Raw genomic sequence first — 57,671 nt, 5'->3', positions numbered from 1 at the left:
AATCTGCACTTGCCCAAGTTGCATTTGCAGAGTCATATCCGGTATATCCCGCGCTTTGAACTGGGTCACAAGGCAATGTGGGATCGGTTCCATTGTTCACCTCACCGTCGTCATTTATACCATCACCGTCAGTATCTCCCGCAGCAAGATAAGGGTCGGTTCCATTGTCATCTTCGTCTCCGTTGGTCACTCCATCTCCATCACAGTCAGCATTGGCCCAAATAAGATTTGCCGAATCGTACCCTATATATCCCACAGTTTGAACCGGGTCACAAGGCAATGTTGGATTGGTTCCGTTATTTACCTCATTGTCATCGTTTATGCCATCGCCATCAGTATCTCCAGATGCAAAATAAGGGTCGGTTCCATTGCCATCTTCATCTCCGTTGGTTACTCCATCTCCATCGCAGTCAGCATTTGCCCAAATAGGGTTTGCAACAACATAGTTAGTGTAACCCGCAGATTGGACAGGAAGGCAAGGGTCCAACACCTCAGCTGGAGTGGCTTCAAGATTATCGTTGATACCGTCACCGTCCGTATCATCATAAACACTGATTAAAGCGGTATCGGAATAGCCTCCATCATCTGTTGTAACGGTAATTGTAGCGAATCCAGCAGAACTAGTGCTCACCATACCATTATTAACAGTTGCTACAGATACATTATCGCTTGACCATGTCAACGACTGATTGGTTGCGTTATTTGGAGTTATGGTTGCACTCAAAGTAACACCTTCACCCGTGGTTAAGGTTACGTTATTAAGAGATAAACTAACTCCTGTTACCGCAATATTTGATGTCAAAGGGTCTGGAACAGCTCCACCATTAACGAAGTATGCCGCCCTTGTTCTCATAAACTCAGACAGTAAATCCTCTCCTAAAACAGAGGGGTGAACACCATCAAAATCTACAGCACCAATATCAAAATATGAGAGGTAATTGGTTCTAGTGAAATTATACAAGTCGACTATCGGGTTTCCATCAATATTGATTTGCGAAGGTGTATTGGCAAGTATTTTGGGAATTAATATATCTTGGTTATAAGGTAGACTCCCCAATGATTCATTATTGAATATATCTTCAGAAATATCATAAGTCCGAAATGTAATAGGCATGATTATGACATCATCTTTTCGAGTCTGTCCTATAGCAGCTATCAAAGCATCATAATCATCACTTATTCCTTGTAGTTCTGTTGGAGTAGCCGTGCTAAATGGTCTTGTATCACTTACATTGTTTCCCCCAATATGGACCATAAACAATGTGTTCGAGGTATGCGTGGTCATGGCTGTTTGAAGAACGGAGATAATACCATTTATGTCGAATCCTCCAAATCCATATCCATAAACATCCACGTCAACACCATTAGCCTTCCATTCTATTGTCCTAGTGGGGTTTGGTGTATTTATGTCCCTTCCGTACACCTGCTCCATTATCGAAGCACCAACAACCACTACCTTGTCATATTGGGCAAAAAGGGAGGATGAAAAAATAAATAAAAGTAGTGGTACTATTTTACCAAATACTTGCTTCTTCATATAGCGTTAAAGTGTTATCTAAGGCTAACCTGCTCATTATAAAGGTTATATTACATTAACCATCATTTCAGTTTAATGATTACAAACTGGGACCTTCTATTCTTTGCATGCTTTGTTTCAGGGCAATTCACACCATCAGTACATTCATTGGTAAGTTTAGTTTCACCAAATCCATTATCCGAAATTCTATCGTCGGCAATTCCTTTGGATAGTATATACTCCACCGTCCGCTTCGCTCTTCGCTCCGATAACCATTGATTATATCTATCACTTCCCCGTGAGTCAGTATGCCCTTCTATATTTATGACCAAGCTTGGATTATCATTCATAATCTGTACCAACTGATCTAAAATATCCTTGTCATTTTTGGTCAGATAGGAGGAGTTTAAACTGAAGAGTACATTACCTAAATTTTCAATCTTACTTATTAGTTTTGCTCTTCTAGCATCCTCTGCTTCTTTCTTAGCTCTTTCAGCAGCGGCTAAATCCGCGGCTTCCTTTTCCCTTTGTAGTCGTTCTGCCAATAACCGAGCCTCTTCCTCGGCTTTTTTCTGTGCCGCTATGGAATCCTGGATTCGCTGTTGCTCTTGTGCCATTTCTTCCAAAATGGCCTTCTTCTCCTCTCCTTTTCTGGAAAGTCCTTTTTTTACATCAAAACGATATGCCAAGCCTACCGCATGTTGAATATGATTAGAGGAATTGTCAGTGTTCATTGTCCATTTTCCTGTTGAACTGAAATCCAAGCCCCAGTGATCGCTGAACCATGTTCTAAAACCAAAAAATGCGTTGTAGGTTCCCCTACCCTGGTTATTTGCATCGGTGTACCCAGCACCTATGCCAACATAGGGATCAAAAAAACCAGTTTCACCCAAAATAGCGTTTAAATCATAGTTTACCCGAAAGTCCAGGCCAAAATAATCCACATCCTCTGGGTTCACCACATTATCAATAATCTTCCCTTCTTTGTACTTGTTATAGGTTGCGACTGCCTCCAATCCAAGACCATTTTCAAAAAAACGTCCTATACTGATTCGAGAAGGAAACGGAACTGAGTTCCAACTATCCTCAATGTCGAATAAGTTTCCAAACTCGTCTCCAGAGTCGTCAACAACGTTGGTCCCTACGGTGACCATCCACGAGCTTTTTACAATACTGTCTTTTGCAGTGAGTTGCGGTTCCTGACCTTGAATAGCAGAATAAAACATAAAGGCCAAACCTGTGAGAAAATAACTATAGGTCTTCATCGGAGGAATTTGAGGTTTTAAAAGACAAATCTAGCGCAACTTTACAAAATTACCCTGTTTGCACTTTTAAGTGCCTTTATTTTCGATGATAAGATAAACTACTTAAATAATCGACAAACTACCAATTCGTCTTTTCAAGCTCGATCTCTTTGGGGCTCCTTGGTGCTTTGTAAATATAAAATGGATAGGAAGTTACGTTTTGGCTTTCTGAATTTGCCTTTGTTTTAGTTCCACGGCCAACCAAATAAGAAATATGGTTTTCATCCTCTGAAGATTTTCTTATGATGGGTATCATGTTCCCTTCCTGTTCCCCCATACACACCACGATTACCATTTCTTTTGAAAAATCGATTTGAGGAACAGGCAATCCAGGTTTTCTGGTTCTATTGATTCGGGAATAAAACTTGTTTAACGACTTGGCATCCCTGATTGTTGAAGCTTCATACTCCATAATACCACTGTACCCATCTTCGGCCACCAAAATTAAATTGGAATCCGACTGGAATTCAGTATTCACCTCTTTTTGGGCTTTACATGAGGCCATACAGGCCATGACAAGTAAAATGACATTTCTCATCAATCAATAGGTGTTCTTGAAACGGTATTTATATGCCTTTTCATATACTTCTTCATAGAGTGGTAAGATATTCAAAATATCAAACTTGGAAGCCACTTTAAAGGCATTTTCCTTAAATCTTGAAAGAGTTTCATCATTCTTTAGGATCTGCAGTGCTTTTGACGCCATTTCATCTACGTCGCCAACATTGGCCAAATATCCGGAAATACCTTCTTTATTTAGTTCTGGAATACCCCCAATATTACTGGAAACAACTGCTACCCTGTTGATCATGGCCTCAAGTGCCGCCAAGCCAAAACTTTCCGATTCGGATGGCAATAGGAACAAATCTGAAAAACAAAGAATCCTATCAATTTCAGTGCTGTTGCCTAAAAACACCACCTTATCCTTAATGCCCAAATCATCACATTGCTGTTCTGCATATTCTTTCTCAGGTCCCTCGCCAACCATCATTAGTTTGGCTGGAATTTCCTTTTGGATCCGATAAAAAATATTGATAACATCCGGTATACGCTTTACTTTTCTGAAGTTACTGATGTGCGTCACGATCCGTTCATCTTCGTTCGCCATTAGCGAACGCTGGCAATCTGTATAATCGGTGCTATACTTTGTCCTATCAATGAAATTGGGGATTACTTCTATCTCCTTCTCAATATCGAACAATTTCAAGGTGCTTTGCTTCAAATCCTCGGAAACCGAAGTAACCACATCAGATTTGTTGATGCTAAACGTCACCGCAGGTTTGTAAAATGGGTGTTTTCCAACCAAAGTGATATCCGTACCATGAAGGGTAGTAATCATTGGTATAAAAATACCTTCTTCCTGTAGCATCTTTTTCGCCATATACCCCGCATAGGCGTGTGGAATGGCATAATGCACATGAAGCAGTTCTATGCCATAAAACTTAACCGTATCCACAAGTTTACTCGATAAGGCCAACTCATAGGGTTGGTAATGGAATAAAGGATATTCGGGTACGTGAACCTCATGAAAATGGATATTATTTCCTAAAAGTTCTAAACGTACCGGTTGTTTGTAGGTAATAAAATGCACCTCATGCCCACGTTCTGCCAGGGCTATTCCGAGTTCAGTGGCCACGACGCCACTTCCACCAAAAGTTGGGTAACAGACTATAGCTATCTTCATAAAAACAAATCTAAAGCAATATTTGCTTTTTAATTTATAATGGAATCATAAATCGCCTGCTGGATTCGTGTTCGCAATCCAGATTTTACAAGCTGAGTATTGCTGGCCGAAGGGTAGGTACGATTGGATAAAAAGACATACACTAATTCCTCATCGGGGTCAGCCCAAGTATAGGTACCTGTAAAGCCGCTATGTCCAAAGCTTTTTCGGGAAACACATCCGCATGTAGGACCTTTTTCCTTAATCTGGGGTTTGTCAAAGCCCACCCCCCTGCGCACATCTTTATGACAGAAGTAACAAGTATTGAATTTTTTAATCGTCCGTTCATTAAGAAATCTCACCCCGCCATAGACTCCGCCTTGCAAATACATCTGCATAATTTTGGCTACATCGTTGGCATTGCTGAACAAGCCCGCATGCCCCCCTACTCCACCCTGCATGGCCGCACCCATATCGTGCACGTAACCTTGAACCGTTTGATAGCGATAATAATTGTCTTCTTCGGTAGGAACAATTTCCTCCTTTTCAAATTTTTCCAAAGGATTAAAACTGGTATGCTTTAATCCCATGGGGACATATAAAAAGTCATTGATCAATGTATCCAAAGAGGCTCCATAGGTGTCTTCAATATACTTCTTGAAGACATAATAGGCCACATCACTGTAACGATAACGGTTGGATTTTAGCTCTTGTCGCCCTATCCTATTGTAAATGGAATCCTTGTAAGCGTCCGTCAGATAAAGATTGTCCGCCACCTTGTACGAAAATCCAGCTGTTGGTTTGTTCCTATAGAACTCAGGAGAGGGCTTTCTATTCTTGGTCAAAGTTCTAATGTAAAAGGCAATCCATGCCGGGAGACGTCCATAATGCGATAAGGCCTTTAATACTGTTACGTCCTTTAGTTCAGATTCCTCATACTCCGGAACCAGCTCCTTAAATGTATTGTTCAATGCTATCTTTCCCTCCTCCTCCATTTTCATGATCAAAGGCAGGGTGGAAAGAATCTTGGTCAAAGAGGCCAAGTCATATATATGTTCCTGGCTTACTTGCTGTTCTGTTGTATATGTGGGCTTTCCAAAGCTTTTATTGTATACTACCTTCCCTTTTTTGGCTATTAAAACTTGAGCTCCAGGATACATGAGGGAATCCAAACCTACCTGCACCAAACTGTCCACGGCTGCCAATTTGCTGGAGTTAAGCCCCACACGTTCCGGAAAACTATAGCCCAATCTTTGCAAGGGTTTTAGTTTAAGCCCTGTATGAACCGGAAAGGTATCCGAAGCGGAAACGGGCAACTTCCCATTTGCCCCAATGGCCCCAAAAATCGCCTCTGCAACTTTTTCTTGAGCTATTCCACTATTCTGATATCCCACCACCAAGGCATCAATTGTATCAAAATTGGCAACATCCAGTAGGGCGTAAGGCTTGGCAAAAAGTGCTAAAATGGTGTTACTGGTCCTTAGCCTTGATATTTCCTGCAGCCAAAAAAGTTCATTTTCCGAAAACTTGTATGATTTCCAAGGGCTCTTGTTGCTTTTATGGAACCCGATGATAACCAAATTGTATTTGGCAAGTTCCTTACGATAACTAGCAATATCCTTTGCCTTTACATATGCCACATCCGCATACTGGTTTAGGGTGTTTAGGAATGTGCTACCTGGATCATCCCCAAATCCAACATAGGCAATGCGCTTATTTTCAAGTTTTTTGATGGGCAAGATGGAGAAGTTATTTTTTGCGACCGTAATCGCACCTTCCATGGCTTCTTCATATACCACGTCATTTTCAACCCCATTTAAATCTTTATAGAGGTTCTCCAGTTCAATGGGTTTATATGTATTCAGTCCAACCTTGTATTTGGCCATCAGTATTTTTTTTACCGATGCGGACAAGCGTTCTTCGGTGATTCGTCCGGCATTATATGCCTCAACAAATTTGGCCTTGGCCTCCAGCACATTTTCTGGCATTAACAGCACATCATTTCCCGCCAAAAATGCCTGAAGTTCAACTTCACCTTCTGGTGCAAACTCAGAAACCGCCTTCATATTCAGGGCATCGGTAAAAACCAAACCTTGGAACCCTAACTCCTCTCTTAGCACGCCAGAGATAATCTGTTCTGAAAGTGTGGAAGGAAGACCTTCACGAAGTTCCAAGCTAGGTACTCCAAGATGCGCCACCATTACCGAGTTCAATCCGCTTTCAATAAGCTTTTTATAAGGATATAATTCTATAGAGTCCAAGCGCTGTTTAGAGGATTCAATTACGGGTAAAGCGTGATGCGAATCGGTGGCCGTATCCCCGTGACCCGGAAAGTGTTTTCCGCAGGTAAGAATTCCAGCCTTTTCCAAACCCTTCATGAACGCTATACCCTTTTGCGCAACGTTGATCGGATCTTCCCCAAATGAACGATTTCCTATAATCGGATTTTTGGGATTATTGTTGACGTCAATATCTGGGGCAAAATTGATGTGCACGCCCAATCGCTTGGCATGTTTGCCAATTTGGAAACCCACTTTTTCCACTGTGGCGCTATCCTGAATGGCTCCCAATGTCATATTCCATGGAAAGGCGTAGGTAGAATCCAGTCGCATGGCCAATCCCCATTCGGCATCCATACCAATTAGTAGTGGTACTTTGGAAACCGCTTGATATTGGTTGGTGAGTTTAGCCTGTCTATCTGGCCCACCTCTGGAGAAGATAACCCCACCAATTTGATGCTGGGCAATTAGGGTTTTTATCCTATCGGTGCTAGACTTTGCCTGATTGGACGCCACGCTTACCATGAACAATTGGCCAATACGTTCATCCAATGACATGGCATCATATTGAATATTCACCCATGCCTGTTGGGCTATAGTATCATTGGTTATCAATGGGTTTTGCTGACCTCGGAGGACAACACAGCACAATAAGAATAGGGGGAAGTAAAAGTTTATCCGCATAAGAAACTATCTAGGACATCAACTTATTGCTGATAAAAATATTGCATTTCATCGAAGAATGCACTGAAATTGGGATTATTTACGGAAATCTTCTACAAAAAACGTGAATGCCAGCTTTCCCCTGCCGGAATTTCCCAATGCTCAAGGTATTCCAATTTATTGGCCACCAAGTTATTAAATACAGTGGTATTTTTGGAGATAGCTTTGTCCTTGGCCATTTTCTTAAAGTCCTTCAGGGATTTATAGGCCACAAATTCACCTTGCTTAAAGGAAACGTTCATTCGATCTAGAAGTTCAACGCCATATTTTTGCTCCAAAGTTTGGATAAAATGTACCGATGCATCGATAGAGCATCCCGATGCGCTGGCATTGGACTGGTCCAAACCTATTATGATGAATCGTTTGTATTTAATCTCAAAACCTGCATGTAAGGCACTGCCGTGTGCTGTCCATTCGGTTAAGAAACCTGATAAGGCTTGTTCTACCTCTACAAGCTCTTCAGCCGAAAAACTTCGGTTGGATTGATATATCCAGATTCTAGCGGTATCTGGAAGAGATTGAAAATCAACTAGCATTTTAAATAGAATTTGCGATAAGTTCAGCTACATCCAAAACGGTAACACTATCCTCTTTTTCATGGGCTTTGATGCCGTCCGTCATCATGGTATTACAATAGGGACACCCGGTAGCAATAATATTGGGGTTGGTCTCCAAAGCATCTTGCGTCCGCAACACATTAATATCCATATCGCCTTTCTCCGGTTCCTTGAACATTTGGGCGCCACCTGCACCGCAGCAAAGCGCAGATTTTTTGTGGCGTTTCATTTCCACAATAGTTGCGTTGGTGTTTTTAAGCACCTCTCGTGGTGCATCATAAACCGAATTGGCCCTTCCCAAATAACAGGGGTCGTGAAAGGTGATTCGTTTTTCTTTATAAACCTGACCTTCCAAGGACAGACGTCCATTATCGATTAACTCTTTGATGTATTGTGTATGATGGATAACCTCATAGTTTCCCCCAAGACCGGGGTATTCGTTTTTGAGGGTATTGAAGGAATGCGGGTCGCATGTAACAATACGCTTTACTTCATAACCATTCAAAACTTCAATGTTCATCATGGCCTGCATCTGGAATAGGAACTCATTCCCGGCTCGTTTGGCGACATCTCCAGTGCAGCTCTCTTCAGGTCCCAATAATCCAAATTCAACATTGGCCTTGTTCAATATTTTAACAAAGGCCCTTGAAATCTTCTTCGCCCTATCATCATAACTGCCTGCGGACCCCACCCAAAACAATATTTCTGGCTGTGTGCCCTGAGCTATGTGCTCTTCCATTGTTTTTACCCTAAGTTCTTCACTCATTGCCGAAATTTTATTCGTTTACCCAATTCAGGCGGTCCATTTGATTGTATGGCCACGGAGCCCCGTTGTTTTCAATATTGGACATCATGTTGTTCAATTCGGTCGGTGCAGCAGATTGTTCCATAACCAAAAACCTTCTCATTTCCACAATAATGGATAGTGGGTCAATGCTAACTGGGCAGGCTTGGACACATGCGTTGCAGGTGGTACAGGCCCACAATTCCTCCCTACTGATGTAATCATCCAATAGCTGCTTGCCATCTGGTACAAACTCGCCTTTGTTGGCATCCATGTTTTTTCCCACTTCTTCAAGACGATCACGTGTATCCATCATAATCTTGCGTGGTGATAGTTTTTTCCCGGTTTGATTGGCCGGGCATTCCGAAGTACATCGACCGCATTCCGTACAGGTATAGGCATTCATCAGTTGCACCCAGTTTAAGTCCATGACGTCGGATGCCCCAAATTTTTCTGGCTCCGGCGCATCTTCTGGAGGTGCTGCATAAGGGTCCGCAGATGGGTCCATCATCAACTTCACCTCATCAGTAACGGCTTTTAAATTATTAAATTCCCCCTGTGGTTTCAGTTTGCCATAAAAGGTGTTGGGAAATGCCAACAAAATATGAAGATGTTTGGAATAATAGAGGTAATTTAGAAATGCCAAAATGCCCAAAATATGCATCCACCAAGCGCTTCGCTCCAATATGATCAAACTCGAAATTGAGGCTTCTTGGAACAATACAGCTATAAACTGGCTTACAGGAAAAGCCCCCGCCTTCGTATAATGAGGGGCATCCAGCTGTTGTAATTGAAAATCCGCAGCATTCATGGTCAAAAACAGTAACATCAGCACCATCTCAATGTAGAGAATCATATTGCCATCCATTTTGGGCCAACCCTCCATTTCGGGTTTGATGAACCGTTTCAATCGAATAATATTTCTTCGAATCCAGAAGATGACAACGGCAATGATAACCAGTAAGGCCAAAACTTCAAAAGAACCGATTAAAACATTGTAAATAGTACCTAAAGGAGCAAAGATGCGATGAGTGCCTAAAAGTCCATCAATAATGATTTCGAGTACCTCAATGTTGATGATGATGAAACCAACATAGACAATAATGTGCATTAGACCTGCAATAGGCCGCACCACCATCTTGCTCTGACCCAACGCTATTCGAGCCATGTTTCTCCATCTTTGGGAAGTATTTCCGGAAACATCAACATCTTTACCAAGCTTAATGTTTCGGGAAAGCTTTTTTACATTTCGAGTGAAAAAGGTAATTCCAAAAATGAGCGCTAGCGCAAATAGGATATTGGGTATATATTCCATAAGTTAATTTTGCTTTTCAGCTGCAGGGTCGTTTTCAGGAAGCTCGTAATCTTTTTGTTTTTTTCCAAAAACGGAAACGTTGACATAACGTTTTGGATTCAATCTAAAATCTTGTAACAACAAGTCCAACTCGCGGGAAGCGGCAGATAGATTGTCGTATAATTTATCATCATGGGCCAGCTTGCCAAGCGACCCCTCCCCTTTTTCAATTTTACCCAAAACCGTGTTCAAACGTTCTACCGCTGTCTTAAAATTGGTAACTGTTTCGGCTAACCCGGCATTGGCCAGGGAATCTGAAAGTTTGGAAAAATTAGTGGTTATTTTGTCCACATTTTTAAGGGAATTATCCAATTGTTCCTTGTTGCTTTCCAAAAGTACGTTCAGCTTGTCGGCGCTCACTTTGAATGAACCTATCAAATCGTTCAAGCCAGCAATACTTTGCCTCAGTTCCAGTCGTGTGCGGTCATCCAACACCTTGTTCACATTCATAAGCAAGGTGTCTGCATGGGAGACTGCTCCCTCTACCTTCATTTGAAGTGGTGTTAATTTTTGTTGGACCAATTCCGTGATTCCAGGTTTTGTATCTGTAGTAAGGGTATCACCAGACTGGGCATTGGCCGCTCCATCGAAAACAGGGTTTATCTGGATACCTTTTCCACCAATAATACCTGTATCATAAAGTTCTGCCCTACTGTTTTTGGAGAACTCAAAGTCGCTATTAATGGAAAACGTGACCAAAAGTTTCCCCGAGCCATCTTTAAAACGGATACTGTTTACATTTCCAACGGCAAGTCCGTTTATGGTAACCTGGGTACCTGGCTGCAGCCCACCCACATGGTCGTAAACCGCATAAAGCGTTTTAGTATCTTCAAAAAACGAGGATGATTTAAGGTAATTGAGTCCAAAAACAACGGCTAGAATTCCTGTAAGTACAATAATTCCAGTTTTGATTTCCCTTGATAGCTTCAAAAGGTTCGGTTTACGGTTCAAACAAAATTAGGAATAATTTTGACAAGGTCGCTACCCTAAATAGTTCCTATTTGAGTGCTTCCTTTAAGGACACTCTCGTGCCATTTTTGTAAGCCACAATATATGAAGTGGTATAGCCCTTGGCATCTGCTCTTGACTTTAGGGTCTTGGCATCGTCATAAGAGGTGGCATTGCCATACATATACCGGTAGAGATTTTTGTAAGGCTCTTTGGAAAGCACATCCAGCCCCTTAAAGTTTGCACCTTTTAGGGCTATGTTCTTAGCACTGGCCATCAATTGAACCTTAAATATAAATTCACTTTTAGGTACTGTAGTTTTCGTTTCCTTGACAGGTGCGGTCTTCGCCACTTCGGTTTTCTTGGGGGTACTTGTACCCTGTTTTGGGGCATCTTCTTTTTTGGTTGTCATATGGACAGCTCCAGATGAATCTTCGATTACTACAGGCACATCATCCGGTTGCAACCCTGTGGAAACACTCTTCTTATACGCCATTATTGCATCAGCAATAGCCTTGCCCATTTCTGTCTGGCCCTTGGCGGAATTTAGATAACCGCCCTCACTCTTATTGGTCAAAAAGCCAGCCTCTATTAAAACACTGGGCATAAACGTTTGGTGAAGTACAATAAAACCGGCTTGTTTCACCTTTCTATCCTTTCTGCTAAGTTTTTTGGTGAAGTTATCCTGAAGTTTTTTACCCAGTTGAATGCTTTGTTCCAAAAACTCTTCCTGCATGATTGTAAGTCCAATTACGGATTCTGGAGAATTGATATCGTACTCTGCATAGCGTTGCTCATAGTTATCCTCCAAATATATTACAGAGTTCTCCTTCTTGGCTACCTCAAAATTTTGACGATTGGCATGCAGTCCCAAAACAAATGTCCCAGCACCATAAGCATCTGAGCTGTGCGAGTCACAATGAACGGATACGAATAAATCTGCATTGGCCTGATTGGCAATCTCCCCTCTAACGTACAAATCCACAAAACTATCGTCCTTTCTGGTATACAGCACTTTTACGTCGGCATGTTTTTCAAGTTCCTTACCTGCTTTTAGCACAATGGCAAGGGCAATATTCTTTTCCAAATATCCATTCCCAAGGTTTCCGGGATCGTGCCCTCCGTGTCCGGCATCCAAAACCACAACAAATTTGTCTTTTGGAGGCAGTTCGGTACCATTTTTGGTGGAAGACGTCAATATAGGTATGAGGAGTAGAAAAGCTAAAAAAGATAACCGACTTTTAATCATAAGAACTGAGTAATTATGGTATTCCGTTAAGGTTAAAAATATTGTAATCCCCAATCAACAGAACAAAAAATATATGTAAGTTTGAGCCCAAAAACTGCGCCAAACTAGCACAAAAATAGGATTTATCGCGTTGCAATCAAACAAACATCTTTTAGTTTTCCTATTTGTTCTTCTTGGTAACACCCTAATTCTAAGAGCTCAGGAGGATCTAATCATGCCTCTGCCCATAAAGGCGTTACAAGATAGTATAACTGCTCCCTTGTTACCTCCCAATATCCTAAATGATTCCATTTCCGTGGATTCGGTAGAGACAGATTCCCTTTCGGGAAAAAAGCCCCTGTTATTGGATCAAATAAAATACAAGGCCAAGGATTACGTGAAGTTAAGCCAGAAAGATAATAAAATTTACTTATACGATGAGGCCGAGATTTACTATCAGGATACTGAACTTAAGGCCGGCGTCATCGTCATGGACTATATAAAAAACGAGGTTTACGCTGGCAGGCTCAAGGATTCCACCGGGACCTATTCACAATTGCCTTATTTTAAGCAGGGCACCAACGAGGTACGGCCAGATTCCATCCGGTTTAACTTTGATACCCAAAAGGCACTCATCTGGAATTCACGGACCGAGCAACAGGCCGGTCTTGGGCAAATTGGTAGTGACGCCATGAAGGTTTATGCCGAGGTCACAAAGAAGGAAAACGATTCTGTATATTTCCTTAGTGAAGGAAAATTAACAACTTCCAAGGATACAGTTGACCCTGACTATTATATCCGTATCCGGAAGGCCAAGTTTGTGCCCAAGAAGAAAATCATTGCTGGCCTAAGCAATATTTATATTGTTGATGTACCCACTCCCATTGCGCTCCCCTTTGCATACTTTCCGCTAAGCAGTGGGCGCACGGCCGGACTTATTTTCCCGACCTTCGGGAATGATCCACAACGCGGCTACTTCTTGCAAAATGGTGGATACTACCTACCAATTAGTGAATATGTCGACCTACAGCTTACAGGGGATTTTTATACGAACGGAAGCTATGGTTTTAGAGGGAATTCCATTTATGCGAAACGCTATAAATTTCGAGGAAACATCAACTTTAGCTATGAAAATATTATTCAAAGCCAGAAGGGATTTGATGACTTTAGTAGAACCAGCAACTATAACATCCGTATACAACATACCCAGGACCCCAAAGCTAGTCCCTACTCGCGTTTTTCCGCTTCGGTCAACCTGGGTAGTAGCCAGTTCTTTACCAATTCCCTAAACCAAGTAAACCGTTCCCAAACACAAACTAATACCTTCGCCTCGTCTATCAGCTACTCCAAGACATTTCCGGCCTATCCATCCGTAAATACGAGTTTGACCCTGACACATTCCCAAAACTCCCGTACACAGGCCATCAATATGTCCTTGCCAACCTTTCAGGCCAGTATGGAACGTATATTTCCGTTCGCCAAAAGGGATGGGATAAAAAAGGGAATCGTACAAAACGTGAACTTTCAGTATGATGTGAATGCCCAAAACAGCATTACCACTACAGAAGAGGATTTCTTTACCTCGGAAATGTTTGAAAACGCAAGGGTTGGAGCGCGACATCGAATTCCCATCGGAACCAACTTTAAAGTTGCTAAATATTTAAGTGTCAGTCTTAATGGTAGTTATGAAGATGTCTGGACCTTGGAAACAATTCGTCGCAGATTTGATACGGATGAGCAAGCCGTTGTCACAGATACGATACCTGGCTTTGACCGATTTAATCGGTACAATATGGGTGCTTCCATTGGAACTACGGTGTACGGTACCTTCAACTTTGGTGAAGACAAAAAAATCCAAGCAATCCGCCATGTAATGCGACCATCCATCGGATATAGCTATGCGCCATCGTTCGAACAGTTTTATGACACCTATTTGGACGGAGATAACGAAGAGGTCCAGTATACCCCTTTCGAAACCAGTATTTATGGAAGACCCTCATTGAGTAAGGGGAATTCCTTAAGTTTTTCCCTACAAAATTCCCTTGAGGCCAAAGTGCGAGATAAGGATTCAACCGCCACGGAACCCAGAAAAGTTAGTATACTGAGTAATCTCACCTTTTCGGCCAATTATAACTTTGAAGCAGATTCCCTAAAGCTAAGTCCCATAAATATGACGGGGGCTACGGAAATCATCAAGAACGTGCCCATTAACTTTTCCGCCACCTTTGACCCTTATGCCATTGACAACAATGGGAGAAGAATCAATACGTTCAACATTAACAATGGAGGTGGTTTGTTCCGATTAACTTCGGCGCGATTGAACACGGGATTCTCCCTCAAAAGTGATATGTTCAAAAAGGGCGGCGGTAAATCCGATCAAGATGACCAAGATCAGGATCCGGGTTACGGCAATAACCCCTTTGAGCTCCAAGGCGCACGGGATGGGCAACCCTTTTTCCAGGAGGACGATTCGGATACGGATGATGTAGACAATCCCCTATACAAAAATGAAATGCCCTGGGATGCACGAATAACCTATGTTGCTACCTATAACAACAGTAATCGGCAAAGTGAGATCACCAACCATTCACTGATGTTTTCCGGCAACATAAAACTGTCCCCAAAATGGGAAGTGGGATTCAATTCTGGTTATGATATAAAAAATAAGGGCTTTGCCGATACACGGTTTGCTTTTAAGCGCGACCTTAATAGTTTCCGTCTTAGTTTTGACTGGACCCCCTTTGGCCGGTTTGAACGATGGTATTTCTTTATAGGGATAAAAGCCTCGATTCTTAAAGACCTTAAATGGGAAAATAGGAGTCAACCTTTCGTAAGCAGACGATAATTTCAAATAAATTACTTCCTTTACGGATACATTGAATCTAATTTTAACTCCATGAAAAAGATTATCAACACCGCAAACGCTCCGGCACCAATTGGACCCTACAACCAAGCAGTACTCATAAAGGACACACTTTACATTTCGGGTCAAATTCCGATGGACCCAAGCTCGGGCGAGTTGGTTCAGAGCGGCATTAAGGACGAGACCAGGCAATCTATGGAAAACCTCAAGGCCATTCTTACCGAAGCGGGAATGGGTTTTGAGCAAGTGGTGAAGAGTTCAATATTTATAAAAGATATGAACCAGTTTTCCCAAATAAATGAAGTGTACGCTACCTATTTTGATGCTGATACGGCACCAGCCAGGGAAACCGTTGAAGTGGCAAACCTTCCTAAGTTTGTAAATGTGGAAATATCGATGATAGCGGTTAAATAGTCTCCCTATGGAATTCCATCAGACCTTCAATAGGTCGCTGACGGATAACGCCTAAAATAAGGTCGTTTCGTTCCAAAACTGTGGTCAGCTCGTCTCTTAAGAAATGAGCAATACTTCCCACAAAACTGATTGGAACCTTGGTAGCCAACTCAAATTGCATGATGTAATTGTTCACAAACTGCTGTAGCCCCTTGTCAATGACGCCCCTACAGTAAGGGTGTTCCTTATTTTCAATGATAAAGCGGGCAAAGGTGGCCAAGTAGGTATTTGGGTTGGGTTGTTTGTACAGATGTTCCTTTATGACATCTGCATCCAGGTTGTATTCCTTGGCAAACTTAATGCCCAAATCCTGGGGCATTTTATGGAAGTAATAATCCCGCAGCAGTTTTCTTCCAAAGAAGTTCCCACTGCCATCATCCATTAAAATGTATCCTAAGGACGTAACTTTTTGGAACAACTGATGTCCATCGTAATAACTACAATTGGAACCTGTTCCTAGAATACAAACGATGCCCTGATGACCAATTTTGGTGGTGGAGTATATGGCGGCATAGGTATCTTCGCGAACCTCTGCCTTGGCATTGGGAAAGAAATCCTTGAAAATTTCTTTTAGGAATTTCTTCATTCTATCGGTACCACAGCCCGCACCATAGAAGTACAAATGACTTACGTCTTCCCTATTCTTGGAAAGCTCAAAATTGTTGGCCAAACGATCCTCAATTACCTCACGCGTAAGCACTTCAGGGCTTAACCCTAACGTTTGTGTCATGAAAAGTTGCTCGCCTTTATCGTCCAAAGCAATCCAGTCCGATTTGGTCGCCCCACTGTCAACAATCAATATCATAAGTCAAGTTTTGTTGGAAAACCGGGAAGAAGGGAACCTTCTCCCCGGATTTTTGTATTAAGATACTAAATTATAGACTTGCAACGTGCTCGGCAAGGTCTACTAATTTGTTGGAATATCCTGTTTCGTTATCGTACCAAGAAACCACCTTAAAGAAGGTAGGGTTCAACTCCATCCCGGCTCCAGCATCGAAAATACTTGTACGAACATCACCTACAAAATCTTGGGAAACCACGGCTTCATCGGTGTATCCCAATATACCGGCCAATTCCCCTTCAGAAGCTTCTTTGAAGGCTTTTTTGATTTCATCGTAGGAAGTCTCTTTTTCCAATTTAACGGTAAGGTCAACCACGGAAACATCCGCCGTTGGAACCCTAAAGGCCATTCCTGTAAGTTTTCCCAATAGCTCAGGAATTACCTTAGTCACAGCTTTGGCAGCTCCCGTTGAAGCTGGAATGATATTAAGCAGGGCACTTCTACCACCTCTATAATCTTTTCTGGACGGTCCGTCCACTGTCATTTGTGTGGCCGTCGTGGCATGTACAGTAGTCATCAAACCTTCTGCAATTCCAAATTTATCGTTCAGAACCTTGGCCATCGGAGCCAAGCAGTTGGTTGTACAGGATGCATTGGACACAATGGTGTCAGAAGCCTTAACATCCTGATGGTTGACGCCCATAACAAACATAGGGGCATCTTTGGACGGAGCGGAAATCACAACTTTCTTGGCTCCTCCGTCAATATGATATTGTGCAGTTTCCAGAGAAGTGAAGATACCCGTACATTCTGCGACGATATCAGCACCAACTTCATCCCATTTTAGACTTTTAGGATCGCGCTCAGCCGTAATTCTAATGGTTTTTCCATTAACCACTAAGTGTCCATCCTTCACTTCAACGGTGCCATCGAATCTTCCATGCACAGAATCGTATTCCAACAAGTAGGCAAGGTGTTCCACATCCAAAAGGTCGTTGATGGCAACAACATCAACATTATCTCTTTTTACGGTAGCCCTAAACACCAATCTTCCAATTCTACCGAATCCGTTAATTCCTATTTTTAAATTTGACATTTTTACTTTATTTGGTTTAAATTATGTAGTCATTATATCGGAAACCTTGATCAATTCCTCATCAATTTCCGTATGTGCCTTGATAGCCTCGCTTATTGGAGTTAATATCAAGTTGTTATCGCGAATCCCAACCATGTAGTTGGATTTACCTTCAAGCAAACTTTCCACGGCCTTTACCCCCATTCTACTCGCCAGTACTCGGTCAAAACAGGTTGGGTTCCCCCCTCTTTGCATATGACCCAAAACCGATACCCTAACATCATAGATAGGTAAATGCTCTTCCACATATTCTTTAAGTTCGAAGACATTCTTACCAATTTTATCGCCTTCGGCCACGATAACGATACTGGACGATTTTCCGGATTTTTTACTCCTCTTAAGGGAATCCAGCAAACGCTCCAGCCCCAAGTTCTGTTCTGGAATCAGGATTTCTTCTGCACCGGCACCCACACCAGCATTTAAAGCGATATGGCCCACATCCCTTCCCATAACCTCAACAAAGAACAAACGGTTATGTGAACTTGCGGTATCCCTGATCTTATCAATAGCCTCCACTACAGTGTTGATGGCAGTATCAAATCCTATGGTATAGGTAGACCCAAGGATATCGTTATCAATAGTACCTGGAATACCGATGACCGGAAAATTATACTCTTCATTAAAGGCCACTGCACCCGCAAAGCTTCCGTTTCCACCAATAACAACAAAGGCTTGAATACCCTCTTTAACCAGCTGTTCATGCGCTTTTTTACGACCTTCCTTGGTCCTAAATTCATCGCATCTAGCTGATTTTAAGATAGTTCCCCCTTTGTTGATGATATTGTTTACGCTACGTGCATCAAGGGATTTAAAATCCCCTTCGATCATACCTTGGTAACCTCTATAGATACCAACACATTCAATGTTCAAATACGCACAAGTACGGACAACAGATCGGATTCCAGCATTCATTCCTGGTGAATCCCCTCCTGAGGTAAACACCGCTATTTTCTTAATTTCTGAAGCCATTCAAAAGTTTAAAAAGCCAAAACTAGGAAACTTTATTTAATAAATGAATGACATGATACCGAATTTGATTTCAGGTAGTTCCGCAAACGTTTTCGTGATTTTTTTATTGAAAAATTGCGAATTATACCACTATCTGAATGATTTTTTGGTAATCCTGTTTTTCGGAGCAAATCGAATCAGGCTGTCCTTGCCCATTATTTCCGTAGACTGTTCTTTGGGTTCTTCAGAAGGTGCAACCACATCTTCCTTCTTCTTGAAAATCTTTTGCATAAGTTCCCTGAAACTATTGAAGTCCACCTGATAAGAAAGACCAACCCCCTGAATATAGCCTTGGCGCTCTGCCAAAAATCGCTGCACCTGATTTTCCCGATTGAAAATCTTGGCACTTAAGGTACCCTCCTCATTCAATAGTACTTGAACCTCAACATCACCGGCGACTACAGACTCAGAAACACCTCCCACGGGAACCCCCACCCGACCATTGACCAAAATACGCTCGGAAATTTGTGTGGAGACGGTGACACCTATTCTATTTTCGGTCCTAATATCCTCGCTATTGAGCAATCCCTGTTCGTATGAAACTCCCAGATTGAACTTATCATTGTCGCTACCCAGTATTTGGTTTAAAAGCCCGGAGGCCGTTTGAATCAGGTTACCTGTTACTGCCTGTTGGTTGATACCCGACTGTTCATCTACAAAAGTACCCTGGGCCAATAAAAAGAAGGCATTGCGCTCTTTCACGGCAGGATCTTGCAATCGGTACTCAAGTTCGGACTGAAATACAGAATTTGCTCCAGGAAAATCGATGTCAAACGCAATATTTGGACTTTCCAGCTCTCCATCCAACCTCACCACAACTTCTGTTGGTATCCGAGCTACATTGTTCTGATTATCCAATAAAGGTGCAGGGTTGGCATTTAATTTATAGACCGCTTCCAGATTGAGTTGGGCCGCAAGCGGGTCCCGCTCCCAGAGAATAGTTCCACCAGGTCGCACTTGGAATTTCTTGTCAATAACACCGCCATACTTGAAATTGTATTCTCCGGTAACCGCCACAAATTCCCCGTACATATTAAACTTCCCGTTGGTATTGATCTCTATAAGAAGAATCCCTTCCCCAGTTCCTTTTAGGGAACTTCCCGTACTCTGATCCACAACAATTTCCACCTCAGCTTCTGGGGTTACTGCCAAGTCAAAGGCCATCTCCAGCCCTTGATAGTCCTGTAATACGCGTTCTTCCGTAAAGGATTCCGCTCCGCTTTTTTCAATAAAATTGATAAAGGAATAGTCCCCAACCGTGGTCACATCGCTTAAAGGTATTTTTAAAGAGGTTCCCCTGGCCGTTGTTGCATCCACCGCAATGGTAAGCGCATCTGTAGAGCCGTAAATACTTCCTGTTCCATTAATGAAGCCCGTTCCGTAGTAGAGCGCTTCCTCATCAAAGTCTGTATTTAAAATCATAAATCGATCCCCATTGGTATCCACATCCAAATCCAGGGACCAATCCCCAAAAGCCGTATGGTTGATCGTACCATCCAAAGTCGCTTTTGTACCCTCCACAACATCCGAGAGGCCCACTTCCTCAAAATAAAAGGTCTGGTCAAAGAGTCGAACCCTGGAATAGGGCGCAAAATCATAGTCCACATTAAGGTATGGAATTCCAAGGCCCGCTTCGTTCAAACTTAGCACACCGTTGATGGAAGGATTATTAATATCTCCTACCAACCTAGTGTTTCCATTGACTTTTCCCCGAATATTGGAAATAACCCCGTCTCCTAACGGACTGAAGGGCTCTAGGTCAAAATCGGTAAAGTTGGCAAAGAGGTTCAGCTCCTGTTTGTTGTTCCGGTTAAGCACTTTCCCATTGACACTCATTTTTTCCCTTCCATTGTCAATCAACCATGAACTCACGCCAAATTGCGTAAGGTCATTATTTCCGAAAATGCCTATCTCCAGGTCACCCATCCGTAAATCGTTCACGCTGAAATCGGTAATATTCAAACTGGAAGTTGGAAGGTAATTGCCATCTTTTTGGAGAATGTTCAAGAATCCGTCTACCGAACCATCAAGCTTTAGACTGTCTATGGCTGGAGTTATCTTATCCAGTGAAACTATTTTAAACTGAAGATCTAAATCCTTGTAGGTGGAATCAGCCAATTCTCCCCGTAATCTTATCTGCTCCCTATTGTTATTGTCCATGACCACATCCTCTATTCGAATGCTATCCAAGGTTTTATTCAGAATGACCTTGTTCTTATTATCCCCATCCTTGTTTAAGACCCAAGTGTTTCCCTTAAAATTAATATCAGATTTCTTCAATCCAATAACCGATTTGTTGTTCTCGTTAAAGGTGTGATAAAAATTAAGCTTATAGCTGTCGTCGTATCCCCTACCGCCTTTAAATTCCGTCCTAAAGAAGAGTGTGTCCTTCAACGTGGTGTTGATAAGATTAAAGTCCTTGACATCATAATAAATGGTGGACATATCCGCGACCGACACATAGGTATTAAAGAGCGGGTTTTTATTATCTATTTTTAATTCTATCTCATCAAAATCGTTCCCATAGGCCTTAATACTGGGGGATTTAAATGTGAGCTTAAAATCTCCTTCATCGGAAATGATGCTTCCCCTGATAAAGGTATTAGGGTCAAAAGCCACGTCGGGGAAAAACACGTCCACAATCTTGTTATATATCTTAAAATTGAAGTTGAGCCGCTGCCCTTCGGAAATCTCAAAAGGTTTGTAATTGGTATAAATGCTACCGATGGAGTTCTGGACCAGCTTACCAATTTCATTCACCTTGAATTTTCCACGAACATAGCCCGTAATAATATCTGGCGAATTAATTTCCACGGTTCTGACCGTATCCTGGTCAAAGGAAGAGGAAACGGCAAAATCATCAAAATAGTAGGTCTCGTTTTTATTCTGGTACACCGTATTGGAAAAACGCACCTGACCTATAATGTTGTCCAAGGTGCTGCCCTCAACATCCATGTTTAGGTCGCCTTTGAAAATAGAAACGCTATCATTGATAAAATTCATCCGCTTCAGGTCCGCATGGGCTACAGAAGCAATAAAATTGAACTTGTTTTCTCCATCCCCAAAATCGGCCAACCCTTTGAAACTGAATTTTACATTTTCGTCGTTGCTCACGAGAGAACCATCAAATAGTTGTTCCTTCAGAATCCCGGAAACCCTTAGATTGTTGTACTCATACCCGTTATATTCCAATTTATAGACCTCGCCTATGACCTCGGTATTCAGGTATTCGGCAATAAAGCCCTTGCCCTCTACATTTACATCCAGACTGGTCAATCCAAATTCCTCTTGGTCCGTAAAGTTGCCCAGGTCAAAATCGATAAGCGAAATAAATCCGATATAAGAGGCGTCGTCTATGGCCTGGATATTTGTCATCTGTAAATCCGAGTAACTGCTTCCAATGGCCGTATCCAAGTTCATTTGAACGTCCAAGGAAGTTTCAGTGACCTCCGCGTCTCCTCGAATAGTGAACTGCCCCAGTTTCTGGAATGATGATGGAATGTTCTTCCCCAAAATATTGGGCAATATGGAGCGTAACTGATAATAGCTGGAGGTTACCCTTTTCATATCGGCCCGCATTACGAATGGAGCTTCCTGACTGAACATATTGTTGAACTCAAAGTCCCCACGAATTCCAGTATTTCCGGCCTGAGCAAATAGGTCCTCCACTTGTAATCCATTGAGTACCCCGCTAAAGTTACCAGAAAACGAAACGGTCTTATTGGCCCCAAACTCGTCATAAAAGGTATTTACATCGTTCAGCGCAACGGTGGATTCCACAAATTGGGCATCCACATTCACCTTGTCCAAAAACTCGGCAAAGTCCTCCCGATTGTAGTTGAACACCAAATTTCCCTGTAAATGGGATTCTTTGGTGCGAATGTCCAAGGTGTCAAACCGCATCTGCTCCTTGGTATAGGTAAACTTGGTGGACAGGTTTTCCAACTGGATCCCGCGCTTGCTCAAAAAGGATAACTCCTCTATATCCAGTGTAACATCCGGACCCAAGATTTGGAAATCCTTGGCAAGCACTTCCAGGTTTACAAAGTCCAAGGTGGTGGGCCGCTCTAGATTTTCATCGACCAATTTAAAACGGCTACCTTCTATCTGTACCTCATCAGAAGCCAGAAAGAAAGGAGGGGTTCCCGGAGCACGGGGTTGCCCGTCATCCAATTTGGCCACAAAAACATCCAAGTTGGTCTCTGTTTCACCCTTATAGGTCTTTAGATTGAAAAATAGACCATTGACATCAATATCCCCAAACTCCATTTTTCCATTGGCCATATTCCGAAGGTTCAGAATAGAAGTGGAAAGTTTTTCGATATAGGCCAGGGTATCTTTTTTATAGTCCTCTACATAAATTCCCTTGAGACCCGTGTTTAGGTTGAATAAGGAAAGGCTCAAACGGTCTATGTTGATATTGGTGCCAAACTCTTCATTCAGGGATTTGGTGGCATAACGGGCCATTCGGGTCTGGACCGCTGGGATGGACAGAATCAAGGAGCCCAAGACCATAAGGAGCAGAATTGCCAAGAGCACACGGAGCAGTATTTTCCTTAATTTTTTGATAGGGCTATATGTTTTACCTTTGCTCGACCAATTTTTGTTCCAAAATCCGTGGCTACAGAAAAAAAATACATTCTTGCAATAGAATCTTCCTGTGACGATACCTCAGCAGCGGTATTGTGCAACACCAAAGTGCTGAGCAACGTAGTTGCAACCCAAGAAATCCATAGGCAATACGGAGGTGTTGTCCCAGAGTTGGCATCCAGGGCACATCAACAAAATATTGTTCCAGTGGTTCACCAGGCCTTGGCCAAAGCAAATATCGATAAAAAACAACTATCCGCCATAGCCTTTACCCGAGGTCCAGGTCTTATGGGGTCTTTATTAGTGGGCACTTCCTTTGCCAAATCGCTGGCATTGGGATTAGATATTCCGTTAATTGAGGTCAATCATATGGAAGCCCATATTTTGGCCCACTTCATTGAGGATGAAGATACCGGCCAACCAGAATTTCCGTTTTTGGCCATGACCATCAGCGGCGGACATACCCAAATTGTGAAGGTCAACAGCTATTTTGACATGGAGGTTCTGGGAGAAACGCTTGACGATGCGGTGGGCGAAGCTTTTGACAAGAGCGCCAAAATTATGGGTTTACCCTATCCAGGTGGGCCCTTGGTGGACAAATATGCACGGGAAGGAAATCCAGCTGCCTATCCCTTTCCCAAACCTAAGGTGGAAGGACTCAACTTTAGTTTTAGCGGATTAAAGACAAGTATTTTGTATTTTCTTCAACGGGAAGCCCGTAAAAATCCAGATTTTGTCGAGGAAAACATTAGGGACATCTGTGCCTCCGTGCAACATACCATCTTGGAAATCTTGATGGGCAAACTTGAGTTGGCCGTAAGGCAAACCGGGATACAACAAGTAGCCATTGGAGGCGGGGTTGCTGCCAATTCCGGAATCAGGGCCAGATTAAAAGATGCAGAACACACCAAGGGTTGGAAAACGTATATCCCAAAATTTGCCTATTGCACGGACAATGCAGCGATGATCGGAATTGTGGGTTACCTTAAATTCTTGGAGGGTAAATTCACGGACCAAAGTGTGGCGGCCAAGGCGAGGTATGCCATAGGTTCTTAATGTTCAGTTATGAATTGTGAATTTTAAGGGATATCAAACGAGTATTTAAAATTCAGCATTAAGCCTTACATCTTTGAACTTGAACTTGTTTTGGACACTCCCAGTCTTATATCTTGACTCTTGCTTCCTGTCTCCTTGGAATAGGATGTCAGCAATCAGAAATCAGTATTGTTGAACTTGAGTTTGAATTTGTTTTTGGATGGTTGGATTTTTGGATGCCCTGAGTCTTGTTTCTTGATTTTTAAGTCTTTTGAGAAATCAGAGGCCGGAAAGCAGAATTAAATATTTGAACTTGAGTTTAACTTAAACCTGTTTTTTGATATCCCGAGTCTTGTCTCTTAGTTCTTGCTTCTTGTCTCCGTGGAATAGGATGTCAGCAATCAGAAGTCAGTTTTTTTGGTTTTGAATCTTTGAGGTTGAATGCGAGTCCAATTGAACATTTAAAATTCAAAATTTAGCATTGATCCTTAGACTCATTGCTTCATTAACCATTTAGACTTTTATCACGTAACTTTACCCCATGGCATATAGCGAAGAACTTGTATCACGAATTCGGGTTGCGACCGCACTTTTCCCAGAAACTTTTACTGAAAAAAAGATGTTTGGAGGAATAGCATTTCTATTTCAAGGCAAAATGACGGTGGGCGCAATAAATGATGATCTTATGGTCAGGGTTGTTGGCGAAAAAATGGAGGGCACACTGCAACAGCAAGCAGTAAGACCTATGGATTTCACAGGGAAACCCATGAAAGAGTTTGTTTTTGTTTCCAAGGCGGGGTTCAACACCGAAGAACAATTACAACATTGGGTCGAGTTGGGAGTGGAACATGCCAAAAGTAAATTATAGCCTATGCAACTTTTCTACAACCCTTCGTTGGACAATAGTTTTAAGCAATTCTTCTTTTCATCCGAGGAAAGCAAACACATTATAAAAGTGCTTCGGAAAAAAGAAGGTGACCTGCTCCATATCACCAATGGCAAAGGGTATTTATATGAGGCCAAAATATTGTCTGCGGACCTTAAGAAATGTAAGGCGGAAATCGTATCTGAAAAGAAAAGTGTTCCCAAACGACACAGCTTGCACCTTGCCGTAGCCCCCACAAAAATGAACGATCGTTATGAGTGGTTTTTGGAAAAGGCGACCGAAATTGGAATAGATGAGATTACCCCGATCATTTGCGAACATTCAGAGAGAAAGGTGTTGAAAGCAGAACGGATGGAACGTGTATTGCAGTCTGCCATGAAACAGTCCTTGCAAACTTTCTTGCCAAAACTCAATCCCCCAATTCCCTTTAAAAAGTTTATGGAACTTCAGCCGAAGGGATTAAAGTTCATTGCCCATTGTGATGAAGGTGAAAAAATGGAGTTAAAACGAAAAGTAGCAGCGGACAAAGATGTTATCATCCTCATAGGACCAGAAGGGGATTTTTCAAAAGACGAAATTAATTTGGCCTTAGCAAAGGGGTATTTACCTGTATCACTGGGTAGAACCAGACTTCGCACCGAAACAGCCGCCTTGGTGGCCTGTACCACGGTTTCCATGTTGAACAACTAATCCAAGCCAACTTTGGCGGCAGCAGTAATATCCAAATTATCCGCTTCCACTAGTGCTATTAAGGTCAATTTATCGTTCCCGCGAACGATTTCAGGGACAGATAAAACACCTTTACCTTCCCTAGCTGATAGGGGTATATAATCTTCAGCAACAACAATATTGCTATTCTTCAAGGTCCTATTCCTGTTCTCCCCGCGGGTAACGGAAGTGGTGCGCTCATCCAGAACCAATACCGTCCTCAACAATTTGGTATCCACATCGCCTAAAACGGAATACTCAAAATCTATGGTGCCACCAGATTGCTTCACGTTTGTCAAGAGAACCTTGTTAGCGCTATTTCGATTTTTGTAGGCATCAACCTTTGTGAACAGTTTTGATGCATTGGAACCAACAAAGTGCTCCCTTCCGTTCACTACCATTTCCGGGGTATAATTGCTACTGTATCTAAATTTGCGATTGTAGTCCCGCTGTTTTTTAGTGTAGACCGATTTGCTAAAGGGGTCTTTCCATCCGATATAGTTCCAATAGTCCACGTGATAGGAAAGGGCAAAAACGGTTTCCGGAAACTGCTTCTTGGCCTTGTTCAAAAGCACATCCGCCGGAGGGCAGCTAGAACATCCCTGCGAAGTAAAGAGTTCCAAAACTACAACAGGCTCATAGGTTTCCTCCAGTACCTCTTTTTTGTCGTTTGGGACAACCGGTTCCACTGCAGCAGCGTATAGCGCTATCAAGGATATTCCAAAAAAGGCAAATGATGGAATTAGGATTTTTTTAAACATGAATGCTGTACATTTGGTTTATTGGTTAATCGCATTCTCATGAAACTACTTACCAAATCCTTGTTTATTTTAACTTTTTTTATGATTGCACTTGTCCAAGGTCAAGAGCTTGCCATACTGAAATACGGAGGCGGAGGGGATTGGTATTCCAATCCGACCGCGTTGCCCAATCTTATCAAGTTTTGCAATGGCAACATCGGGACCAAAATAGCAGCTAAACCAAAGACCGTGGAAGCTGGAAGCATAGGCATATTTCAATATCCATACCTCCACATGACGGGACATGGCAACGTCTTTTTCACGGAAGAAGAAGCCCAAAACCTGCGGACATACCTATTATCTGGGGGTTTTCTCCATATCGATGACAACTATGGTATGGAACCTTATTTGGTCAGGGAATTACAAAAGGTTTTCCCAGATAAGCAATTGGAAGAACTTGGAGGAGACCATCCAATATTTAGTCAACGGTTTAAATTTCCGAATGGTTTGCCCAAAATCCATGAACATGATGGGAAACGACCTCAGGCTCTTGGTATTTTTGACCAGGGCAGGTTGCTTTTAATTTTCACATTTGAGAGTGACCTAGGGGACGGTTGGGAGGACCCCGCTGTGCACAATGATCCCGAGGAGGTGCGTTTAAGGGCCCTTCAAATGGGAGCCAATATTGTTGAATATGCATTTAAAAGCTAACAGATGACATCAAAAACCATTGCAAATGGAATCCTTAGGGCGGTTGCCATAATCGTTGGAATCGTACTTCTGTGTTACTTTCTTTTTAAAATCCAGTCTGTCCTTGCCTATTTGGCCATTGCGGCGGTCATTGCCCTATTGGGGAGACCCGTGGTCATTTTTTTACGTAGAAGGCTTAAGTTTCCCAATACCCTTGCAGTAATAGTAGCTATGGTTTTTATGCTGGCAATATTTTTGGGCATACTCGCCCTTTTTATTCCATTGATTTCCGAGCAGAGTAAAAATCTGTCCCTGTTGGATATTGACGCCTTAAAAGGGGACATCAATACGCTCTACCATCAAATATTGGAATATTTTGGAGCCACAACAGATAGTGTTACCCATCTGATAGAGGATTCCGATTTGGAAAAAAATGTGTTGGAAGGTCTAGATCTCGGTTTTATTCCCAACTTTCTTAATTCGTTTTTGAACGTCCTTAGCAATTTTAGCATTGGATTATTCTCCGTTCTTTTTATCTCCTTTTTCTTTTTAAAAGACAGCAAGCTGTTCCAAAACGGTATGCTGACTTTTGTTCCAGATCACAAGGAAGGTAATCTGGTTGCCTCGGTGGATAAGATCAATAATCTGCTTTCGCGATATTTTGCGGGTATACTTTTACAGCTTTTTATTCTCTTTGTGATCTACACCATTGCGCTGTTGATCGTGGGTGTCGAAAATGCTATCGTAATCGCATTTCTTTGCGCTCTTTTCAATATCATTCCGTACATAGGTCCAATTATTGGGGGAGCCATAATGGTGACCCTTACCATGACCAGTTTTTTAGGTGCTGATTTTAGTACTGTAATTCTTCCAAAAGCACTTTATGTACTTCTCGGTTTGGTGATTGGCCAGCTTATTGACAACTTCTTTTCCCAGCCCTTTATTTTTTCCACAAGTGTAAAATCACATCCCTTGGAAATCTTCTTGGTCATCATTATAGCCGGACTCATTTTCGGGGTAGTGGGAATGGTGGTGGCAGTGCCCGGATATACCGCAATAAAAGTGATTTTGAAGGAGTTTTTAGCGGAAAACGAGGTTGTGAAAAAGCTAACGAAAAACTTATAGTAATTATTTGAATAAGTTAATTTTAAATACTGGTGTTCAAGATTTTATAAAAGAAAATTTAAATACTGACATCGTGTCAGTTTTGTTAAAAAAGCTACTATTTAATGGGATTGCCCAAAAAGAGCTCGCCCAACAGCTTGAATCCCGAAAAAGGGCACAAGAAAAGTTACCCACTTGGTTTAATTCAGACGGGATTTTTTACCCAAAAAAACTACATCTGGAACAAACAAGTTCTGAAATTACCGCTCACTATAAATCAAGATTGGTCAATGGAAATACCTTGTTGGATCTTACCGGTGGTTTAGGTGTGGACAGCTATTTTTTTTCGAAGAAAATGGATTGGGTAACACACTGTGAAATGAATGCTGAACTCAGCGAAATTGCAATCTATAATTTTAAGGTTTTGGGGTGTGAAAACATAGAAGGTGTTACCGAAAATGGATTGGACTATCTAGCTGAGAAACCTAGGGAATGGGACTGGATTTTTATCGACCCCTCAAGACGAAATAACGAGAAGGGAAAAGTCTTTCGTTTGGAAGATTGTTTGCCAAATGTGCCCCGGCTTCTTCCCTTGATTTTCCAAAAAACCAAAAATGTACTTATCAAAACTTCTCCCCTGTTGGATATTGCCCAAGGTATTTCTGAATTACAATTTGTAAAAGAGGTGCATGCGGTAGCCGTGAAAAATGAAGTCAAGGAATTGCTCTTTGTTTTGGAAAAGGATTTTTCCGGGGAAATCGAAATCAAAACTATTGATCTTAAAAAAGATAAGGAAATACAATTCGATTTTAGGATGATTGGGGAAAACCAAGTGACTGTCCTTCTTGGTCCTCCGGAGAACTTCCTCTATGAACCTAACGCTGCAATTTTGAAATCAGGTGGTTTTAAATCCATAGGAGCACATTACGGATTGAAAAAACTACATCCACATTCCCATTTATATACCTCGGAAACACTTGTGGATTTCCCCGGACGAAGATTTGAAATCCTTGAAGTACTACCCTACTCCAAACACGCCTTGAAACGGATGTCCATCCAAAAGGCGAACATCACCACTAGGAATTTCCCTCTTTCCGTTGCAGAGCTTCGGAAAAAACACAAGATTACAGATGGGGGTGAGCTCTATTTGTTCTTTACTAAATCTATCAATGACAATTTAATGGCTATAATAACTCGTAAATGTGATTGACTTCAATTTGATTTTCTTATAACATCATTCAGTAGCACAATCCCATTTAAAATCAGCCACCTTATCATTGGAGCCGGCCGACAAGTTATAATGCCACCATTCCGTTCTAATGGACCAAAACCCATGTGATTCCATGGTTTCCTTCAAAAGTGTCCGGTTATCTAAAATTTCTTGGGGTAGGTCCGTATTGTCATGATATGCCCTTTTTCCAAAAAAGTCAAAATCGGTACCCATGTCAAGTTCGTTGCCTTCCATATCCACCAAAGTGATATCCACGGCTCCTCCCTTATTATGGATAGATCCCTTGACTGGATCGGCCACATATTGGGGATTGGGCACAATTTCCCACATCTTGTATTGGACGGAATTAGGTCGATAGCAATCAAAAAATTTAATCTTCACATCTTTCGACATGAAATCCCGGTTTGCAGCAATTAATGCCTTTGCGGTTTTTACCCGGGTATAACATTCGGCACAGTCGTACACCTTTGCCTTTAAAAAATTATTCTCGGTTGCGTAGCGCATGTCGTATGCAAAATCGTTACTGAAATCTGCTAAGCGCACAAAGGTGGTGTCCGCCAAGCCTTCAAAAGATTTTAAAGCCTTTTCCTGAACGGGGACCTTTATTACCGAATCAACTGCAACTAGAGTATCCGTGGCTTCAGTATTTCCCGAAATAAAACTTACCGATGAGTTGCCGTTTCGTTTACAGGCTAAAAATGCAAGTATTAAAAAGAGCCCTATCAACTTTTTCATTTCTTCCTTTTTTGTTGGTTAAACCATGAATACAAGGAGTCATTGGCATACGCCCTGCTCCAAGAATTATGTCCTACGCCCTCGTATCTGGTATAGCGCACATCATAATTCATTTCTTTGAGCTTCCTAACCATTTTGTCAGACTCAGACACGGAAATCACCTCATCTTTATCTCCATGAAATACCCAGATAGGCATATTCTTATCAATCCAATGGGCATACGGCAGGGGAGCCATTCCACAAACCACGGCCATGGCGGCGAATTTTTTGGGGTATTGGGTGGCCAGTTCCCAAGACGCACCTCCACCCCGGCTTAACCCAGTAAGGTAAATTCTAGATTCGTCGATTCTGTTTTGGGCAACAACCGAATCCAACAATTGGATAACGGCTTGGGTGCTCCACCATTTTCTCTTGTGAGGATTCTGAGGAGCAAGCACCAAAAATGGAAATTGTTTACCCTCGACCAGCATTTTAGGAGGTCCGTTTTCTTTTAACTCGGATAGATCTCCCCCAGCTTCTCCCCCCCCATGCAAGAAGAGTAATAATCCAAACGATTTATCGGGATTGGATTCGTAGTCTTGGGGATAATACAGATAATATCTGAGATTTTCCTTGGAAACCGTTTCTATTTCATCCTCTATTAAATGGGACTGGGCCGAGCAGGATTGCATTAAACACATTCCAATGAACGCTACCAACAAATTTCGAAATTGGGGTTTTCGCATGCTCCAAGTTACAAAAGTTTATCGGCGATTTCCTTCCAAGAATTTGCACGCTCAAAACCATTGGTATTTACATTATGCGGTGAGGTAAACAAAATGGAGCGTCCTTCAAAGCTTTCCAAGTTATAGGTTCTGTCGTCTATCAAAATGTCGCCCTTAAGGATGTATTTATGCCCACATAGGATTCTTCGCTGCCAAGGGATAAAAGGGAAAAATTCGTCCAACCATTCTGATTTCTCCTTTAAGGAATTGGGAAACTGCATGGCCGCGGAAGCGATATAGAGTTCATATTTTTTATTAAGCTCTTCCATGATTTCTTGACTGTCCTTTATCACCTTTAAATCCCTGAAAAAGCCCGGTTGCCATGCATGGTCTTTCATAAATGAGGCATGTTCCATGGGGACAGCCTCCCACGCCTCCTTACCGTTATATTCCTCATGGCTCAGTTGTATTCCATATTCCTCATAATATAGGTCCAAATGGGCCACATAGGTATCAGCCACCACCTCATCCATGTCAACAAATAGCGTCATAAGCAAAATTTAAAGCTCGAAGGAATGAAAAAACCTCGCATCTTCAAAGCCCAAACGGAAATATAATGGTTAATTAACCCTCTTTAATTATTTATTGGTAAGCTCTATGGTTTTTATCCACTTTTCTGGTGGAGTCCCGCTCAATTAGACTGGTTTTAACCAATTTGGTAGTAAAAGGCATATCGCCTTCATAAGCCAGTCTATCCATAAGGATGTTGGCTGCCAACTCACCTATGTATTTCCCATGTTGACTTACCATGGTAAGTGCTGGGGACACATATTTTGACAGGCGTCCGTTAGTGAATCCCACTATGGAAATTTGATCGGGTACGTCAATACCTTTCATTTTTAGAATATTCAAAGTGTCCACGGCAGTCATCTCGTCCAGTGCAATTATTGCATCCACGGCAATCGAATCCAACAACAAGGAAATCAAAATTTCCAAGTCGTCCGCCCCCCCTACTTTTACCACCATCTTGTCATCATAGTCCAATCCCATTTCTTGCAATGCTTCACGATATCCCTCCACTCTAAGTTTCCCAACACTTGAATTAAATATGGACGATACGATGGCTATTTTCTTGCACCCGGTCTGTAGCAGGTATTTTGTGGTCTTGTAACCTGCCTCAAAATCATCCACAACAATTTTATCACATTCCACCTTATCCGTTACCCTGTCGAACATGACCATTGGTATCTGGTTCTCCATAACATCCAAAATGTGTTGTAAATCACCCTTGGCCTGTGTTTGCTCTGCCAAAGACATGATAATTCCATCCACAGTGCCAGCACTAAGGAGTTTCATCGTCTGTTGCTCCTTGATAAAGGATTCATCCGAAACACAGCTAATGACCGTGTAGCCCCTAGAGTTTGCGGTTTTTTCAATACCATAGAAAACTTGGGTGAAGAAATAATTGAGAATATTGGGCACGATCACACCAATGGTATTGGTACTTTTCTTGAGAAGGCTCAAGGCAATGCGATTGGGACGATAATGGTGTGCCTTGGCATACTGGCGGATTTTCAACTTAACATCCCTGCTAATTTCATGACTGTCATTGATGGCCTTGGACACCGTGGAAATGGACACCCCAAAATGGTCAGCTATGTCTTTTAAGGTGATTTTTTTCATTCCCTTTTACTTTTTCCCCGAAATACCTATCCAACGAAGTATGCCAAAATTAAAACAACAACAACAATCAAAAGTATGGAAAGTACAATGTCTATAATAGCCACACTGTCCTTGTTGTGTTTGCGGTCCTCTGTTGTCAAGGTACCAAAAGAAAGTCCGGATATTGCAGCATAATCCGGAGGGTTGGTCGCCAGGCTCACCGCAATGCACAGTACAACGGAGAATAAAAACATGAATATTGCCATGTGGGCAAAATTAATAGTGGCAAAGGCCAACAACGGTCCTGTTAACTCAGCCTCATAGATTTCAGCTAAAATGCGCAGGGCGGCCATCACAAGTCCGGCAAAAAGAGTAACAATGGCCGCTTTTGAATTTACCCTTTTCCAAATGATGCCCAACAAGAACACCGCTGTAATGGGTGGCGCTATATAGGACTGGACACTCTGCAAATATTGATACAGTACCCCGCTACCAATTTTATTCATAATGGGTATCCATATAATTCCCAAAATAACTACTATTGACGTGGCAATCTTTCCGATACGAAGTAGTTTGCGCTCTTCGGTAAAGGGCTTTAATTTCTTATAGATATCAATCGTGAAAATGGTAGAGCAACTATTGAACACGGAAGCCAAGGAACTCATTAATGCTGCCATAAGCCCTCCCGCCACCAGACCTTTAAGACCTACCGGCAAGAGTGTCTTCACCAAAACCGGAAATACTTGATCGCTTTTTTCATAGGAAAGCACCCCTTGTTGGGATAAGGCATATGCTATGATACCAGGAATTAGAAAGATGAAGATCGGGAGAAGTTTTAAATAGGCCCCAAAAATAGCTCCACGACGCCCAATCTTGATATTGTTTGCAGCCAATGTACGTTGGACGATATATTGATCGGTACACCAATACCAAATCCCGACTATGGTGCCTCCAATGAGCATTCCTGTCCATGGAAAGTCCGGATCGGAAATAGGTCGCCACATATTAAAGTGTTCGCTTCCCGCAACCGATCTTAATTCTTGCCACCCCCCTACTTCTTGAAGTCCCAAATAGGTAATGACCAAAGAACCTGCAATCAAAATAATGGTCTGGAGGGTTTCCGTATAAATGACGGCCTTCATGCCACCAATAATGGTATACGCCCCAGTAAAAACCACAATGCCGATGGCTCCATACCAAAAGGGGATTCCAAGAAGTTCAGATACTACAATCCCTCCGGCATAAATGGTCACGGATACTTTGGTGATCACATAACCCACCAAGGAGAAGACGGAGAGGAACCATCTAGAACGGCTGTCAAAGCGTTTCTCCAAGAACTCTGGCATGGTGAAAGCCTTACTCCGGAAATAAAATGGAAGAAAAAGCCATCCCAACAACAACACGATCCAGGCGTGCAGTTCATAATGGGCCATTGGCATTCCAGATTCCGCTCCTGTTCCTGCAAGTCCCACTACATGTTCCGAGCCAATATTGGAGGCGAAAATGGAAGCTCCGATAACAAACCAACCCACGTTTCTTCCAGCCAGAAAATAATCTTCCGTGTTTTTATTCTTTTGAAGGACGACCCAAATGGCAACCCCAATAAGCGCTGCCAAGTAAGCCCCCAATACCCACCAATCCGCTGTTTCCAATATTGATTCCATATCAGATAGTTTTAGGTATACTGGTTCAAAATGTTTTCAAACAATTCCTGTTTTCCGCTTATTTGCTCAGGTTCTCCTTTGGAAGAAGCATAATCGTACAAATCGTTCAAGCTGAGCTTGCCGGCGGTAAATTCCGCTCCTTTTCCCTTGCCAAAGGAAGCGTATCGCTTGTCCAACAAGTTTTCATAAGGTGAGTTTTGAAGTACGGCATCAGCTACCAAAAGGGCCCTGGCAAAGGTGTCAGCACCGCCAATATGGGCCAGGAAAATATCCTCCAAATCCGTGGAGTTTCTTCGGGTTTTAGCGTCAAAATTAATTCCACCTCCCTGTAGTCCTCCTGCCTTTAGAAAAACCAGCATGGCCTCGGTCGTTTCCAAAACATTATTTGGGAACTGATCGGTGTCCCATCCATTTTGATAATCTCCCCTGTTAGCGTCAATGCTTCCCAACATTCCTGCATTGGCAGCTACAGTAAGTTCGTGTTGGAAGGTATGTTGGGCCAAAGTAGCATGGTTCACTTCTATGTTCAGTTTAAAATCATCCTGAAGTCCGTAAGCATTAATGGTATTGATACTGGTGGCGGCATCAAAATCGTATTGATGTTTGGTAGGCTCCATAGGCTTGGGTTCAATGAAAAAGGTTCCTTTAAAACCCTGGCTTCGGGCATAGTCCTTGGCCATGTTTAGGAACCGCCCGATGTTATCCTGTTCCATCTTCATTTGGGTGTTGAGCAAGGACATATAACCCTCTCTTCCACCCCAGAAAACATAGTTTTCCCCATCTAGTGCTATGGTTGCGTCCAGTGCAATTTTCACCTGTGCCCCAGCATGAGCTACCACATCAAAATTAGGGTTGGAAGCGGCGCCGTTCATGTATCTGGGATTGGAGAAGCAGTTCGCCGTTCCCCAAAGCAATTTTACTCCGGAGTCTTTTTGTTTTTCCTTCAAATAATCTACTACTGTGTGAATTCTTTTTTCGGACTCGGACAGCCTGTCTGCTTCATCGACCAAATCAAAATCATGGAAACAGTAGTAACCAAAACCCATTTTAGTAACAAATTCAAAAGCTGCATCCGCTTTGTCCTTCGCCGCCTGTATAGGGTCTGAGGCAGAGGCCCACGGGAATTGTTTGGTTCCAGGTCCAAATGGGTCCCCTCCGGTTCCGCATAGGGTATGCCAATAGGCCATTGCAAACTTAAAATGATCTCTCATGGTTTTTCCAGCAACCACCTTGTCTGGATTGTAAAATTTAAATGCCAAGGGGTTGTCCGACTCCCGACCTTCATATTTAATCTCGCCAATTCCTTTAAAAAACTCTTTATCTCCAAGTAGTGCCATCTGTTTATGCTATTTGTTCATGATTAGTTCCAGTTCTTTTTTCCAATTTTCGTATGCCCTTTTATACTCTGTTTTGTCCTTAATGGGTGTAAATGTCTTGACATGATCGTTTTTCATATAGCCCGAAAATGCTCCGTAGCCATTTTTATAAATGGTGCAGGCTCTAGCCGCACCTATAGCCCCGGTGGTATCGTAGATTTCGATTTCTTGTTCAATAAGTGTGGAGATGGTATTGGCAAATATTTTCGATCGGAAGAGGTTATCGTTACCTGCTCGCAGTACCTCAGCTTTGATTCCGTCAGATTTCATGATTTCAACACCATAAACAAAGGAAAAGGCTATGCCTTCCAACGCGGCCCTGCAGATATGGGCTCTTGAGTGTCTGTTTAGATTAAGATTCACGATTCTCGTTCCAATATTTTGGTTCAGAAGCATGCGCTCAGCACCATTACCAAAGGGGATTATGCAAACACCATCGGCCCCAACTTCCGCCTCGCTGGCCAATGTATTCATCTCATCATAGGATGAAACTGCTAAATTATTCAACAGCCATCGGTATTGGATTCCGGCTCCATTAATGCATAATAGTTTTCCAATATTTTGCACTTGGCCCCTTTTGTAGTTGACGTGGGCAAAATTATTTACCCTTGAACTCTCTTTTACAGAAAGATTATCAGTGACCGCGTACACCACGCCCGAGGTACCTCCTGTAGCCGCCACTTCACCCGGATGAAATACGTTGAGAGACAATGCATTGTTGGGTTGGTCGCCGGCCCTATACAAAATTGGTGTGCCTTCCAAAAGTCCACTAAGCTCAGATCCTTTTTTTGAAACCACGGCCTGGACCCCAAAAGTATCCACCACATTTGGAACCAAATCATTGGAAAACCCGTGATGTTCCATTACATCCTGTGCTAATTTATCGTTGATGAAATCCCAAAATATGCCCTCTGAAAGTCCGGAAACGGTGGTGTTGATTTCTCCAGAAAATTGAAATGCAATATAATCCCCCGGTAGCATGAACTTAGCCGTTTTCTCGAAGATTTCCGGCTCATTATCCTTGACCCATCTCAATTTGGAAGCAGTAAAGTTGGCCGGGGAATTCAAAAGGTGTTTGTCACACTTTTCCTTGCCAATTGCCTCATAGGCCTTATTCCCTGTAACTACGGCTCGGCTATCGCACCAAATAATGGATTTACGAAGGGGTGTTCCATTCTCATCCACAATGACCAAGCCATGCATTTGGTATGAGATTCCTATCCCCAGGATATCTTTTCTGGAAACACCAAGATTTTGCTTTATTCTATGTATACCCTCACAAACATGATTCCACCACATCTCCGGCTCTTGTTCCGCCCATCCTTCTTGAGGTGCATCAATAGTCATCTCCTGCTCAGGTTGTTGTACAACACCGAGGCTTCTTCCTGATTTTATTTCGACCAGTGCGATTTTAACAGAGGAGCTTCCTACGTCTATTCCTAAATAATACATGGATTGTTCTGGAGTTGGTCTTCTTCAAATGTAAAAAATGCAACGTCCAAAACGGGAGTTTTCAGGATAGTAAATGTAAAAATCAAAAAGGCAAATACCGATTCAGTAGTAAAAAAATAGATTTAAATACCTGATTACAAGCTGTTTAACTTTTTTTCGTGAATAACGAAATTTTACGAAAGGGTTTTCGTAAAATGTAAGGTGACAAGAGTTAATTTAGACCTTAGTTTTACAGTTCTGACTAAAGTGGCTCCAATCGGTAAATGGCTCCCCCGTCCACTCCTATATAAATCAATCCATCTGGTGCCTGCCGAACTACGCGGATTCGCTTACCGAAATCCTGTAATATCCGCTCCTCATGAACTACTCTTCCATTTTCCAGCACCAATCGATTTAAATGGGTCAATGCCATCGCCCCAATAAACAGATTTCCCTTCCATGCCTTGAACTTATCTCCTGTATAAAATTCCATTCCGCTAGGAGCAATTGAAGGGGTATAAAAGTGAACAGGTTGCTCCATTCCCTCTTTATGGGTTATTCCTGCGCCAATCGGCGTGTCATCATAGTCTATCCCATGGCAAATGACAGGCCAGCCATAATTTAAACCTGGTTTCACCAAATTAAGCTCATCGCCGCCCTTGGGACCATGCTCATGTATCCAAAGTTGTCCTGTTTCAGGATGCAGGGTGAGTCCCTGAGGATTTCTATGCCCATAACTCCATAGTTCCGGTTTTGTGCCTGGCCTACCTAAAAACGGGTTATCGCCCGGAATGCGGCCATCTTCGAGAATGCGCATTACCTTGCCCAGGTGGTTTCCCAAAGTTTGTGAGGAATCCATTAGATCGTAACGATCTCCCATGGTGAAATATAGATGGCCCTTCTTCAAAGCCATTCTTGAACCGTAGTGACTGGGGGAGCGGTAAAATGGGAAAGCCGTGAAAATGCGCTGTATGCCTACCAAAGAATCTCCCTTTAACCTGGCCCTATCAATGGCCATTGAACTACTTGTGGAGTCTCCAATAGAGTGCGAAAAATACAACCACTTGTTGTTTTCAAAATTAGGGTGCAGCAAAATATCCAAAGCTCCGCCATCACCCCTCGAATAAGATTTTGGAACACCGGTAAGAACTGTTTTATGACCTGTTTGGATTTCCACACGAATCAGCTCACCTGAAAACCTATTGGTCACCAAAATGTCCCCGCCCGGAAGAAAATCCATTCCGAAAGGCACACGGATGCTATCTGCAATCTTACGTAGTTTAAAGTTTACTTCCTCGCTCTTAAATACGGGTATTTCTTGCGTTGGGTGGCAAGAGCCAAGAACACACAACAAACAGAGCAAAATAAAAAGGATTATATGGTTTCTAAATCGCATAAGCATGGAACATTAAGTCCTGGAAGATTTCCTTTTTTTTGTTGATGCCCTAACCGATTTGGATGCAACTCTGATGGATTTATAAATCAACAAAGTATGAAGGCCCCGATTATGTGTATTATAACTTCTGTTTGAAATTCCCTATTTTGTAATCAATCTAATAGACCGCCATAACCCATGTACACACGCAGAATATTTCCCATAAAAGGAGTCATCCACTGGACCAGAAGACATATATTCTTGTTTATTCTACTCTCAACAATCCCTGTATTTCTTTTTGAGGTTTTGCGATGGAAATGGTTGCACGTGCCATGGCTTCCGCTCGGCGTTTTGGGTACAGCGGTTGCCTTTATCGTCAGTTTTAAGAACAATGCTTCTTATGATCGACTCTGGGAAGCTCGCAAAATATGGGGAGGAATTGTAAATGCTTCCCGTTCTTGGACCATAATGGTGAAAGATTTTGTAACCCCAGAGCACTCCAAAAAACCTATAAGCGCTGATGAGCTTAAAGCTATAAAACGGGAATTGGTGCACCGACATGTAGCTTGGCTAACTGCGTTACGGTACCAGCTTAGAAAAGACAAACCCTGGGAAACCCATCTTAAAAACCAAAAATCCAATCGGGAATTCAGGGCAGCCCAACTTACGGTTCTCGAGGATACTGTGCCCATCGGGGAAGTAATCGCTCCTTACATTTCGAAGGATGAAATTGATGAAATTTTTGCCAAAGGCAATCAGGCTTCCCAACTATTGGGAATACAATCCCGGCGTCTTGGTGAATTGATGCATCAAGGCCTGATTGAAGACTTCCGGCATATGGAAATGATGTCCATGTTAACTGAGTTCTATGCTCTCCAAGGAAAAAGTGAACGGATAAAGAATTTTCCGTATCCTAGGCAGTTTGCTACCCTAAACTATGTTTTCGTATGGATTTTTGTACTATTGATTCCTTTTGGGATCATGGAGGAGTTTGAGGCCATAGGCGACAAAATTGTACTGTATCTTGAAGTAAACCCGGCCTATTTCCAATTCACCCAAAACCTACAATTATTTATTGGAAAGCACTTTGTTTGGTTCTCTATTCCCTTTAGCGCCTTAATTTCCTGGGTTTTTCATACCATGGAAGCCATAGGGGAAAATACGGAAAACCCCTTTGAAGGAGGACCAAATGATGTTCCCATTACCGATATGAGTCGGGGTATTGAAATTGATATCCGACAACTTATTGATGATACGGATATTCCTGCTCCCTATCAGTGGAAGAACGATATTGTGATGTAAGGGGATAGAAAAACGTTAACCCGCGGTTTTTAGTGCTGTTGCAACAAGAACATTAAATTTTCACCATGTCCTCGAAAGTTGGATTAGTTTGTAAGCAATATCTAGTAATGTTTAAATAAACGACTTCTAATTAATGTTACCCCGTAAATAGCATCAAGAGTTGTCAAACAAGAGAATTCCCGTTGTCGTTAATTAGGAATATCAATTGGTCTGATGTTTATTTTGTTTATGAAATTATGAAAAGAAGGTTTGGAATAGATAATTTTAAAAAACGATGATGAATTTTCTAAAAAAATATTTGGTAGCCATCCCAACCTCAAATTAGTAGATATGATAATGAGCTAAAGAGCTATTCAGTTGCTTTGCATCATCGTACTGATTATTGTAATTGTTTTTAATTTTTCTTAAAAAGCTTCAGAATAAACACATCACCTTCTTTGATTTCCCGACATCAAAAAATTTGTAATCGTTTATCTTTATGAAATAACGGAATAGAGAATAGGTTCCGTTTAAATCAAAAGTCCTCCATATGCCTAGTGTTTTTGGGAAAATTCGGCGAACGCTGTTAAAGGAAAATAGATTTAGCAAGTATTTACTTTACATCATAGGTGAGGTGGTACTTGTGGTTATTGGAATTTTAATTGCGCTTCAAATCAATAATTGGAGCGAGACTAGAAAGCGAAGTGCGGAAGAGCAGAGGTTACTGGTTGCCTTGGTAGAAGATTTTGAACAGAACAAAATCAGAATTGAGGAAGCCATAAGTAGGGAAAGAGACATGATTGAGATGAGCAGGTCCTTAATTGCTGCCATGCAATCGAATCAAAAGGTTGTGAACAAGGATTCGGTCAGATTCTGGGTTGCTTCGGGGGCTAAATCCTGGTGGAAAGCGCAATTTGTCACAGGAACTTATGATGCGATGGTAAGTTCCGGTAAGATTGATATCCTGGAAAGTGATGACCTGAAAAGAATATTATCACAATTTGCAGCTGATATCAATTCAGGTTTTGAGGACCATGATGAATCCATGAGCTATTTGGTCGAAATGAACAGAATATCAGCCGATGTGGCTCCTGCCCTACTTCATGATATTCAACGGGAAAAACTTGGCGTCTTATTAAGTTATGAAGAACTTGATGAGCCAGTTGAGAAATTAATTACAAATAATGTCTATCTGGGATTATTGATTTCGAAGACATGGCTAGAAACACTCAGAGTTGAATATCAAGAAAAACTACTGACCTACATTGATGAAATACTGACTATTTGCAAAGCACAACAAAACAAATAATCAAGTGAAAAAAAATATAAGGCAAGCATCATTAATTGTCCTATTGGGTATTTCTTTTTTTTCGTGTAAAAAAGAAGGCACAGTCCAAAATTCTTCAAGCTTTGAAGTTTTAAAGGACTCGCTATCCTCTGAGTTGACGCAAATTCATAAGCAAGGAAGTATAAAGGGATTCGGTGTTGCAATCGTAAATGAAGACACCACGCTGTATGCCAAAGGGTTTGGCTATGCTAGACTTGATCATAAAAAAGCCTATACCAAACACACTATACAAAACATAGCTTCTGTTTCAAAGACGCTTATAGGTATTTCCCTGTTGAAAGCACAAGAAATGAACAAGCTTAATATCGAAGACCCGGTAAACAACTATTTACCTTTTGAAGTATTCAATCCCTTTTATCCAGAGGATACGATAACCATTAAGCAGTTAGCTACGCATACTTCCTCCATCCAAGACGGGGATTTATATGGAGAGAAATCGTATATTCTTGAGAGCGCAAAAGATACCATAAAAATCAAGTCGATACCGAGCGCGGAGGGGTTCAATGCTCCCGAATCAGACATGGACATGGGAACATTTCTCCAAAGCTTTTTATCAACAGAGGGTAAATGGTACCAGCAGACGAGTTTTTTAGAGAACAGACCTGGAGAACACTACGAGTATACTAATGTTGGCGCCACCTTGGCACCCTACATAATTGAAAAAGTTACAGGGAGTCCATACGACAATTTCACCCAAAAACATATCTTGGACCCCTTGGAAATGACTTCATCCGGATGGAAGTTAACCGAACTGGACACAACACAGCTTACCTCACTTTTTACCGTTGACGGTAAACGAATTCCCAATTATAAATTAATCACCTATCCAGACGGTGGTCTAATAACTTCGGTCAATGACAAAGCAAAATATCTTTCTGAGATTATTAAAGGGTTTTCAGGAAATGGCAAACTATTGACAGAAAAGAGTTATAAACTTTTCTTCAGCGAGTTTCTTTCCGACGTCAATTTTGACGGGGAACGAGACACAGATAGACCCTTTGATGATGAATATAACAGTGGACTCTTTATTGGTCATACGCCTATCGGACAAATAGGCCACATGGGTGGAGATCCCGGTGTGTCAACGTTTATGTTTTTTAATCCAAATTCGAAAACTGGAAAGTTACTATTTGTAAATACGGATCTTGATGAGAAAGGTGCTGATCAATTCTACTCCATATGGAACAAAATGGGGTTATATGAGAAGGGCATGAGCGAGAAAATTAGCCATTAAAGTCAAAAAAATCTAATGCAATTTCTGAAAAATGCTAAAAAAGTTGACAAAATCGGTTTTATCTTTTTAGTCTCTGTATTACTATGTGTAACTATATTTCATCTTATAAAAAACAAGAGTGTAGCTGATAATCGAACCCACACAATAGGAAAAATCGCTAAACTAAAACATATAAAGAAATCTAGTTATTACTTGAAATACACCTATCTAGTTGATGGCAACAAATATATTGGAAAATGTGGGGTCCGGTATTTTGAGTGCTCTAGTGAAAATCACTGTATTGGTTCTGAAATAGATGTATTCTATTCATCCGTAGAACCAAAATATTCACAAGTCGACTTAAGGCAATTTGAGAAATATAAAACTGAGATTTATTTAATCGAATAAACCCAGAATATGAACTACCGTGCACAAAATTCTGACATATAATTTCTAATTAATGTTACCTCGTAAATAGCATCAAGAGTTGTCAAACAATCGGATTTCTTTAAAAGAAAAAGTAATACACATACCCATTTTGACAATATTTGGGTTGATATACACAATAACAGGTATTATGTATTTGATCACTGGGAAAAGTTTTTTACCAGGTAAGCCTTGGGGAGGATATATTGGTTTAGGGGTGTTTTTGATAGGTCCCATATACATATTAGTAGGAATTGTTTTGAGGGTAAGCTTTGAAGACAAAAATTTGCTGACCAAAATAGAATCCCTGCTAGTAATAATAGGAATACTAGTTGGTCTAATGTTCATTTAGCTTTTTAAATCATGAAAATAAATATTGATATCTCATAAGTTCCAAAAAAAGACCTTGTTTATTGAGAGATGTGAAATTGTTCCAAAAATAGCATCAGTTAGAAACATGGTAGCGGGTCTGGTTTTACTTTCTATATTTTTATATGGCTGTTTCACATAAAAACCACCTGAATCATTTAAAAATCATCATGGCCAAGTGTCTATGCCTAGGGAAGAATTTCAGTGCAATTGTTTATTTCAGTGCATATTGGAAGTAAGAGTAATCCCTAATTATCTTGTCGGCCAAATGTTCAATTTTTTGATGATTCGGGTGGTTTTGATAATTTTTTAAAAACGTCTTTGATTGGAATGTCATATCAACTACAACATCATGACCGTCTACCGAGTTTTCAACCTTGGCAATACTGACATTTTCTAGGCCTTCAATTTTAGAAGGTAGATTTTCGAAGAGTTCTAGGAAAGCTTCTTTCTCGTGGGTTTCTGTAACTTCTGACCATGTATAAAGCAAAACATGATGGAATTCAGTGCGTTTTTGGCAAGCAGTTGAGCAACAAAAAATCAAGAAAATGTAGATAAATCCTTTATTCATAGGTATGTCGGTCTAACGCTTGAACCTTTAGTCTTTGGGTTGGGAATATGACACGTTGGATAGGGTAGGTAGTAGTTGATAGTCCGCCATAAGAACGCCCCATTGCCCTCCTGGCTCAAAGGCTTCTTTCCACAAACGGACTGGCCCGTATGGCAGCATTTCCCCTAGAAAATGGGTCTCTGCATGATTGTTGGACCGCCCATAAGCCACTGGATTTCCCTTTGGATCGGTTGCTATCCAAACCACGAATTCTCCATCAATATAAAAAATGATCCTATCCTCTTTAATCTCATAGGTGAGATGGGGGTCATTGGAGGCAATAAGGTGGAAAATTCGCGTAGGTATTCCTGGCCAAAAAGAACGGAAACCATTAACCATCTGCTCGTCCCATGCTGTTACCTGATTATTTTTTGAGGTCCAACCGCGGTCAACGTTCAAGACTCTTATTTCATTTAGTTCTACATTATTGCTTACCATCATAATCCTAGGTTGCTCAAAATCAATCCAAAATTCCCTTACCAAAGGCAATTTATACCTACTAACATGGGCAATTTCCAGCATATAAAACCCTCTGGCCGTTCGCCAAGCGTTCTCATCACCAACAGCTTGCATTAGATTATCAATGCGTTCCGGTCTTTCGGAGTTTGACTCTTGACCATTTCCATACCAACACATTACTGTTCCAAGGAGAAAAATCAAAGTTTTTTTCATGATGTTCTTTTTCAGTATTAATGATCTTCTGGTTCAAAGGAAATATTAGGTGCAGTTTTATACCCTTTTACCTCAACATATTCAAACTGCCAGTGACCATCTTGAGAGGTACTCCATCCAGGTAACCTGTATCTTCCAAAAGTATCCAGGGGCCCATGCAGCGTTACTTCCTCACCATAGCTACTTTTCATGACCCACTTTATTGGGATACTATTAACGTTAAGCTCAACAATGCACAATAACGTACCCGTGTCTTCATAGATTTCTAAGATATTGTTTGGTTTAAGATCAAAGGTCAGTTCTTCCTTGTCTAGGGCAATTCTGCGGCATATGGCATATATATTTCGTTTCCAGTTGGCTATTTCTTGTTTTAACCGCAACGAATCAAATTCATATTGCCTGCCATTTTCTAGCTTGCCCCAACCTCCGTGTTCGGTAAATGCCCTTACTCGGTCAAAGGTTTCGTTTTTCAGTTTGATTTTTGATTTTGGCGATGTTAGATCAAGCCAGACCTCCATATCAATGACGTTAGCTTGTTTGTTCCACATTTTCTCCTTCAAGTAAATGAAGTTGGTTGATTTCCAAAGTTCCTCGCCGCCCATATTCTCAAGGAACTCCTGTACCGCAGTATTAGCTGCCGTTTCCTGGCTACAAATATGTTGTGGAGACATCAACAAAAGCCAAAGAAATAAAAATGGGTATTGTTTCATAAATGTGGTAGTAACGACTCAAATTTGATAATTTTAGAGAGGTTACCCCTCCTGATTTGCAAATCATGAAATAGAATTTCAAAACAGGCAATTATTTTTGTAGAAATCATTCCTATGGACTACACACACTTAATGGTGATGGCCAGTTCCCTATTATTGGGACTTTCCATTTTTTTTGCCCTGTACCTCTTTATGGATAAAAGAAATAGGAGGTATAGAATCATAAGACACCTACTAGCTTTTATCCTACTGGCCTTTGCCTTAAGGATTGCCAAGTCGGTAATTTACATCCTCTTTCCAGAGTATGCCAGTACCTTAACCTCATTTGGAATCGTGGGCATGTTGGCCATTGGACCACTGTATTGGTATTACATTAATGCTATTTTGGTGCGGTTGGAAATTAATTACTGGCATTTGACCCCTATGCTTTTGGTGTTGATGATTCTTCCATGGCTAGCCCATAACGGACCATTTAACATAAAGCATCGAATTTTACTTTTTATTTATGTTTTTAGTCTGGTTCATATGTTGATTTACTTTGTGAATGGCTTCTGGGGCATTTGGAAAAACCGTAAGTCGGGTCACAGCGGACAGTATAGGAAGGTACAATGGGTTTCCAAATTAACGGTTTCAATGCTTTTTATATGGATAGGATTTGTGATGCAGGCAATTCTAAAAGATAGATCGTTTTATATTCTTGTGACCTTCGGTGAGGCACTAGTGTTTTTTGGTATTGCTTGGGTTGCCATGAGGAATTATGGTTTTATTGTAAAATCAACCAACAGGCTCTTGTTGGGGAATTTAGCGTTGAAGAATATAGCAAGAAATGCAATCACCGTACTAAAAAAGGATAAGTTATATACCAAAAATGATCTTTCCATATCTATTCTTGCTAACAAAATAGGTACCAACAGACATACTCTTTCCATAGCGTTGAACAACTTTGAGAACAAGAGTTTTCCAGAACTGCTAAACCATTTTAGAATTGAATACGCACTACAATTACTAAAGGACGTGAACACCAATAATCTAAGTATTGAGGCCATAGCCTTTGAAAGTGGTTTTAATAGCCTTTCAGTTTTTTATAGTAATTTCAAGAAATACAACAAACTTACACCTGCGGAGTATAGGAAAAAATACAGTGTCATCGGCTAAATTGGAACCGAGGAGAAAAGGTATTCGTTTAAAAAAGTTATATCCCTGAAATTTATATCAAATTCCATTCTTGAAGAGGTTATGGAGGGCACCTGACGGTCATAAAGGTATTTCTGTAAAGCGCTCCCTTCCGTGTGACGAAGGGCGGTTTTTGGGGATATGCTTCTAGCGTGATAATAATCCAAAGAGGCAAAGGACATACCCCTCAAAGTCCTCCCGTTCCCCAATCAATGGCATCTATAAAGATGTTCTTAAAACTATTGTCGAATTTAAACCCATGCTGAACTAGTAAAAGCGTGTCATTTTTTTGGCGGCTCCAAATAGGGCTTACCAAAGTGCACGAGAGAATGAATCCTATTGTTTTTTCATTGTTACTGATTTAAAAGGCTTAATCTGGAAGGTTGTAAAAAGATTTTACCGCCTCATAGTTGGAATAATCCAATTTGCCCGATTGGGCGCTTTCAGGAATCAACACATACCGAAACCTGTTTCCTCTGGAGCCCGAGTACTGAAATTCAGTTAAATCAACCCCGTTGGTACTTATAAGCGTTACGGTTATACCGTTTAAGGTTATCCCATTATTTCCAAACGTATAGGAATACAATGTGTTTGACCAACGGCCAGCATTGGGCATGGGATAAATACTTGACGTTCCCCATTGTTGTAGATATACAAACACCAAGGTTTTATTCCTAAGCTCAATATTATCTATCTCTGTAATTAGCATGTTCATTGTCTTTGCCCTAGGGTCGTCTTGCACATTCCAATCTGCCTCCATCCAATTGGAAAAAATTACGTTAGCGTTGCCATCTTGGCCGTCAGTTCCGTCCTGACCATCTGTTCCATCTAGCCCATCTAACCCATCCTGTCCGTCAATTCCAGGAATTCCTTGTGGTCCCTGAGGTCCTGTCTCACCATCCTCTGCAGAACAAGCAACCAAAACTGTACATGCCATTGCAACAATGGTCAAAAAAATGAAATGTAGTTTTTTCATGATTTTAGATTTAATGTTAACCTTGTTTTTAGAGGGAAGTTTTTCTAGATCTATTTGTCTTTGGTCAAATTGGCCTATTGAATGTTTCAAAAGTAATGTCAGGCAGTACTATACCATTTTTAATATGTAACAAATGCTTTTCGTTATGTAACAATGATGAAATGGGATGAGAAGTTTACAGAAGTTGTCCAAGGGAATTAAAGTCATATTATTGAATGATATTCCCTGAAGTTTTATTCAATAGTAATAGGTAGATAATAAGATTAATAAAATTCATTCATTAAGATTCAAACAAGGGATTTCAAAATGGGTTTTATGAAAGTCTATTCCGATTGTAGAAAATCCTATAATCCAGGAACTGATTTAAGTGAAATAAGAGCATCTAATTGTCCTGAATGCGTAAAATTATTGGGGCAAGTAACCCATAGATTTAGATTGCCAAAACAGGATGACATAAAAAATGGGGAGTAACAGGTTTTCTTATGCGAAGTAGCTTTCTTTATAAGCAGGTTTATCAATGGATTTATGAGACTAGTGGAATAACAGCTTTGACCAATTGTGCTGGCTTAACTCAAATCTTCATTAGAATCGGAATAAGTCTGTTTAAAGACGTATTTAAGTGGAATTCAACCCCTCTATCTGATGACACAAAAAATGTTGTGAAACGAAAAAACCCCAGTTATACTGGGGTTTTGAGGTGGTGATCGCGGCAGGATTCGAACCTGCGACCGTCTGCTTAGAAGGCAGAAATAATTATATATAAATATATGTTTTTCAAATAATTACACTTATTTAAGTGACTTTAGGTCGGGAATAAGTCGGAAATTTGTTGTAACATATGTATAGGAGGAGTAGCTTCTAGATTGCTACAAACTTGAAATGGAAATGCATCAAATTTTACATGGAAAATATTGAATACATTTAAAATCATCATTTAACTAGATATTTATTGAGGGTTTTCAGCAAGAATCCCAAGTTGAAGTTCTTTTAGAAATAACCGGTCAAACTGCCTTTAAGGAGTGAAAAAAGCCCCCTTTAGGGGGCCATACATAACATCAAAAACAACCAATAACAAATTCGTGTAAATCGCAATACAATTAGTAGTTTGGCGCTCCATCATCTGATTTGATTTCGTCGTTGAAAATTACCAGAATTTCACTGTCTTATGTTAGGTCAAAAGTCGTAACATTTTAGTTGCTTTTCTATAAACTCACGGAATTACAAATCGCTGTCGAGAGTGATTTCTTGAATACAATATTCTTCCGCAGATAAAGTGAAAAGCAATGGTTTAACTAGGAACAAACAAGCTGGCTCAAATCATTTTTATCGGTTATTTGATGGGGAAAAATTTCAAAGCTGACAATGATGAAGTTACCAGCTCACTTTTAAGATTTAACTTGCTTGGGATTCGTTAAGAATTTAACCCCTTTATTTGCTCCGGCCAACCAAAATTTAATCCACTCTTCATTCCAATTAGTGGTAAGAAATTTTGGTTCCATACTTTGATCAAATTTATTTTTAGCATTTATCAATAAAATTCTTCCTGCAAAAACTGATTCAAGGTCTTGTTTCTTAATAAGGTTTGTCGCAATAATAACATCACATAAAGGATTGTTGGGGTTCAAAGAAATTGCCTTCTTAAGTTCTTCTTCAGCTTTATCCGAAAACTTCTTTTTCATTAAATCATCCTTAGAGGTCCCATTTCTAAAACTATAAATTAAATATTGCAGTGCATGGATGTCTGATGGTTTGACGGAAGATGACCCATCAATTCTGCTACGTACCAGATCCAAATTCCCTTGAGATTTATCAAGTAAGTATTTCGTATTTATCTCTTTAGGTACTTCTTTGGCATTGACCAAGGCCCTGGCTACCTGGGTGTAAAAATAACTGGCCCAGTAATTGGCTAAGGTTTTACTTGAAAATTCATTCCCCAATTTTTCAAGTGATTCAATACCATCCAACCAATCTGTTATATGTTCGCCGTTAGTATAAAGGTTATAACTTTCTTCCAAACGTTTTTCAAAATCATTGGTTTGGGCGTTCAAACCTACCAAACTAATCGAGGTAATAAGTATGAGTATTCTTCTAAAAACCATGTCTTAAATATTTTATAAGTCAAAAGAACATAAAGAAGTAGAAAGAAAGATGCGTTTCTGTCCTAATTGGAGTAACATCTTTACAAATTGTTACTTAAATTTATCTTTTCGAAGACGGAACTTGTTTGGGGTTGTGCCAACCTGACTCTTAAAAACTCGGTGAAAGTTTGTTTTGTTTGAAAAACCCGAATCTAAAGCTACCGCTAAAATTTTCAGGTCGGTTGTCCATAACAACGTTTTCGAATGTTCAATTCTCAGCAGATTTATAAGGTTTGGAAAGCTTGTGCCATATGTATTGTTAATGTACGCTGAAAGGGTAGCCCTGTTGATTTCTAATTCTATCGCAAGATGATCAATTGAATAATTTGAATTTAGATAACATTCTTTTTCCAGAAGATACATTTTGATATTTTTTTCCGCTAATCTTTCAAAAGCTCTGTTATTTGGGCTATTGATTTTTCCCTTTTTAGAAAGGAGGAAACTTGTCTTACTTAGAACACTTGCAGCTACAACCTTAGCACTGCAGAAAACCAAATGTCCTGTTAAGATAATCGATAGAACATAATACAATGGTGACGAATGAAATATACCCGTAAATCTTAAAAAAAGGCAGATAATATATCCACCCAGCACCAATATACATAGAACTAACACTTGTTTAGATATTAATAATACAAATTCGTTTTCGGCAATAGATCTGTTCAAATTCTGCTTGTTATACTCGCCTATCTTCTTTAGACTTATCAAAGAATATACAAATAATGATACCAGAGAAAGTATCCATAAAATGGAAAAAAGCATAGAATAATAATCTCCAGTGAATGGCCTAAAATTTCTAAGAATCAAGCTTTTCTCCGATACATCTAACCGAAAAAAAGGAAATAAAAAAACCAATGACAGTGCTGGAGCTATAAAATTTAAAGAGTTAAGTAAATTTTTTTTTCTGTGGTTCAATGCTCTTTGGGCAAAAAGAAGAATCAAAGGCCCCATTAAAAGCCGGAAAGGATATCTGTAAGCGAAAATTGATGCCAGGATATCAAATGATTTTTCACTCCCAAACACCCCATATTCGGCAAAATGGAATCCAAAGAAGGTAGTGAGTAGACCCAAAAATTTACTGACATGGCTTGTGTTTCCAAAAAGTAAAATCAAACCAATAATAATACAATTTCCAGCTCCTAGAAGCAGTAACACACATTTCCAATCGAATAACATTGATAGTTTAAAATGGTTTCATATATCCAATATACCAAATGGTTCAAGCAAGTAAAAGGATGATTAAGTAGCTCTTATTTTTCTCCTGAAAAACAAGTTAAAACCAAAATTTAGGGACTACTTAATATTATCTTTGATTTCGAATTCATGTGCGTTAATAGGTTGATTAGGTTGGGTAGGACTAAAAGTGTATTAACAAGTGCACGCCCCAAACAGTCTCCAATATTAGTTTATATACAAGCAAAAAGTTCTTCCATGGAAACTTTCCTACATCAAGGTTTTATTAAGTGTTAAATGAAAGTCTTTTTCCATATTCGAGAATATTTACCTCTACGAGTCGTACGAATCGCTCCATAACAATTTTAAAAAATCAACAATCAACGGTCGGTCGGATGAGTCATTTAAACAAAAAGTATAGAACAAAACTATATATACTTAACTGACAGCCTACGAACATCATATCAATCGAACTTTATAGAAAATGTTTTTATATTCCAGGGTATATTGGCAAAATCAGAGCTCAATACGATTATAATTAATGCGCCAGATTAACTCCCATGACTGCTGGTTTTCAATGGATTTTTCCCAATCCCAAATAAGAGTATTCTCTGAAATATTTTTAAAAACCATTCTGTAGAAAATCGTTTTTCCATTTCGTTCTATCGACTTGGTACAAAATTTGGGGTCCCCGTTTTGGAAATCGCCAAAAAACTCATAGCTAATTCCTCTATTATCGACCCATAACTGTTTCCATTGGTTAGTGGATTTTTCTATATATGATATGCTTTGACCTTTAAATCCGATTCCTGCTCCATCCGTTACAATGAATTTCTCTTGAAGGGCGTTTCCATTTAAAATCTTGGTAATTGTATTTCTTCCCTTCCCTTTATCACCATTTTTTTCCTTCCATGAAACATCCCAATCTCCTATCCAAAAGTCGTAATTTGCATATAGAGTTGAAGGTTTTTTTTGCTCATTCAAGCTATTCGTTTTCTTCGTCTGAGAATATAGATTTAAGCTCAACAGTAATATAAAAAGAACGAAAGTTTGCTTTTTTGTTAACAACATGTCAATCGCTATTTTAACCTTTGAAAGGTAAAATTTAAAAACAGCAAAAGCGTAAATCTTCGTAAGAAGATACCTTTATATACTGTTGGCATGGAATAATAATTTTCTATTCTTACAATTGCTGCACAGTTCATTTGCTATATCAGCTCAAAGATTTTTGAAATAGATTTTTTCAGAAAAAATTTCTCAGAATTTCAGTATTTGAAAATTACGCCGAAGGAATTCTTGAGTAGCAATGCTGATGTTCAATAAATATGTTTTTTAATTTACCATTTACTATATTCTAGAGTCAAGTGGTCTTGCGAAAACATCATATTTGATTCAATTCTTGAATCATCAAATGTGAAAATATTTCAATTTGAACGAATTCTCATACTGAGAAAATTGTAAGGAATGTTAAAGTGACAAATTGCAATCAAGATTTGATTAGACAATTTTGGAAATGTCCAAATATTCCCCTGGAGTCATTCCAATAAATTTTCTAAATGCTTTGTAAAAAGACACCTTATTGTTGAAACCTGACCTGTAGGCGATTTCAATGATTTTGTTATTTTCGTTATTCTTATCAAGCATGTTTTTTGCCTCTTGAATTCTATGGCTATTGATGAAGTCATTAAACCCCATATGGAAATGTTCATTTATGATTTGGGATGTATGGTTCCTCGATGCTCCAAGCCTATTGGCCAAATCATCCAGTCTCAGTTCACTGTCTAAATATAACTTGTCATTCTCGATTAAACGGACTAGCTTTTTTTTATATTCTAAAGACATTCCTTTTGACAAACCAGTATTTTGATACTTCTTAAAACCCAATACTTGTTTGAATGTCTTATCTTGAAATGTTTCAGGCGAAATATGTCCAAAATAAGTTGTGATTAATGCAAATAAGCCCATACTAATATTAATGATGTAGTCCTCTTCAAGCTCTAAATTTTCGTTAATTACTAGCAAATAATAAACCACCAACGTCACTGAGAAAAGGATGAAACTTACCGTTATCGCAAAAAGCCAGGTTGAGTTGCCTTTATGTTTTTCCCTCCATCTCTTTGCCGAAACAATTAATGCATAAACCAAAATATGCAGGCATAAAACTCCATAATAATCGCAAGGTTGAATCACGAAAAAACTTTCATTTTCCACTGCCTCTCCCCTAAATTCTAGTGGTAAGAAGAAATATTTCCCAAAAAAAACAATAACAAAAAACACAGGTAAAAAATGAAATATGTATTCCTTATATGGAAGTCTTTTACCTGTTAATACTCTACTTACATACATGTAAAAGAGTGGCCCATATAATGCCATAGGAACCATGTAGAACAAATCGAGCTTTTTGAACCAGTTCGAATCTACCCCAACCCAGTACATAGTGTTATAAATAATATGGTATGAAAGCAGGAAAAGAAATAGCGCCCATATCCTATTGGCTACTTTGTCACCAGTTCTTTTAATAAGAAATAAAACCCCAACAAAAAAAGATTGGACGGATAATGATCCTACTATAATCTCCCACATATTTCCTTGCTTAAAGCACGTCTGCCTAGGGAAAGGACATTACTCATACTAACGAATACCTGATTAACCCTAATCTATTAAAACGGATAACAGTATCGATGCTATTCTAGTTTCCATTGAAACCAAACCCCCTCGTTCTTCATTTTAACAAGTTTGTTATCTGCAACGTCTATCCAAAAAATCTTATTTCTACTACCATCGGAAATTATTTTCCAAGTATCGTACCATTCCCCTTTTACCTTGATCTTCTTCTTTTCGACAACTTCTATATTGGCCCAAACTATTGAACCTCCATTGTTTAAATCCAGCATCGGAAGAGAAGCGGAATAACCAATTTGCAGTGGTAAAGAGCCTAGAAGATAACTCAGCATAGCAGGCTCAAATAAACCATGAGAGAATTGCTTATCAAATTGAAGACTTTCTTTTAAATCCGAGTCATCAGTATAAGGTTCTAGAGCCCCTGTTAATTTGTTGTTTTTAAACATCAATTTCCCAGTATACTTAGAGAAACTATTCTTGAAAGATCTTTTAACGAATGCTAGGGTTTTCAAATCAAAGAATACTGTATCTGGTGACTGACTGCCTCTTACCTCGAATCCAATATTCAATTGTAACAATTGTTTATCATCAAATTTGACCTTGTTTAAATCATAGGTCATTTCACCAAAAGGTTTAAAGTATTTTGAAGAATATAATTTGATTTTATGTAAATCAATATCTTCATGCCCTGGTAATACCTTTTTGTGTATCGGGACATTTTCCTTTTGCGGACTTTCTTGGCATGCTATAAGAAACGAGAATACATAGATCGAAATAATGGTTTTAGCAATAGTTCTCGTTTCTGTCCATTTGATAAAATTCATCCTGATTAGTTTACATTAGTAGGCTGGAAGTTTGAATACTTTGGCATCATATCTAAATTATGCCATAACCTAAATTGAGATTTCAATCAAGGAGGGTCCCATATTAGCGATAAATCTATGCACATATTACAATGGATCTTTATGAATCTGGTTTTGAATTTAAAAAGAGAATTTCCCGATAGATATGTTAAACTAGGAATAGGTATCACTTCCGATCATTTTAGAGATGTAACTCTTCTAGGTCTCGCAACCAACTCCCCTGAACATACAGGGCAAATACAATCCATGTTAAGACTACACCTTTCACAATAAGTGCATTCATAACTACAGATATAGGCCTTGCTATCCAATTCCAATGAAATGAAGCACTTTTCGCAAACTTTACGCATTTCCATGATTATTGTTTTAATATGATAATTATGGATGTATGGAAAACATTTGACCAAAAGTTTGTTTTCTGAATTCTTGATTCATTTTACTGTTTCCCATTGCCAAATAGTATTTCAATACTTTTTGGCAGTCCAATATTCTTTTTTAGTTGAGCATCTGCTATAGGTGCTTCAAAATTGTTGGAAATTGGCAGCACCCCCGCCCATACATCTAAACTATAGTCACTTTTGCTGTCCTGGGGATCTCCAGAACGCACTTTTGCAGATGATTCATCAATTTCAATTCTGATAACTTTTGTTGCTTTTAACTCTTTTTGGTTTGGCATTCTCACCTCTTCCCATCTATGCTTTAGAACATGATCCGAGATTACTTTTAAACTGCCAAGTTTATCAGATTCAGCTACTAGATTCCCTTTTCCAAAAAACACCACAGACTCATAATTTAGGGTGTGATTAAATGCTGATCTAGCCAAAACAAGGGCTTTTACTTTTGTTATGGCAATACAAATTTCTACTCCCTTCTCTAGGTTCTTAATTAATCTGCTGACTGATGCTCCATGAATGAAAATGAAATTTTCCTTTCGTCCATACATCGTGGGAATAACAACAGGTGATGAATTATGGATAAAACCTACATGACAAATGAAGTTATTATCAATAATGTCATTTATTCTTTCAAGTTCATATACTGCATTTTTAGGAACTCGTTTTATTTTAGTCTTGATCGAATTGGTCATTTTTAATACATTCAACAGGTTAGATATTGAATTCTCCTATTTTGTGTTTTCTTTTTGCACTTATCTCACTTATTGATTTCCAACCCCCATCTTCTTTTAAAACTTCATATTTCCAATCGAAAGAATTCTTTTTTATATTGAAAAAAGTAACGAGCCATGTACCAGAACCATCGTGCATTTCAATCTTGCCATCCTTGAATGATGCCTGAAATTTAGAAGATATTCTGTGAGCTCTGGTATTTAAAACGACAGCCTCCCATAAACTGGTTTTCGGATTAAATATGAAAATACCTGTGGCAAAAAAATCCTTTGTTACCGGATTGGGAGAATTGTCTTCTTGCCAATACCTATTCAGTACGGCGTGCCCGCCCAATACATATTCCCATTGCCAAGTAGCTCGATTGGAATACCACTGAGGGTTTTCTTTGTCTCTTCTATCCAAATCTTTTGAAATACATTCCCATTCACCCGCGAGTTGTCCCCACTGCTCAGTTTCTTTGGGGGCATCTTTACCCAAGCTCCCATAATCTTTTGTCATATGATTTAAACCTGCAGTTTCGGCTGTTTTCTCCTTACCTTGAGTGGTACAGCTTGTCGATAAAATAAGAACAGCACTTATAACCCATAGTATTTTCATGACCCGAGTATTTTCTTTTTTAAAGAGATTTAAGACTAAGTTGCAATCATCTCTTTATTAAGTATATAGGTCAAAAATAATTTGCTTGTTTTAATAAAAATTGTAAAAATCACTCACTATTTGAAGTAGGTCTTTGGAGTTAATCCGCAGATTGATTTAAAGTCCTTATTAAAATGGGATTGGTCTGAATAATTAAATTCATAAGCCAATCTTGTAAGTGAAATATCTCTATGTATAGTTTTGAATTCATTCAAAGAATTGACTCTTGTAATTTTTTGAAAATTCTTAGGACTCAGCCCTATTTCTTTTTTAAACCTTTTTCTGAACTGGGAATAACTTAGGCCTGAAGAAGAAGATATGTTAGCGATATTGACAATTCCTCTATTCTGAATAATAGATTCCACTGCGGATTCGATTGGAGAAGGTTCATCTGGTCGCAATATTGATGTCAGAAAGTTTTCGACCAAACTGCATTTTTCTTGATTTGAGTTATTATGAGATAATTGATCGTAAACTTCATTAACCGTTTTTTTCCAAACTATCTCTGGTTCATACAACTGATCCGTAAAATCATCAATTGAATTTTTAAAAAAACTTTTATACTTGCCAGGTCTAAATACAACAGATAACAATGTTGAATCTCTCGAAACCTTGATTCTATATCCTTTGGTATAAGGGCCAGCGATAAAACAATTTGGCCTTATTTCCCAACCCTTGGTAAAAGATGTTGAATGATCTACAGCAGCTCCCAACTGAAACAATAATTGCATGCGACCGTTTGGTATGAGCATATGCTCACTATCCTCACTAATGCAATAAATATTGTAGCTTTCTATATACCTAATAAGATTTTTGGGGTTATATGAACTATAGGTCAAGGTGTTCATTTAACATCATAATTTTAATATCTGAAATCTGAATTTAATAAATAATTTATAATGTCCTAATTAATAGTTTTCAAGAAATTGAGGGTATCGATTTAGCTACAAGTCTCACCTGATCATTGCATAACTTCAGGATTCAAAATGTGATTTAATTGAGAAGACATCAAATATCCAAGATTGATTGTTTTCATTCCAAAAAAAAGGGCATCCAAATGGGTGCCCTTTTCATATGCTGATTTAGTGTATTATTCACAAACCGCGATTCCAATAGGTCCAACAACTGGACCTAGGGCACCACCATCGTCAACTGCAGCTTGGTTACCATTTGGATCTGCAATGTTATAAGAGTGCTCAGACTCGAACGCTCCAGGAACGTACTCAACGTCCAAGGAAGTTGCCCCTTCTGGAACAGTGAACTTGGCAGAACCGGAAGTCCCGGAGCCTATAGTATACTCTTGAGCAGAACCACCATCAATGGAAACAGTGATCTTAGCCCCATCCCATCCGTCTCCGAAGCTATCGAAGAAGTTGATGGTATATTCACCTGGGAATGGTGCATCTGCATTCAACAAAGTACAATCCAATACGATAACTTGAATAAAGTTCTCTGTACCGGGAGCGTTGGTTGTGATGATCCTGCCGTCGGCAGTTTCGATCTCAACACGCAAGTTAAATTCGTCGTTGACACCTAGATCACCGAATGTCAAGGCACCGCCCAACAATTCAGCAAGTGTACGAGTGAACTCTACCCTTCTGTAGGAGTTGGTCACCTCACCATCATCATCAGTTTCCTCAACAAGCTCCAAGCTGGAAATGTCATAGCTGATCAATTCAGCTTCAGCTTCTGAAAGGTCAGGATCGCCATCCTCAATAGTTCTATCAACAAACTCTCTGAAGATTCTCAAGGTGCTCAACAAATCCCCGTCAGTTCCGTCGTCAATTCTCAACTCAATGGACAGGTC

General features: G+C 40.2%; 49 protein-coding genes (1 of these 49 running past the window's edge). 12 read left to right on the top strand and 37 right to left on the bottom strand.

Annotated features, from left to right (window positions below):
• The 10 genes from BUC10_RS17535 to BUC10_RS17490 all read right to left on the bottom strand — a co-directional run.
• On the bottom strand, positions 1-1,537 hold the 5' portion of the coding sequence (locus BUC10_RS17535; protein ID WP_073182116.1) for an Ig-like domain-containing protein. 1,205 nt of this gene lie to the left of the window's left edge; only the first 1,537 of its 2,742 coding nucleotides appear in the window; its start codon is at positions 1,535-1,537; its stop codon lies off the left edge, out of view.
• A gap of 62 nt (positions 1,538-1,599) precedes the next feature.
• On the bottom strand, positions 1,600-2,781 hold the full coding sequence (locus BUC10_RS17530) for an OmpA family protein (protein WP_084732701.1): 1,182 nt from the start codon (positions 2,779-2,781) through the stop codon (positions 1,600-1,602).
• Between the two features lie 118 nt (positions 2,782-2,899).
• A complete protein-coding gene (locus tag BUC10_RS17525) occupies positions 2,900-3,358 on the bottom strand; it encodes a hypothetical protein (protein ID WP_073182114.1) in 459 nt (152 codons plus the stop codon).
• 3 nt (positions 3,359-3,361) lie between these two features.
• A complete protein-coding gene (gene bshA / locus BUC10_RS17520) occupies positions 3,362-4,504 on the bottom strand; it encodes an N-acetyl-alpha-D-glucosaminyl L-malate synthase BshA (protein WP_073182112.1) in 1,143 nt (380 codons plus the stop codon).
• Between the two features lie 29 nt (positions 4,505-4,533).
• Positions 4,534-7,446: a glycoside hydrolase family 3 N-terminal domain-containing protein gene (locus BUC10_RS17515; protein WP_073182111.1), complete on the bottom strand. Its 2,913-nt coding sequence runs from the start codon at positions 7,444-7,446 to the stop codon at positions 4,534-4,536.
• A 92-nt stretch (positions 7,447-7,538) separates the two neighbouring features.
• On the bottom strand, positions 7,539-8,021 hold the full coding sequence (locus BUC10_RS17510) for an ABC transporter ATPase (RefSeq protein ID WP_073182109.1): 483 nt from the start codon (positions 8,019-8,021) through the stop codon (positions 7,539-7,541).
• 1 nt (position 8,022) lies between these two features.
• Positions 8,023-8,808 carry a (Fe-S)-binding protein gene (locus BUC10_RS17505; protein ID WP_073182107.1) on the bottom strand — a complete coding sequence of 262 codons (786 nt, stop codon included), beginning with the start codon at positions 8,806-8,808 and terminating at the stop codon, positions 8,023-8,025.
• Between the two features lie 10 nt (positions 8,809-8,818).
• Positions 8,819-10,141 (bottom strand): 4Fe-4S dicluster domain-containing protein, encoded by a 1,323-nt coding sequence (locus tag BUC10_RS17500; RefSeq protein WP_073182104.1) that lies wholly within the window; start codon positions 10,139-10,141, stop codon positions 8,819-8,821.
• Positions 10,142-10,144: 3 nt separating this feature from the next.
• Positions 10,145-11,110: an MlaD family protein gene (locus BUC10_RS17495; RefSeq protein WP_073182102.1), complete on the bottom strand. Its 966-nt coding sequence runs from the start codon at positions 11,108-11,110 to the stop codon at positions 10,145-10,147.
• 67 nt (positions 11,111-11,177) lie between these two features.
• On the bottom strand, positions 11,178-12,377 hold the full coding sequence (locus tag BUC10_RS17490) for an N-acetylmuramoyl-L-alanine amidase family protein (protein ID WP_073182100.1): 1,200 nt from the start codon (positions 12,375-12,377) through the stop codon (positions 11,178-11,180).
• A gap of 214 nt (positions 12,378-12,591) precedes the next feature.
• Between BUC10_RS17490 and BUC10_RS17485 the strand changes: the two genes are divergently transcribed.
• Positions 12,592-15,201 carry a putative LPS assembly protein LptD gene (locus BUC10_RS17485; RefSeq protein ID WP_245812854.1) on the top strand — a complete coding sequence of 870 codons (2,610 nt, stop codon included), beginning with the start codon at positions 12,592-12,594 and terminating at the stop codon, positions 15,199-15,201.
• Between the two features lie 51 nt (positions 15,202-15,252).
• Positions 15,253-15,633, top strand: coding sequence for a RidA family protein (locus tag BUC10_RS17480; protein WP_073182095.1), 381 nt, complete (start codon positions 15,253-15,255; stop codon positions 15,631-15,633).
• On the opposite strand, the gene BUC10_RS17475 is transcribed toward BUC10_RS17480, so the two are convergent.
• The 4 genes from BUC10_RS17475 to BUC10_RS17460 form a co-directional block, all read right to left on the bottom strand.
• On the bottom strand, positions 15,626-16,477 hold the full coding sequence (locus BUC10_RS17475) for an N-acetylglucosamine kinase (protein ID WP_073182093.1): 852 nt from the start codon (positions 16,475-16,477) through the stop codon (positions 15,626-15,628). The two genes, BUC10_RS17480 and BUC10_RS17475, sit on opposite strands and share 8 nt — an antisense overlap.
• Positions 16,478-16,547: 70 nt before the next feature.
• Positions 16,548-17,549 (bottom strand): type I glyceraldehyde-3-phosphate dehydrogenase, encoded by a 1,002-nt coding sequence (gene gap / locus BUC10_RS17470; protein WP_073182091.1) that lies wholly within the window; start codon positions 17,547-17,549, stop codon positions 16,548-16,550.
• Positions 17,550-17,570: 21 nt separating this feature from the next.
• On the bottom strand, positions 17,571-18,557 hold the full coding sequence (pfkA, locus tag BUC10_RS17465) for a 6-phosphofructokinase (RefSeq protein ID WP_073182088.1): 987 nt from the start codon (positions 18,555-18,557) through the stop codon (positions 17,571-17,573).
• A 129-nt stretch (positions 18,558-18,686) separates the two neighbouring features.
• Complete coding sequence (locus tag BUC10_RS17460) at positions 18,687-23,111, bottom strand: translocation/assembly module TamB domain-containing protein (protein WP_073182086.1); 4,425 nt, start codon at positions 23,109-23,111, stop codon at positions 18,687-18,689.
• Between the two features lie 102 nt (positions 23,112-23,213).
• On the opposite strand from BUC10_RS17460, the gene tsaD reads away from it, so the two are divergent.
• The 3 genes from tsaD (at position 23,214) to BUC10_RS17445 (ending at position 25,797) form a co-directional block, all read left to right on the top strand.
• Positions 23,214-24,242, top strand: a complete 1,029-nt coding sequence (tsaD, locus tag BUC10_RS17455; RefSeq protein ID WP_073182084.1) for a tRNA (adenosine(37)-N6)-threonylcarbamoyltransferase complex transferase subunit TsaD — start codon at positions 23,214-23,216, stop codon at positions 24,240-24,242.
• Between the two features lie 520 nt (positions 24,243-24,762).
• Positions 24,763-25,089 carry a TfoX/Sxy family protein gene (locus BUC10_RS17450; RefSeq protein ID WP_073182082.1) on the top strand — a complete coding sequence of 109 codons (327 nt, stop codon included), beginning with the start codon at positions 24,763-24,765 and terminating at the stop codon, positions 25,087-25,089.
• 3 nt (positions 25,090-25,092) lie between these two features.
• Positions 25,093-25,797 (top strand): 16S rRNA (uracil(1498)-N(3))-methyltransferase, encoded by a 705-nt coding sequence (locus BUC10_RS17445; protein WP_073182080.1) that lies wholly within the window; start codon positions 25,093-25,095, stop codon positions 25,795-25,797.
• Here the strand turns inward: BUC10_RS17445 and BUC10_RS17440 are convergent.
• Positions 25,794-26,576 carry a DUF1223 domain-containing protein gene (locus BUC10_RS17440; protein ID WP_073182077.1) on the bottom strand — a complete coding sequence of 261 codons (783 nt, stop codon included), beginning with the start codon at positions 26,574-26,576 and terminating at the stop codon, positions 25,794-25,796. The genes BUC10_RS17445 and BUC10_RS17440 overlap by 4 nt on opposite strands.
• 39 nt (positions 26,577-26,615) lie before the next feature.
• On the opposite strand from BUC10_RS17440, the gene BUC10_RS17435 reads away from it, so the two are divergent.
• From BUC10_RS17435 to BUC10_RS17425, 3 genes are all read left to right on the top strand, one after another.
• Positions 26,616-27,266: a DUF4159 domain-containing protein gene (locus tag BUC10_RS17435; protein ID WP_073182075.1), complete on the top strand. Its 651-nt coding sequence runs from the start codon at positions 26,616-26,618 to the stop codon at positions 27,264-27,266.
• A gap of 3 nt (positions 27,267-27,269) precedes the next feature.
• Positions 27,270-28,370, top strand: a complete 1,101-nt coding sequence (locus BUC10_RS17430) for an AI-2E family transporter (protein WP_073182073.1) — start codon at positions 27,270-27,272, stop codon at positions 28,368-28,370.
• A 73-nt stretch (positions 28,371-28,443) separates the two neighbouring features.
• Entirely contained in the window at positions 28,444-29,559 is a 1,116-nt protein-coding gene (locus BUC10_RS17425) for a class I SAM-dependent methyltransferase (protein WP_313786254.1), read from the top strand.
• A gap of 24 nt (positions 29,560-29,583) precedes the next feature.
• Here the strand turns inward: BUC10_RS17425 and BUC10_RS17420 are convergent, their stop codons facing one another.
• The 8 genes from BUC10_RS17420 to BUC10_RS17385 form a co-directional block, all read right to left on the bottom strand.
• Positions 29,584-30,315 (bottom strand): M15 family metallopeptidase, encoded by a 732-nt coding sequence (locus tag BUC10_RS17420; protein WP_073182069.1) that lies wholly within the window; start codon positions 30,313-30,315, stop codon positions 29,584-29,586.
• Positions 30,312-31,040: a carboxylesterase family protein gene (locus BUC10_RS17415; RefSeq protein WP_073182067.1), complete on the bottom strand. Its 729-nt coding sequence runs from the start codon at positions 31,038-31,040 to the stop codon at positions 30,312-30,314. The genes BUC10_RS17420 and BUC10_RS17415 overlap by 4 nt, the downstream gene beginning before the upstream one ends.
• Positions 31,041-31,048: 8 nt before the next feature.
• Complete coding sequence (locus tag BUC10_RS17410; protein WP_073182065.1) at positions 31,049-31,570, bottom strand: 5' nucleotidase, NT5C type; 522 nt, start codon at positions 31,568-31,570, stop codon at positions 31,049-31,051.
• Positions 31,571-31,661: 91 nt separating this feature from the next.
• Positions 31,662-32,702, bottom strand: coding sequence for a LacI family DNA-binding transcriptional regulator (locus tag BUC10_RS17405; RefSeq protein ID WP_073182063.1), 1,041 nt, complete (start codon positions 32,700-32,702; stop codon positions 31,662-31,664).
• Positions 32,703-32,728: 26 nt separating this feature from the next.
• Positions 32,729-34,345, bottom strand: coding sequence for a sodium:solute symporter (locus BUC10_RS17400; RefSeq protein ID WP_073182061.1), 1,617 nt, complete (start codon positions 34,343-34,345; stop codon positions 32,729-32,731).
• Positions 34,346-34,356: 11 nt separating this feature from the next.
• Positions 34,357-35,682, bottom strand: coding sequence for a xylose isomerase (gene xylA, locus BUC10_RS17395; protein WP_073182059.1), 1,326 nt, complete (start codon positions 35,680-35,682; stop codon positions 34,357-34,359).
• A gap of 9 nt (positions 35,683-35,691) precedes the next feature.
• On the bottom strand, positions 35,692-37,173 hold the full coding sequence (locus tag BUC10_RS17390; RefSeq protein ID WP_073182058.1) for a xylulokinase: 1,482 nt from the start codon (positions 37,171-37,173) through the stop codon (positions 35,692-35,694).
• Positions 37,174-37,414: 241 nt separating this feature from the next.
• A complete protein-coding gene (locus tag BUC10_RS17385; RefSeq protein WP_073182122.1) occupies positions 37,415-38,548 on the bottom strand; it encodes a PQQ-dependent sugar dehydrogenase in 1,134 nt (377 codons plus the stop codon).
• 177 nt (positions 38,549-38,725) lie between these two features.
• Here BUC10_RS17385 and BUC10_RS17380 point away from each other — a divergent pair, with 177 nt between their 5' ends.
• The 3 genes from BUC10_RS17380 (at position 38,726) to BUC10_RS17370 (ending at position 42,390) form a co-directional block, all read left to right on the top strand.
• Complete coding sequence (locus BUC10_RS17380; RefSeq protein WP_073182056.1) at positions 38,726-39,829, top strand: bestrophin family protein; 1,104 nt, start codon at positions 38,726-38,728, stop codon at positions 39,827-39,829.
• Positions 39,830-40,358: 529 nt separating this feature from the next.
• A complete protein-coding gene (locus tag BUC10_RS17375) occupies positions 40,359-41,117 on the top strand; it encodes a DUF6090 family protein (RefSeq protein ID WP_073182054.1) in 759 nt (252 codons plus the stop codon).
• A 4-nt stretch (positions 41,118-41,121) separates the two neighbouring features.
• On the top strand, positions 41,122-42,390 hold the full coding sequence (locus tag BUC10_RS17370; protein WP_084732699.1) for a serine hydrolase domain-containing protein: 1,269 nt from the start codon (positions 41,122-41,124) through the stop codon (positions 42,388-42,390).
• A 988-nt stretch (positions 42,391-43,378) separates the two neighbouring features.
• On the opposite strand, the gene BUC10_RS17355 is transcribed toward BUC10_RS17370, so the two are convergent.
• The 3 genes from BUC10_RS17355 to BUC10_RS17345 are packed head-to-tail and all read right to left on the bottom strand — an operon-like array spanning position 43,379 to position 45,156.
• Entirely contained in the window at positions 43,379-43,735 is a 357-nt protein-coding gene (locus BUC10_RS17355) for a Dabb family protein (protein WP_073182049.1), read from the bottom strand.
• 27 nt (positions 43,736-43,762) lie between these two features.
• Positions 43,763-44,446, bottom strand: a complete 684-nt coding sequence (locus BUC10_RS17350) for a hypothetical protein (protein WP_073182047.1) — start codon at positions 44,444-44,446, stop codon at positions 43,763-43,765.
• A gap of 17 nt (positions 44,447-44,463) precedes the next feature.
• A complete protein-coding gene (locus tag BUC10_RS17345; protein WP_073182045.1) occupies positions 44,464-45,156 on the bottom strand; it encodes a hypothetical protein in 693 nt (230 codons plus the stop codon).
• A 114-nt stretch (positions 45,157-45,270) separates the two neighbouring features.
• On the opposite strand from BUC10_RS17345, the gene BUC10_RS17340 reads away from it, so the two are divergent.
• Positions 45,271-46,311, top strand: coding sequence for a helix-turn-helix domain-containing protein (locus tag BUC10_RS17340; RefSeq protein ID WP_084732698.1), 1,041 nt, complete (start codon positions 45,271-45,273; stop codon positions 46,309-46,311).
• A gap of 388 nt (positions 46,312-46,699) precedes the next feature.
• Here the strand turns inward: BUC10_RS17340 and BUC10_RS17915 are convergent, their stop codons facing one another.
• The 11 genes from BUC10_RS17915 to BUC10_RS17910 all read right to left on the bottom strand — a co-directional run.
• A complete protein-coding gene (locus tag BUC10_RS17915) occupies positions 46,700-47,305 on the bottom strand; it encodes a collagen-like protein (protein WP_165614925.1) in 606 nt (201 codons plus the stop codon).
• A 1,385-nt stretch (positions 47,306-48,690) separates the two neighbouring features.
• Entirely contained in the window at positions 48,691-49,404 is a 714-nt protein-coding gene (locus BUC10_RS17325) for a hypothetical protein (RefSeq protein ID WP_073182037.1), read from the bottom strand.
• 90 nt (positions 49,405-49,494) lie between these two features.
• On the bottom strand, positions 49,495-50,619 hold the full coding sequence (locus BUC10_RS17320) for a helix-turn-helix domain-containing protein (protein ID WP_073182034.1): 1,125 nt from the start codon (positions 50,617-50,619) through the stop codon (positions 49,495-49,497).
• Between the two features lie 513 nt (positions 50,620-51,132).
• Entirely contained in the window at positions 51,133-51,600 is a 468-nt protein-coding gene (locus tag BUC10_RS17315) for a hypothetical protein (RefSeq protein ID WP_131819100.1), read from the bottom strand.
• A 513-nt stretch (positions 51,601-52,113) separates the two neighbouring features.
• On the bottom strand, positions 52,114-53,199 hold the full coding sequence (locus tag BUC10_RS17310) for a helix-turn-helix domain-containing protein (protein WP_073182031.1): 1,086 nt from the start codon (positions 53,197-53,199) through the stop codon (positions 52,114-52,116).
• A 101-nt stretch (positions 53,200-53,300) separates the two neighbouring features.
• On the bottom strand, positions 53,301-54,062 hold the full coding sequence (locus BUC10_RS17305; RefSeq protein ID WP_073182029.1) for a DUF3108 domain-containing protein: 762 nt from the start codon (positions 54,060-54,062) through the stop codon (positions 53,301-53,303).
• A gap of 215 nt (positions 54,063-54,277) precedes the next feature.
• Complete coding sequence (locus tag BUC10_RS18075; RefSeq protein WP_417935133.1) at positions 54,278-54,451, bottom strand: DUF1272 domain-containing protein; 174 nt, start codon at positions 54,449-54,451, stop codon at positions 54,278-54,280.
• Between the two features lie 86 nt (positions 54,452-54,537).
• A complete protein-coding gene (locus tag BUC10_RS17295) occupies positions 54,538-55,203 on the bottom strand; it encodes a pyridoxamine 5'-phosphate oxidase family protein (protein WP_131819099.1) in 666 nt (221 codons plus the stop codon).
• A 4-nt stretch (positions 55,204-55,207) separates the two neighbouring features.
• Positions 55,208-55,825, bottom strand: coding sequence for a hypothetical protein (locus tag BUC10_RS17290; RefSeq protein WP_073182025.1), 618 nt, complete (start codon positions 55,823-55,825; stop codon positions 55,208-55,210).
• A 116-nt stretch (positions 55,826-55,941) separates the two neighbouring features.
• A complete protein-coding gene (locus BUC10_RS17285) occupies positions 55,942-56,712 on the bottom strand; it encodes a helix-turn-helix domain-containing protein (protein WP_073182023.1) in 771 nt (256 codons plus the stop codon).
• Positions 56,713-56,954: 242 nt separating this feature from the next.
• On the bottom strand, positions 56,955-57,671 hold a 717-nt coding region (locus BUC10_RS17910), incomplete at its 5' end, for a hypothetical protein (RefSeq protein WP_073182022.1).

Source organism: Flagellimonas flava (genome assembly GCF_900129665.1).
Lineage (GTDB): Bacteria > Bacteroidota > Bacteroidia > Flavobacteriales > Flavobacteriaceae > Flagellimonas > Flagellimonas flava.
The sequence above is the reverse complement of the archived record's forward strand: the minus strand, read 5'-3'. Positions and strand labels throughout refer to the sequence as shown.

What these genes read in the sequence shown, in the direction of transcription:
- BUC10_RS17530 (WP_084732701.1), bottom strand. Translation starts at nt 2,781, where the DNA reads ATGAAGACCTATAGTTATTTTCTCACAGGTTTGGCCTTTATGTTTTAT.
- BUC10_RS17525 (WP_073182114.1), bottom strand. Translation starts at nt 3,358, where the DNA reads ATGAGAAATGTCATTTTACTTGTCATGGCCTGTATGGCCTCATGTAAA.
- bshA (WP_073182112.1), bottom strand. Translation starts at nt 4,504, where the DNA reads ATGAAGATAGCTATAGTCTGTTACCCAACTTTTGGTGGAAGTGGCGTC.
- BUC10_RS17515 (WP_073182111.1), bottom strand. Translation starts at nt 7,446, where the DNA reads ATGCGGATAAACTTTTACTTCCCCCTATTCTTATTGTGCTGTGTTGTC.
- BUC10_RS17510 (WP_073182109.1), bottom strand. Translation starts at nt 8,021, where the DNA reads ATGCTAGTTGATTTTCAATCTCTTCCAGATACCGCTAGAATCTGGATA.
- BUC10_RS17505 (WP_073182107.1), bottom strand. Translation starts at nt 8,808, where the DNA reads ATGAGTGAAGAACTTAGGGTAAAAACAATGGAAGAGCACATAGCTCAG.
- BUC10_RS17500 (WP_073182104.1), bottom strand. Translation starts at nt 10,141, where the DNA reads ATGGAATATATACCCAATATCCTATTTGCGCTAGCGCTCATTTTTGGA.
- BUC10_RS17490 (WP_073182100.1), bottom strand. Translation starts at nt 12,377, where the DNA reads ATGATTAAAAGTCGGTTATCTTTTTTAGCTTTTCTACTCCTCATACCT.
- BUC10_RS17485 (WP_245812854.1), top strand. Translation starts at nt 12,592, where the DNA reads ATGCCTCTGCCCATAAAGGCGTTACAAGATAGTATAACTGCTCCCTTG.
- BUC10_RS17480 (WP_073182095.1), top strand. Translation starts at nt 15,253, where the DNA reads ATGAAAAAGATTATCAACACCGCAAACGCTCCGGCACCAATTGGACCC.
- BUC10_RS17475 (WP_073182093.1), bottom strand. Translation starts at nt 16,477, where the DNA reads ATGATATTGATTGTTGACAGTGGGGCGACCAAATCGGACTGGATTGCT.
- gap (WP_073182091.1), bottom strand. Translation starts at nt 17,549, where the DNA reads ATGTCAAATTTAAAAATAGGAATTAACGGATTCGGTAGAATTGGAAGA.
- pfkA (WP_073182088.1), bottom strand. Translation starts at nt 18,557, where the DNA reads ATGGCTTCAGAAATTAAGAAAATAGCGGTGTTTACCTCAGGAGGGGAT.
- BUC10_RS17460 (WP_073182086.1), bottom strand. Translation starts at nt 23,111, where the DNA reads ATGGTCTTGGGCTCCTTGATTCTGTCCATCCCAGCGGTCCAGACCCGA.
- BUC10_RS17450 (WP_073182082.1), top strand. Translation starts at nt 24,763, where the DNA reads ATGGCATATAGCGAAGAACTTGTATCACGAATTCGGGTTGCGACCGCA.
- BUC10_RS17445 (WP_073182080.1), top strand. Translation starts at nt 25,093, where the DNA reads ATGCAACTTTTCTACAACCCTTCGTTGGACAATAGTTTTAAGCAATTC.
- BUC10_RS17440 (WP_073182077.1), bottom strand. Translation starts at nt 26,576, where the DNA reads ATGTTTAAAAAAATCCTAATTCCATCATTTGCCTTTTTTGGAATATCC.
- BUC10_RS17435 (WP_073182075.1), top strand. Translation starts at nt 26,616, where the DNA reads ATGAAACTACTTACCAAATCCTTGTTTATTTTAACTTTTTTTATGATT.
- BUC10_RS17430 (WP_073182073.1), top strand. Translation starts at nt 27,270, where the DNA reads ATGACATCAAAAACCATTGCAAATGGAATCCTTAGGGCGGTTGCCATA.
- BUC10_RS17420 (WP_073182069.1), bottom strand. Translation starts at nt 30,315, where the DNA reads ATGAAAAAGTTGATAGGGCTCTTTTTAATACTTGCATTTTTAGCCTGT.
- BUC10_RS17415 (WP_073182067.1), bottom strand. Translation starts at nt 31,040, where the DNA reads ATGCGAAAACCCCAATTTCGAAATTTGTTGGTAGCGTTCATTGGAATG.
- BUC10_RS17410 (WP_073182065.1), bottom strand. Translation starts at nt 31,570, where the DNA reads ATGACGCTATTTGTTGACATGGATGAGGTGGTGGCTGATACCTATGTG.
- BUC10_RS17405 (WP_073182063.1), bottom strand. Translation starts at nt 32,702, where the DNA reads ATGAAAAAAATCACCTTAAAAGACATAGCTGACCATTTTGGGGTGTCC.
- BUC10_RS17400 (WP_073182061.1), bottom strand. Translation starts at nt 34,345, where the DNA reads ATGGAATCAATATTGGAAACAGCGGATTGGTGGGTATTGGGGGCTTAC.
- xylA (WP_073182059.1), bottom strand. Translation starts at nt 35,682, where the DNA reads ATGGCACTACTTGGAGATAAAGAGTTTTTTAAAGGAATTGGCGAGATT.
- BUC10_RS17390 (WP_073182058.1), bottom strand. Translation starts at nt 37,173, where the DNA reads ATGTATTATTTAGGAATAGACGTAGGAAGCTCCTCTGTTAAAATCGCA.
- BUC10_RS17385 (WP_073182122.1), bottom strand. Translation starts at nt 38,548, where the DNA reads ATGCGATTTAGAAACCATATAATCCTTTTTATTTTGCTCTGTTTGTTG.
- BUC10_RS17380 (WP_073182056.1), top strand. Translation starts at nt 38,726, where the DNA reads ATGTACACACGCAGAATATTTCCCATAAAAGGAGTCATCCACTGGACC.
- BUC10_RS17375 (WP_073182054.1), top strand. Translation starts at nt 40,359, where the DNA reads ATGCCTAGTGTTTTTGGGAAAATTCGGCGAACGCTGTTAAAGGAAAAT.
- BUC10_RS17355 (WP_073182049.1), bottom strand. Translation starts at nt 43,735, where the DNA reads ATGAATAAAGGATTTATCTACATTTTCTTGATTTTTTGTTGCTCAACT.
- BUC10_RS17350 (WP_073182047.1), bottom strand. Translation starts at nt 44,446, where the DNA reads ATGAAAAAAACTTTGATTTTTCTCCTTGGAACAGTAATGTGTTGGTAT.
- BUC10_RS17345 (WP_073182045.1), bottom strand. Translation starts at nt 45,156, where the DNA reads ATGAAACAATACCCATTTTTATTTCTTTGGCTTTTGTTGATGTCTCCA.
- BUC10_RS17340 (WP_084732698.1), top strand. Translation starts at nt 45,271, where the DNA reads ATGGACTACACACACTTAATGGTGATGGCCAGTTCCCTATTATTGGGA.
- BUC10_RS17915 (WP_165614925.1), bottom strand. Translation starts at nt 47,305, where the DNA reads ATGAAAAAACTACATTTCATTTTTTTGACCATTGTTGCAATGGCATGT.
- BUC10_RS17325 (WP_073182037.1), bottom strand. Translation starts at nt 49,404, where the DNA reads ATGGTTTTTAGAAGAATACTCATACTTATTACCTCGATTAGTTTGGTA.
- BUC10_RS17320 (WP_073182034.1), bottom strand. Translation starts at nt 50,619, where the DNA reads ATGTTATTCGATTGGAAATGTGTGTTACTGCTTCTAGGAGCTGGAAAT.
- BUC10_RS17310 (WP_073182031.1), bottom strand. Translation starts at nt 53,199, where the DNA reads ATGTGGGAGATTATAGTAGGATCATTATCCGTCCAATCTTTTTTTGTT.
- BUC10_RS17305 (WP_073182029.1), bottom strand. Translation starts at nt 54,062, where the DNA reads ATGAATTTTATCAAATGGACAGAAACGAGAACTATTGCTAAAACCATT.
- BUC10_RS18075 (WP_417935133.1), bottom strand. Translation starts at nt 54,451, where the DNA reads ATGCGTAAAGTTTGCGAAAAGTGCTTCATTTCATTGGAATTGGATAGC.
- BUC10_RS17290 (WP_073182025.1), bottom strand. Translation starts at nt 55,825, where the DNA reads ATGAAAATACTATGGGTTATAAGTGCTGTTCTTATTTTATCGACAAGC.
- BUC10_RS17285 (WP_073182023.1), bottom strand. Translation starts at nt 56,712, where the DNA reads ATGAACACCTTGACCTATAGTTCATATAACCCCAAAAATCTTATTAGG.